This is a genomic window from Kitasatospora sp. NPDC001603, from assembly GCF_040298365.1.
Classification (GTDB): domain Bacteria; phylum Actinomycetota; class Actinomycetes; order Streptomycetales; family Streptomycetaceae; genus Kitasatospora.
In genome coordinates this window covers 1-57,255 of the sequence record NZ_JBEPAA010000040.1, presented here as the reverse complement: position 1 = coordinate 57,255, position 57,255 = coordinate 1, and the positions used below count along the sequence as shown (strand labels likewise).

Sequence of the window (57,255 nt, the reverse complement as noted above, 5' to 3'; positions counted from 1 at the left end):
ACCGCTCCGGCCGCTCAAACGCCGCACCCCCGTCCACGGCCCGTGGACGGGGGTGCGGCGTCGTGGCGCCCGCGGTCAGTGCGTCTCGGTGACCTTGGCCAGGGCGCGCGGGGCGTCCGGGTCCTGGCCGCGGGCGATGGTGACCTCGTAGGCCAGCAGCTGCAGCGGCAGGATCTCCAGGACCGTCTGGACCTCCTCGGGTACGCCGGCCGGCAGCACGAAGCCCGCCGAGGCGGCGTCCACCTGCTGCCGCTGGCCGATGACCACCAGGTCCGCGCCGCGGCCGCGCAGGCGGTCCAGGACCGGCTGCAGGGCCTCCCCGCCCTTGCCCTCCGGGACGATCGCGATGACCGGGGAGACGTTGTCGACCATGGCCAGCGGGCCGTGCAGCAGATCGGCGCCGGAGAACGGGGAGGCCGGGATGTAGGTGGTCTCCATGAGCTTCAGCGCCGCCTCGCGGGCGGTCGGGTAGCCGTAGCCGCGCGAGGTGATGACCAGGCGCTGGGCGAAGCGGTAGCGCTCGGCCAGCGCCTTCACCTCGGGCTGCCGGGCCAGGATGCCGGCGGCCAGCTCCGGCAGCTCGCGGGCGGCCGTGCCGTCGCCGCCGCGCAGGCCCTCGACCAGCAGGTAGAGCGAGAGCAGCTCGGCGGTGTAGGTCTTGGTGGCGGGCAGCGCCTTCTCCGGGCCGGCCAGCACGTCGATGTGGAACTCGGAGACCTCCGCGAGCGGCGAGGAGGCGTTGTTGGTGACCGCCAGCGTGATCGCACCGGCCTCGCGGGCCGCCTTGGTGGAGGCGACGAGGTCCGGCGAGCCGCCGGACTGGCTGACGGTGACGACCAGCACGTCCGTGAGGTCCGGCTTGGCGCCGTACGCGGTGGTGGTGGACATCGAGGTCAGACCGGCCGGCTTGCCGAGCAGGATCTCGACCAGGTACTTGGCGTAGAGCGCCGCGTTGTCGGAAGTGCCGCGCGCGGTGAGCAGGACGAAGCGAGGGTTGCGGGCGGCGATCCGGGCCGCGATGTCGAAGATCTTCGGGGCGCCCTCGTCGAGGATGCGCCGCAGGACGGCCGGCTGCTCGGCCATCTCCGCCGCCATGATCCGGCCGGGGACGGGGGCAGTCTGCGGGTCGGACATCAGGATGTGCCTCCGATGAGATGGTTCGACCCCGCCCGGACGGGGATGCCCGGCGAGGACCTCTACGGCGGCGAGTCCGCACACTCGCTGCGGTGGTTCCGTGATTCCTGCGGCAATCGTACGGGGACTCCCCCGCGCGGCACATCCGAGAGCCCCTCCCGGTGGTCCGGAAGGGGCTCTCCCCGGGGCACCGGCCCCGCCGGCGGGGCTCAGCCCTGCTTGTTGATCAGCTGGTCGATCGCGGCGTCCGCCTCCTTGGCGGCCTGGTCCACCGGCTTGTTGCCCTTGAGGATCGCGGTGAGCATGTCGGGCAGGATCTTCTGCTTCTCGATCGCGCCCCAGCCCGGCGCCAGCGGGGTGAACCAGGCGTCGGGCACCGCGTTGGCCGCGGCGGCGGTCGCCGGCTTGCTCTTCAGCGGGTTCAGCTGGGTGAGGTTGTTCGGCAGGATGTCCTTGTCCGCCAGCGCCTGCTGGGACTTGGTACTGGTGAACATCCGGACCCAGTCGGCGGCCAGCGCGGCCGACGGCGACTTGGCGGTGACGGCGAGGTCCGAGCCGCCGATGAAGGTCGGCAGCGGCTTGCCGCCCGGGCCGGGCATGGTGGCCAGCTTGACGGCGTCCTTGAGGGTCGGGTCGCCGGTGACCGGCGCGGTCACGCTGGAGGCCTCGTAGCCGTTGCCGTAGAAGGCCCCGGCGTGGCCGCGGGCCATCGCCTCGAACTGGTTCTGCTCGTTGACCGCCAGGTCGCCCTTGTTGTACTTGCGCACCAGGTCGACGAAGTGGTTCAGCCCCTGCTGGGACTTCGGGTCGCTGAGCGTGCCGTGCCAGTTCCCGGCGCTGTCGAAGCGGGCGATGGCGCCGCCGTACGCGGAGACGTAGCTCATCGCGGCGTACCAGTACGGGCCGGGCAGGTAGAGCGCGGAGTAGCCCTTGTCGGCCTTGTTCTTGTCCGCGACCTTGTCCAGGGCCGCCTTCAGTTCGTCCTCGGTCTTGGGGAACTCCGCGCTGCCGGTGGCCGTCTGGAAGGCCGTCGCGTTGTAGATGGCGACCCGGGCGCCCGCGTAGTACGGCACGCACCAGAGCTTGTCCTGGTAGGTGCAGGTGTTGGCGAGCGCCTTGATCCAGGCGTCCGAGTTGTCGAAGCTGGAGCGCTCCACCGGGGCCAGCGCGCCGGCGAGCACGTACTTCATGGTCTCGGTGTTGCCGAGCTCCACCACGTCGGGGGCGTTGCCCTCGGCGAGCGCCTTGTCCAGCTTGCCGACCTTGTCGGCCCACCCCTGGTAGGCCAGCCGCAGGGTGACGTTGGGGTACTTCGCCGCGAACTCGTCGTTCACCCGCTGCACGAGGTCCGGCCAGTTCTTCTGGGCGTCGTCCATCAGCCAGACGGTGACCGTGCCGGTGGCGGACTTCGGGTCCGCCGTGGCGGCCTTGCCGTCGCCCGAGGGCGAGCCGCCCGAGGAACAGGCCGTCAATCCGGCGGCGAGCGCCAGGATCCCGAACGTCGCCATGAGCTGACGCTTCTTCACGCCATCCTCCGAGGGTGCTAGAGCCTGTGCCCGCCGGCAGCGTGATGGCGCGTCCGCCGGGAGGGATCCGGGCGGGGACGGCGAAGTGCTTCAGGAAGGGCCTATACCACATCCGGTGAGGTTGAAGTTCGAACCGGATGGACTGGAGCCTGGCCTAGACCACTGGCGGTGTCAACGCCAAATGGCCAGGCCGACAAGGACGTTGCAGACCTGTTGTAGCCCGTGGCGATCAGTTGCGACGTCATCACCCTAAGTAGAACTTAAGACTGTCTTAAGGCCGATTTGAGGGAACACCGTCATCTGGGAACGCCGCAGGCCAACGGCGGGAAAACGGAACGGGCCCGCCATGCGCCATGCGCATGACGGGCCCGCTCGCGGAGGCCTTCCCGGCCCCCGGGGTCACGGTCCGACGGGACCTCAGCCGATCGCTCCCGACTGGCCGGTGAGCACCTCGACGGCCGCCAGCCCGCAGACCCGGGCGGCGCCGTGGGTGGCGATGTGGAGCGCGCCGACCGGCTCGGACTGCGGCAGGCCCATCTCGACCACCGCGGCGTCCGGGCGGGCCGCCACCAGCCGGGACAGCGCGGCGGACATCCAGGCGTAGCGGTGCGCGTCGCGGACCACCAGCACCAGGCGGCGGCCCTCGGCGCCGGCCACCACCTCGGCGACCAGCGCGTCCAGCTGCTCCGGGGCGGCGTCCTTCGGACCGACCTCCCGGGTGCGGGTGCCGGGGAAGCGGTCGGCCAGCATGTCGGCCACGCCCCACGGGGTCACCGCGCCGACGGCGATGTTGGGCTCGTCGGAGAACGAGGCCACGTACGGGCGCTCGGTCACCGGCAGGGCCTCCCGGCCCGGCGCCCGGACCACCCGCAGCGCGCGGCGGGCGGCCCGCAGGCCGACCGCCAGATCGGGCTCCAGCCGCTCGCCCTGGGCCGCGATCCGGCCCCAGCTGCCGAGCGCGCGCACCCGGTCGGCGGCCTCGGCCAGCCGCTCCTCCGGGAGCTTGCCGGCCCGCACGCCCGCCACGATGGCGTCGCGCAGCAGCAGCACGGTGTCCTCGTCGGCCAGCCCGCCGCCGACGCAGATCGCGTCCGCACCGGCCGCCAGGGCCAGGACGGTGCCCTCGCCCATGCCGAAGGTGTCGGCGATGGCGCCCATCTCGATCGCGTCGCTGACGATCAGGCCCTGGTAGCCGAGGCCGCCGTCGACCGGGGCCGCGCGCAGCAGGTCGCGCAGCACGCGGGGGCTGAGCGTGGCCGGCAGCTTCGGGTCGAGCGCCGGGATCATGATGTGGGCCGTCATCACGGCCTTGGTCCCGGCCGCGATGGCGGCCTGGAACGGGATCAGGTCGCGGGCGCGCAGGGTGGTCAGGTCGACGTCGATCACCGGCAGGCCGTGGTGCGAGTCGACCGCGGTGTCGCCGTGCCCGGGGAAGTGCTTCGAGCAGGCGGCCACGCCGGCCGACTGCAGGCCCTCGACCCAGGCCGCGGTGTGCCGGGCGCACAGCTCCGGGTCGGCGCCGAAGGAGCGGACGCCGATCACCGGGTTGCGCGGGTTGGAGTTGACGTCCGCGGTGGGCGCCCAGTTGTAGTTGACGCCGGCGGCCGCCAGCGCGCGGCCCAGCTCGCGGGCGACGTCGCGGGTCAGCGCCGGGTCGTCGATCGCGCCGAGGGCGAAGTTGCCCGGCCAGGAGGAGCCGGAGCCGGCCTCCAGGCGGGTGACGTCGCCGCTCTCCTCGTCGATCGCGATCAGGAGGTCGGGGTTCTCCTCGCGCAGCGCCCTGGTGAGCGCCGACAGCTGGTCGAGACCGGTGACGTTGCGGTCGAAGAGCGCGACCGAACCGAGGCCGGCCGCGAGGTGGCGGCGGACCCACTCCGGGGGCTCGGTGCCGACGAAGCCGGGCTGCAGGACGGTCAGCGCGTCACGGTGCAGCTGGTCGCTGGCCGGGAGGGTGGGGACAAGGATGCTCACGTCGCGTCAGCCCTTCACTGCACCGTCGGTCAAGCCACCGACGGCCTTGCGCTGGAGGAATACGAAGAGGATCAGCACCGGGAGGGCGAACAGCGTCGAGGCGGCCATGGTGGCACCCCAGTCGGTGCCGAAGTTGGTCTGGAACGAGGACAGCCAGAGCGGCAGGGTCTGCCCCTCGGTCTTGTTCAGGATCAGGACCAGGGGGAACTCGTTCCACGCGGTGATGAAGCCGAACAGCGAGGTCGACATCAGGCCCGGGGCGAGCAGCGGGAAGATCACCTTCACGAAGGCCTGGGTGCGGGTGCAGCCGTCCACCATCGCCGACTCCTCCAGCTCCTTCGGGACGGCGGCGATGAAGCTGCGCAGCGTCCAGATGGTGAAGGGCAGGACCATCATCATGTAGAAGGCGGTCAGCGGGACCAGGCTGTTCAGCATCTCGCTGTCGCGGGCGATCAGGTAGACCGCGATGGTCATGACCTCCCAGGGCGCCATCTGCGCCGCCATCACGACCAGGACGAAGGCCTTGCGGCCGCGGAACCGCATCCGGGCGATGGCGAAGGACGCCAGGGTCGCGATCACCAGCGAGATCAGCACCGCGACGACCGTCACCGTGAAGCTGTTGGTGACGTACGTCCAGAACTTGGGCGCGTTGACCGCCGTGGTGAAGTGGTCGAACGTCGCGTGGATCGGCAGGAAGACCGGCGTCCGGCTGACGATGTCCTTGTCGTCCTTGAAGGCCGTGATGACCATCCAGTAGACCGGGAAGATGAAGAAGACGAAGAGGACGAGCGCGATCACGTTCGGCCAGGTACGTCCGATGAGCGAGCGCCTCACAGCTCGTCCTCCTGCTTCAGAATGATCCGGAAGTAGTACGCCATCAGCACGCCGAGCATCAGGATGGTGAGCACCGCGATCGCGGCGCCGGTCCCGTAGTGCTGGGCGCCGGAACCCTCCAGGAAGGCGTGGACGGGCAGCGTCCGGGTGAGCGAGTCGGGGCCGCCCGCCTTGATCGCGTAGACCTGGGTGAAGGCCTTGAAGACCCAGATGACCTCAAGGAAGGTCGTGGCCAGGAAGAACGGCCGCAGGCTGGGGAAGATCACCGAGGTGAAGATCTTGGCGGGGCCGGCGCCGTCCATCCGGGCCGCCTCGTAGAGCTCCTTCGGGATGGTCGTCAGACCGGCGTACATGTTGAACGCCACGAAGGGGATCGAGCCCCAGACGATCAGCAGGATGATCACGAAGAAGGTGGAGTACTGGCTGCCGGTCCAGTTGTAGGCGGCCATCGAGTGCCAGCCCAGCTGGTCCAGGAACCAGTTCACGACACCGAAGCGGGTGTCGAACAGCCAGGTGTAGACGGTGGTCGCGGCGACCACCGGCATGGCCCAGGCGAGGAGCAGGCCGACCGAGAGCACCAGCCGCATCTTCTTGCCGAGCCGGTTGAGCAGCAGGCCGACCAGCGAACCGCCGACCATGATCAGGACCACGTTGACCAGGGTGAACGCGACCGTCCGGCCGGTGACCGCCCAGAAGTCGGCGTTGGTCAGCTGCTCGGTGTAGTTCTCGAAGCCGTTCCACTCGGTCAGGTGCTGGACGAGCTGGCGCGCGTTCAGGTTCTGGAACGAGACCAGCACGGTCTTCAGCAGGGGCCAGCCCAGCAGGCCCAGGGTCACCACGGTGGCCGGCAGCAGCAGCAGGTACGGGGCGAACCGCGTGCCGAAGCCCGGTCCGCCCGCTGTTCTGGTGCTCTTCTTCGGAGTGCCCTCGGCGCCGCCGGCGACGCTCGTCTCAATAGTGGCCACAGCAGCCTTCCCTGTGTCCGGGGACTGTGTCTGCACCCGCTCCGAATGCACAGCCATCGTTCTCTCTTCCTGGAACCTGACCACGACGGACAGGCGCCGCCCACCGGCCCCCCGCCGGGGGCCGGTGAGCGACGCCGCTCGACTACTACTGCTTGGCGTTCAGACGCTTGGCGATCTCGTCGTCGGCCTTCTTGGCGGCGGCGGCGTAGTCACCGGTCAGGGCGCCGGTCAGGAACTCCTTGATGGGGTTCGGGTTGTTCTCGACGCTCGCCCAGTTCGGCGTGGTCGGGGTGATCCCGCCGGAGGAGGCGGCGACCTTGGCGGCGGCGGCGAAGTCGCCGACCACCTTGTCGTCCAGCGACTTCTTGTTCGGGATGCTGCCGGCACCCGCGACGAGACCCTCGTTCTTGTCGTTGAGGGCGATCTTCAGGAAGTCCTTGGCCATGTCGGTGTTCTTGCTCGCCTGGGCGATGGCCAGGTTCGAGCCGCCGAGGAACACGCCGGAGGCCTTGTCGGCGGTCTTGCCCGGGAGCGGGAAGTAGCCGATCTTCTCCTTCGGCATCTCCTTCTCGGTCGGGATCTCCCAGCCGAGGCCGATGATCGAGCCGATGTCGCCCTTGGCGAAGACGTCCTTCTGCTGCGGCTTGGCCTCGTCACCGTCCTTGGCGGCGGTGGCCGAGTAGCTCTGCAGCTTCTTGTAGGTGTCGAAGGCCTTCTGCGCCTCGGGGGTCGACAGACCGCCGGCCCACTTGTCGCCGTCCTTCTTCGCCAGCTTGCCGCCCTCGCTGGTGAGCAGACCGAAGTAGGTGTACCACTCCTGGCCGGGCATGTAGATCGGGTCGGTGACGCCGGGGACGGCCTTGACCTTCTCCAGGTCGGCGTAGAACTCGTCCAGGGTCTTCGGCGGCGTGGTGATGTTCGCCTTGCCCCAGATCTCCTTGTTGTAGGCGACCACGCGGTTGGTCACGAACCACGGGGCGGCGTACTGCTTGCCGTCCAGGATCGCGGACTCGCTCTGGTTGTCGTTCCAGTCGGCACCGCCCAGGGCGGCCTTGTCCTTGGTGATGTCGAGCAGACCACCGGTGGCCGCGTAGCCCGCGGTCTGGGTGTTGCCGACCTCGAGGACGTCGACCGAGCCCTCGGACAGCGCCGCGGTGACCTTGGGGCCGATGCCGGTCCACTCCTGGATCTGGTACTCGACCTTGGAGCCCGGGTAGGTGGACTCGAACTCGGTCTTGACCGCGTCGTCCCAGCCCTTGGGGGCCGAGCCGGACATCAGCCACACCTTGAGCGTCTTGCCGCTGTAGTTCTTGGCGGCGGACGAGGACGAGCCGGCCTTGTCGCCGTCGCTCTTGGCGTCCGAACCACAAGCCGCCAGGCCGACGACCATTGCTGCGACGCCGACCGCCGCGATGAGCTGACGCTTCACGCCATCCTCCTGAGGGATGCCTGAGTGACCCCCGTCGGGTGGCAGCGGCAGACCCACATAAAGCGGGAGGAAAGGTGCCGCGGAGCCCATCGAACGGGTGGGGGGATTCATAGTTACCGATCTAGTGGTGTAGACCAGATGCCTGGAGCTTGGCCTAGACCAATGGGCCTGTCAACGGCTCTTAGACCGATCCGGACCACCCGTTATCAAGCCGACACCGCACATCGTTCATCGCGTGATGAGGTATTCGTTCCGTAGCCATACATGCAACGATGTGAGTTGTTAACGATGCGGCGGGGCGCCCAAAGACCCCGCGAGAAGCGGGAGACAGGTCCGATGAGCAGCGACGGGGGCAGCACGGCCCAGGTCAACGACCCCCAGGTGAAGAACCTCCCCGCGCAGACCGGCGCGGACGCCACCGCGCGGGTGCCCAAGTACTACGGCCTCAAGCGCCATCTGCTGCAGCTCACCGAGACCCAGCCGGCCGGTACCCCGGTACCGCCCGAACGGGCACTCGCCGCCCAGTTCGACACCTCGCGCACCACCGTCCGGCAGGCCCTCCAGGAGCTGGTGGTCGAGGGGCGGCTGGAGCGCATCCAGGGCAAGGGCACCTTCGTCGCCAAGCCCAAGGTCGCCCAGGCGCTCCAGCTCACCTCCTACACCGAGGACATGCGCGCCCAGGGCCTGGAGCCCACCTCCCGGCTGATCGAGATCGGCTACATCACCGCCGACGACCGGCTGGCCCCGCTGCTGGACATCAAGCCCGGCGGGCGGGTGCTGCGGATCGAGCGCCTGCGGCTGGCCAACGGCGACCCGATGGCCATCGAGGTCGCCCACCTCTCCGCGAAGCGCTTCCCGGCCCTGCGCCGCAACCTGGCCAAGCACAACTCGCTGTACACGGCCCTGCGCGAGGTGTACGGCGTCACGGTGGCCGAGGCCGAGGAGACCATCGAGACCACCCTGGCCACCCCGCGCGAGGCCGGGCTGCTCGGCTCCGACCTCGGGCTGCCGATGCTCCAGCTCGCCCGGCACTCCTTCGACGCGGACGGCGACCCGGTCGAGTGGGTGCGGTCCATCTACCGCGGCGACCGGTACAAGTTCATCACCCGGCTCAAGCGCCCCGAGTAGGCTTCCGGCCGCTCCCCCACCGCTCTCCCGGCACCGGCGTACGCACGGCGTACGCCGGTGCCTTCGTGCACGGGCCCGGCGCGCGGCGGCCCGCCCCGGCGCGCGGAGCGTCCGGAATGCGGGAAGTTCTGTCGTTCCCGGTGACACAGATCACGCCATGCTCTAGATTTCGCACCCGTATTGACTGTCGATCACCAGTGGTGCTGCTCGGCGGGTTCCGGGGGGCTGTGCGGTGCTCCGGGGCTGCGGCGCCGTCGGGGTGAGCCCTCTGGAGCGGAGCCGAACCATGTCGTCAGATCCTGCTGCCACCGAACCTGTCATGCCCGAGCCACCGGGCCCGGCGGCCGTGCCGGCGGTGACGCCGGAACGGGTCCTGGCCGGGCTCGCCCTGCTCGTGCCGATCGTCGCGATGCTCTGGGTGTCCTCGTACGACAAGACCGACCCCGAGGCGGGCGGGGTGCCCTTCTTCTACTGGTACCAGCTGCTCTGGGTGCCGGTGTCGGCCGTCTTCACGGTGGCCGCGTACCTGCTGATCAACCGGGACGAGAAGGCCCGCAAGGCGGGTGGCGCGCGATGACCGGCGTCAACGTACCGGCCCTGACCGTCTTCGTCCTCTTCTTCGTGCTGGTCACCGTGATGGGCTTCATGGCCTCGCGCTGGCGCCGGGCCGACGACGCCCTGCACCTGGACGAGTGGGGCCTGGGCGGCCGCAGCTTCGGGACCTGGGTGACGTGGTTCCTGCTCGGCGGCGACCTCTACACCGCCTACACCTTCGTCGCCGTCCCGGCGGCGGTCTACGCGACCGGCGCGGCCGGCTTCTTCGCGGTGCCGTACACGATCATCGCGTACCCGCTGGTCTTCCTCTTCCTGCCCCGGCTCTGGTCGGTCTCCCGGGTGCACGGCTACGTCACCCCGGCCGACTTCGTGCGCGGGCGGTACGGGTCCAAGCCGCTCGCCCTGGTCGTGGCGCTGACCGGCATCCTGGCCACGATGCCCTACATCGCGCTCCAGCTGGTCGGCATCCAGGCGGTGCTGGACGTGCTGGGCGTCGGCGGCGGGGAGAACGCCAACTGGTTCGTCAAGGACCTGCCGCTCTTCATCGCCTTCGGCGTGCTGGCCGCCTACACCTACTCCTCCGGGCTGCGGGCGCCGGCGCTGATCGCCTTCGTCAAGGACGCCCTGATCTACATCGTGATCATCGTCGCGGTGATCTACATCCCGCTGCGGCTCGGCGGCTACGGGCACATCTTCGACGCGGTCGGCGAGAAGTTCAGCGCTCCCAAGTCGGCCGGCTCGCTCACCGTGCCCGAGAACAAGCAGTGGACGTACGCCACGCTGGCGATCGGCTCGGCGATGGCGCTCTTCATGTACCCGCACTCGGTGACCGGCGTACTGGCCTCGAAGTCCCGCAACACCGTCCGCCGCAACATGGCGATCATGCCCGCCTACTCGCTGATGCTGGGCCTGCTGGCGCTGCTCGGCTTCATGGCGATCGCGGCCGGCATCGGCAAGGGCGACAAGAAGTTCAACGCCCAGCTTTCGGTGCCGCAGCTGTTCGAGAACATGTTCCCGGACTGGTTCACCGGCGTGGCCTTCGCGGCGATCGGGATCGGCGCGCTGGTGCCGGCCGCCATCATGTCGATCGCGGCGGCCAACCTCTTCACCCGCAACGTCTACAAGGAGTTCCTGAAGCCGGCCGCCACCCCCGCCGACGAGACCAGGGTCGCCAAGCTGGCCTCGCTGCTGGTCAAGGTCGGCGCGCTGGTCTTCGTGCTCAGCATGGACAAGCAGGCGGCGATCAACCTGCAGCTGCTCGGCGGGCTGTGGATCCTGCAGACCTTCGTCTCGATCGTCGGCGGCCTGTTCACCCGGTGGTTCCACCACTGGGCGCTGTTCGCCGGCTGGGCGGTCGGCATGATCTACGGCACCTGGGAGGCGTACGACATCGCCAGCCCCGCCACCAAGCACTTCGGCGGGAACGCCGCCGAGATCCCCGGCATCGGCGAGCTCGGCTACATCGGCCTCACCGCCTTCGTGCTCAACCTGGTCGTCTCGGTGGTGCTCACCCTGGTGCTCCGGGCGGTCAAGGCGCCGGACGGGCCGGACGAGACCCGGCCGGGCGACTACAGCGCCGAATCCGGCGACGAAGAGCTGAAGAACGCGCCGGAGCCCGTGGCGGCGCACTGATTCGCTCCGCGCGCGCCCTGTGACCGCGCCGCCTCCTCCGTGAACACTGGAGGAGGCGGCGCGATCATATGTATGAACGGCCGCACATGCAGGGCACCACCAGACCGGACCGGCATCCGGCCGGCACCCGATCGACCCACGGGGAGCAGCGGCGATGGCAGAGCTCGGCACCACACTCAACGGTCAGCACCAGTCCACCCACCGGCCCGGCCCGCAGGTCACCGCGGCGCCCTACCCGGCGGCGCCCGCCCCGCACACCGCGCCGGTGACGGCCCCCGGCCCGCTGCCGTCCGTGCTGATCGCCACCCGGCACGGCGAGTCCACCGCCAACGTCGAGTTCCAGCTCGCCGAGGCGGCCGGCGCGCTGAGCGTGCCGATCAGCTGCCGCGACGCGGACATCCCGCTCTCGCTCCAGGGCCGGCAGCAGGCCCAGGCGCTCGGCCGCTGGTGGGCCGGCCTGCCCAGCGCCGACCGCCCGCGCAGCGTCTGGTGCTCCCCCTACGAGCGCACCACCGAGACCGCCCGGATCGCGCTGGCCCAGGCCGCCGGGCTGGGCGCGGTACCGGTCTCGCTCGCCGTCCGCTACGACGAGCGGCTGCGCGACCGCGAGCTGGGCATCCTGGAGATGCTGCCCAAGGCCGCGATCGAGGCCAGGCACCCGGACGAGGCCGCGAGACGCCGCAAGATGGGCGAGCTCTACTACCGCCCTCCCGGCGGGGAGTCCTGGGCGGACGTGGCCCTGCGGGTGCGCAGCGTGCTGCGCGACATCTGCGCGGAGGAGGCCGGGCGGCCGGTCCTGCTGGTCGCGCACGACTGTACGGTGCTGATGCTCCGCTACGCGCTGGACCGGCTCACCGAGGCGCAGTTGACGGCCCTGGACACGGTCCGCAACTGCTCCACCAGCCTGTGGCGGGCCGAGGCCGGGCGGCTGCGCCCGGCGCACTGGAACGACACCGGGCACCTGACGCTCGGCTGAGGCCGCGGGCCGTCGGCCGACGGGGGCGGGCCCGGGCGGGCCGCCGTCAGCCGACGGCCGGTTCGGCGAAGCAGCGGCGGTACGCCAGCGGGGTCGTGCCGAGCCGGCGGCCGAAGTGGTGCCGCAGGGTGGCGGCGTTGCCGAAGCCGCAGCGCGCGGCGATCGCGTCGACCGGCTCGGCGGTGCTCTCCAGCAGCCGCTGGGCGAGCAGCAGCCGCTGCCCGGTGAGCCAGCGGTGCGGGGTGGTGCCGGTCTCCTGCTGGAAGCGGCGGGCGAAGGTGCGCGGCGACAGGTGCACCCGGGCCGCCAACTGCTCGACGGTGGACTCCTCGTCCAGGTGGTGGCGCATCCAGTCGAGCAGCGGCGCGAGGGACTCGCCGTCCCCCTCGGGCAGCGGCCGGGCGACGAACTGGGCCTGGCCGCCCTCCCGGTGCGGGGCCACCACCATCCGGCGGGCGATCCCCCGGGCCACCTCGGCGCCCTGGAACCGGCGGACCAGGTGCAGGCAGGCGTCGATGCCCGCCGCCGTGCCGGCCGAGGTGATCACCGGGTCGTCGTCCACGTAGAGCACGTCCGGCTCGACGGTGGTCCGCGGGAACCGGGCGGCCAGCTCCGCGGTGTGCCGCCAGTGCGTGGTCGAGCGGCGGCCGTCCAGCAGCCCCGCGGCGCCGAGCACGAAGGCGCCGCTGCAGATCGAGAGCACCCTGGCACCGCCCTCCACCGCCGCGCGCACGGCGTCCACCAGCGGCTCCGGGTAGTGCGGGCGCACCCCGGTGGCGGTCACCACGACGAGGTCGGCCTCGGCGAGCCGCTCCGGGCCGTACGGGACGTCCACCGAGAAGCCGGCGTGGGTGCGGTGCGGCCCGGGGCGGGCACCGGCGACGGCGAAGTCGTACCGGGGCAGGCCGTCCGCACTGCGGTCCAGGCCGAAGACCTCGCAGGCCACCCCGAGTTCGAAGGGGTGGAGCTCCTCCAGCACCACCGCGACCACGTTCTTCAGCATGCCGCCCAGGATGCCTCCCCGGGGAGCCCGCGGGGAAGGGCCCGGGTGGCAGGATTTCGATGGGATCGGGCATTCCTGCCACTCGTGGCCGGCCTGCCGCGCCGCGAGAGTGGAGCCATGGACTCCGACACGCTCGCAAGTGCACTCGCCCTGGTCGGGACCGTCGGCGGCTTCGGACTGCTCGGCACCCTGATCGGGCGCGACGTGGCCCGCGGCGCCGCCACCGGCCGCGACAACTGGCACCGGCCCGGCGGGTACCCCGTCGACCCGGCGCTGCCCGACCGGCTCTACGGCACCATGCCGGCCGCCTCGCTGCGCCCCGACGCCGACCCGGCCGCCACCGCCACCCCTGCCGTCGCCGGCCCGGCGGCGGCCGCTGCCACCGGTCCGCGGGCGGCCGCCCCGGCGCCCGCCGCCGGACGCGGCTCCGGCACACTGACCGGATGGACATCGTCATCCGCCCGGCCCGCGAAGCGGACCTCGAAGCAGCCGGCCACGTCACCGTCGAGGCCTTCGTCGGCGACGGTTACACCTCGCCCGAGAGCCAGTACGTCGACCTCCTGCGCGACACCGCCCGCCGGGCCCGGGAGGCCGAGCTCCTCGTCGCGGTCGACGCGGCCGAAGGACGGGTGCTCGGCTGCGTGACCTTCGCCGTGGGCGGCACCGAGTGGGCCGACATCGCCACCCCGGACGAGGGCGAGATCCGGATGCTCGCCACCGCGTCGGCCGCCCGCGGCCGGGGCGTCGGCGAGAGCCTGGTGCGCGCCGCCCTGACCCGCAGCCGCGAACTCGGCCTGGCCGGGATGGCCTTCTCCACCCGCCCCGACATGACGACCGCCCACCGCATCTACGAGCGGATCGGCTTCCGCCGGACCCCGGAACGCGACTGGGCGCCGTACCCGGGGATGGACCTGATGGTCTACAGCATGGCCTTCTGACGGCCCACCGGGGGCGGTCCGGCCGCGGGCCGGCCCGCCGGTCAGGGGGCGGCGGAGCGGCGGGCCGGGGACCGGACCGGCCGGCTGCCCCGGCGGCCGACGAACGATCAGGCCGCTCTTTTGATATAAACCTCTGATCGAGACACGTCGTGGTAGCCCATCGATCAGAGGAGCAGCACCTCATGTACGACGGGCCCGGCATCGGCGCGCCCTCCGCGGCGAGCGGACCCACCCTGCGGGACATGCGCGAGGCGCGCGGGATCCCCGCGCCGCGCGGCAGCCGGTACGCGATCCCCGCGGAGCCGCCCGCCCCCCGGCGGCCGGTGCCGCCGTCGGTGCGCTTCAAGGCGGTGGACGGCCTGCGCGGCCTCGCCATCGCCTCCGTGCTGCTCTACCACACCAACTGGTTCCAGAACGGCCTGTTCGGTGTGGACGCCTTCTTCGTCCTCTCCGGCTTCCTGGTCACCCTGGTCCTGATCCGGGAGCTGGACCGCACCGACGGCATCGCCCTCGGCGTCTTCTACCGCCGCCGGGCCAAGCGGCTGCTGCCCGGCCTGCTGGTCACCGTGCTCCTGGTGGTCCTCGTCTCGGCCCTGCTCAGCCCGCTCAAGGACGTGAAGGAGCTGCGCCCGCAGGCGCTGGCCGCGCTGGCCCAGGTCGCCAACTGGGCGCAGCTGGAGCGCGGTGACGCCTACTGGCAGCACTTCGCCGGCATCGACCCGCTGGCCGCGATGTGGTCGCTCAGCATCACCGAGCAGTTCTACGTGGTCTGGCCGCTGCTCCTGCTGCTGATCTACGCCGTCTGCCGCCGCTCGCTCAAGGCCGCGGGCATCGTGACCGGTGTGCTGTTCGCCGGCGCCGCCGCCGTCGCCCCGCTGATGTGGAACGGCTCCAACAGCGACCGGCTCTACCTGGGCACCGAGTCCCGCGCGGTCGGTTTCGCGGCCGGCGCCGCCGCCGCCTTCGTGGTCTACCTGCGGCTGCGCCGCACGGTCCAGGAGGGTCCGGAGACGGGCTCGCGGGCCCAGCGGCGTTCGCCCGGCCGTCCGGGGGCCGGGAGCACGGTGCTGCCCACCGTGGTCGGCACCCTCGCGCTGGGCGGTCTGGTCTGGGCCAGCCTCAGCGTGGACAACTACCACGAGCCCTGGCTGTACCGGGGCGGGCTGGCCGGCGTCGCGGTGCTCTCGGCCGTCCTCGCCGCCTCGCTCTGCCACGACCGCGGTCCGCTGGTCCGGCTCCTCGCACTGCCCCCGCTGCGGCTCACCGGCACCATCTCCTACAGCCTCTACCTGCTGCACCTGCCGGTCTACTGGCTGCTCCAGCGGTTCGTCGACGACATCTCGCCGGCGCTGCTGCTGGCCATCGGCGCGCCCGTCTCCTGGGTGCTGGCCTGGCTGCTGCACACCGGCACCGAGCGGCTGCGGGTGCTGCGCTGGCGACCGCTGCCGACCATCCCGCTGCTGGCCGCCGCCGCGCTGACGGCCACCGCCGGCGCCTGGTACCTGCCCGCCTGGGTCGAGCACGACATGCGCGGCGGCCCCGCCGACAAGCCGCTGGTACTCGCCCTCGGCGACTCCTTCTCCGAGGACCTGGCCACCGGCCTGTACCGGCACGGCGACCGCTTCCGGGTGGTCGACGGCGGCATCAGCGGCTGCGGCGTGTTCGGCTCCGAGAAGGTCCGCGGCACCTCCCGGGTGGAGTTCGACACCACGGACGACTGCCGCGACCGCACCGCGCTCTGGGCGAAGAGCCTGGACCGCGTCCAGGCGCAGGCGGTCGTCCTGCACCTCGGCTGGGACGCCGCCGAGCAGTACCTGGACGGCAGCTGGCTCAACCCCTGCGACGAGGACTACCGCACCCGGTACACCGCCCAGCTCACCCAGGCGACGGACCTGGTCCGCGAGCGCGCGCACGGCGCCCGGGTGCTGCTGATGAACGAGCGGGTGCAGAACGGCGCGATCAGCAAGGCCTGGGGCACCTGCTACAACCAGCAGGTGGGCGACTTCGTGAAGGCCTCCGGCGGCGCCGTCCAGCTGCTCGACCTGAACGCCTTCTACTGCCCCGGCGGCAACTGCCTCTGGAAGGACCGGGACGGCCATCTGGTCTCCCCCGCCACCGACGGCGTGCACCTCACGCCGGCCGGCATGCGGCTGGTGACGCCGTGGCTGGAGCAGCAGATCGCGGACGCGCTGGCCGGGGTCCGGCCGCCGGACGCGCCGGCTCCCCAGCCGACGCCGACCGCCCCGGCGACGCCGACCGCCCCGCCGGCCACCGAACAGGCCACCCCGACCGAGCAGCCGTCCCCGAGCCACTCGACGACCCCGTCCCGCAAGCCCACCACCACGCCGTCCCGCAAGCCCACCACCACCCCGACCCGGGCGGCGACCCCGCCGGCCGGTCAGCCGGCCGCGCCCTCCGGGACGGCGTAGGTCTGCGCGAAGCAGTCGCGGATCGCCTGCTCGGAGGCGGGGCGCCCGGCGAAGTCCATCCGCGGGGTGTCCTGGTTGGTGGGCAGGGTCGGGTCGATGCCGAAGTAGAGCGACCAGAAGTACAGTCCGGCCAGCTTCCGCTCCTGCGCCACCTGGCAGACCGCGGTGAACCAGGTGGCCTGCACGGGCTCGTTGAGCTCGCGCTTGGTGTAGAAGTCACCGGGCGTCTTGTAGGCGCCCTTCTGCGCCGGGATACCCACCTCGGTCAGCTTGGTGGTCGGCTGCGGGCCCTTGCCGCGCTTGTCCAGCCAGCTGTTCCAGCTGGCCGCCAGGTCGGCCGCGGTGGCGTCGTCCCCGGCCGACTTGGCCGGGAAGTAGGCGTCGACGCCGGTGCGCCCGGTCGGCACTGCGACGGCGCCCTTGGACCAGTTGTCCCAGTTGGCGTCGTAGGCCACCTCGCCGTGGAAGGTCTTCCCGGCCTGCTCGACCAGCGGGGCCCAGTGCGGGTCGGCCTCCAGCGAGTTGAACTCGGTACCGATGGTGAACTCGGTCGCGTCGTGCTCCTCGGCCGCCTTCAGGTAGGGCGCCAGGAAGGCCGCGTAGCTGGCGAACCAGGCGTCCCGGTCGGTGGGGGCGATGTTGCCGCGCCAGCCGTTGTTGGCCGGCTTCAGCGACTCCTCGTCCAGGATCGGCCGGACGGTGGTGCGCAGGCCCGCCCGGTGCGCGGTGTCCAGCAGGATCGCCAGCCGGTCCGGGCTCGGGGTGGTCGGCCGGGCGGCGACCGCGTTGGACTTGCTGCCCACCGTGTAGAACGGGAAGGACACCGAGAGCGCGTTGGCGTTCAGGCCGACCACGTACTTGACGATGCGGTCCGCCTTGCCCTGGACGAAGCTCTCCGGGTCGGCCGGGTCGTCCAGCCAGTACACCTGGACGCCCCACTCCGGGCTGCCCTTCGCCCACGGCCGCGCCACCTTGAGCCCGGTGTCCTCCGGCGGCGCGTCCTTGCCGAATCCCCAGACCCGGCCCTGCTCGGCCGGGGCACCGGCCCAGTGCACCTCGGTCGGGCGCTTGTGGTCGAACTTGATCGGGTGGTCGCCCCAGACGATCGGCACGCCCACGGTGAGGCCGAGCACGACGGTCGGCAGGATGAAGATGACGAAGCGTTTCATATCTGGCAGCAGTCCCTGGTCGCCGGTCAGGCCGGCTTGGCGATGACGACGAACTTGTTCTCCTCGCGGCGCAGGAACTTGATCAGTCCCCGCATCCCGCCCCAGCCCTCCAGCAGGGAGAACAGCGGGATGGCCGCCACCACCGCCATCGGCTCCCACCACTTGCGCCGGTGGTCGGCCGAGCCCACCACGTTCAGGCGCAGGCCCTCCCAGTACGTCCAGATCACGTAGGCGAAGTTGATCGACCAGATCAGCACCACCGACTGGGTCACCGGCGAGGTGTTCATCGTCCCGGTGAACCAGGCGATCAGCAGCACCAGGCCGACGTGCTGGAGCGGTCCGAGCACCCAGCTGACCATGCCCATCCCGATGAACAGCCGGAACCGCAGCGGGATGCTCTTGTTGAAGCAGAGCGCCACCAGGCCCCAGGCCCAGCGCTCGCGCTGCTTGAGGAAGTCCTTGAGGCCGGCCGGCGAGGCGCCGTAGCAGCGGCCGTTGAACCAGTCGCTGCGGCCGGGGTAGCGCACGCAGAAGTTGAGCGCCATCTGGGCGTCCTCGACGATGGTGTCGGGGCCGAAGTCCCAGCCGATGGTGGCCTCCACCGAGGAGCGCACCAGCAGCAGTTCGCCGTGCACGCCGGCGATCGGCGTCCCGGTCCCGGTCATCGCGCGGAAGCGGGCGATGTCGTCGGCCGGGCGGATCGCGTCGGCGAGCCAGGTGAAGGTGGAGACGGCGTTCTCCCGGGGGTACGTCAGGATCCCCTGGGCCATGTGCTTGGCGTCGTCCCCGGCCCGGCGCTGCCGGTTGATGAACTGGGCCACCGCGGCGGCGGTGTCCGGCCCGACCCCGGTGTCGTCGTCCATGTGCAGCACCCAGACGTCGTCCTCGGCCTCGCCCTCCTCGATCCGCAGCTCGTGCGAGTAGTGGTTGGCGCGGGCCTTGAACTTGGTTCCGTTGGGCGTCTGGTAGGCCTTCGGGACGGTCACCACCCGGATCAGCGGGTTGCGGGCGGCCAGCTCGTCGATCTTCTCGCCGGCCGCGCAGCCCTCCTCGGTGAGGATGTCCACCCGCATCCACGGGAAGTAGGCCGGCAGGTGGTCGACGTACGACAGCACCGAGCGCTCCAGCGCCGGGTAGGTGTCGTGCCGGCCGATGGTCGGCACCAGGACGATCAGGTAGTCGTCGTCGACCGGCACCGCCGGGGTCATCCGGTTCGCCTTGCGCAGCCGGCGGCGGACCATCAGCACGCCCTGGAAGCCGATCAGCACGCCGAAGACCGGCATGCCCCAGAGGATCGTGATCGCCCAGCCGAGCGGGGTCGGGTTGGGCACGTACGCCCAGAGCGAGAAGCCGAAGATGATCACGAACGAGAGGTAGAACGGGACGATGCGCGGCTTCCACGACATCTGCCGGTCGGCGAGCCGAGCGGCCTCGCGGGACGTGGTGAGTACCGTCCGCGCGGGTGCTGGTGCTGTCATGGCGATAGTCGTTCCTCGTCTGTTGCGTCTGTCCGTTCACCCCGCCGGTCCGGGCCGGCGGGTCCTGCTCGCTACCCCGGGTAGGGCGGCGTCCCCGGGGCCGGCGGAACCGGCCCGGGCGTCACCGGCGGGGCCGGCCACGAGTGCTGGGGCTGCGGGGGCTGCGGCGGGACGGCGGCCGGCGGCGGGGTCCAGCCGGGCTGCGTCCGGTCGTGCGGGGGCCGGGGGGCCTGCTGTGGCTGCGGAGGCTGCTGGGGCTGGGGAGCCTGCTGGGGCTGCGGCCAGGCCTGCGCGGGCTGCTGGGGCTGGGTCGGCGGGTGGCCGGGAGCCTGGTCCTGCGGCAGCGTCTGCAGCAGCGACCAGTGCAGCTGGCCGGGCTGCAGCCCCTGCTGGGCGGGCAGCGGCTGGAACGGCGAGGGCTGCCCGGCGGCCGCCCACGGGCCCGGCGCCGGCGCCCAGCGGGATCCGGTCCGGCGCAGCGAGACGACCAGCAGCACCGCCAGCGTCGCGGTGACGGCCACCCCGAGCCCGAAGGTCGCCAGCTTCAGCCAGCCCTCGGTGGTGCCGGTGAACCACCGGCGCTGCGGGGCGTCCAGCAGCGCGCCGGTCAGACTGCGCACCCGGTTGTAGCCCTCGACCAGCGCCACGCCGACCACCACGCCGCGCGCCCAGTCCCGCCCGCGCAGCAGCAGGATGCCGGAGGTCAGGTACAGCACCGCGAAGTTGAGGCTGCCGGTCTCGGCGCCCACCGAGGAGCCGCCGTAGTAGAAGACGCCCTTGGCGAAGGTGGCGAAGCCGACCTGCCAGAAGCAGTTGTAGACCGCCCAGCCGAGCATCACCGCCCCCCAGGCCACCGCGAGGCCACCGGCCGGACGGTCAGGACGCGCCTGTGTCATCTCCCGTACCCCCGCCCCTGCCGGGCGCACCCGGCTTCAACCCGTTCGATTCCGGGCCACAGGATGCCACACGCGCGAACGGACCAGGAATTCCCCGGGTTCAGGAGGGTGCGGACGTGTTGTCGATCTCACGGAGGAGGCCGGCCGGTTCACCGGACGTGCAGACCGCTCCAGTCGACGTCCGCGCCGAACGGGCCGGATCCGCCGGTGAGCGCCAGGCCGTTGCCGTAGGTGGCCTTGACGTCGGCGTTGGAGTTGCGGGGCTGGTCCGGGGTCAGGTTGTCCGCCGTCAGCGACTGCCCCCAGACCGTCCAGATCGTCCACGGGGTCCGCCGCAGGGTGTCCGGCTGGCGGGAGTTGACCGGCACGGCGAAGGACTCGGCCAGGATCCGCGGCTTGCCGTAGCCGGCCAGGCCGTCGTAGTAGCGCTTGGTCCACACCTCGCCGGTGCCGATCGGGTGCGCCGGGCTGCCGCTGTAGTCGTCCACCCCGACCACGTCGACGTACCGCGCGCCCGGGTAGTAGTCCCACGGATCGACGCCCGGGGCGCCGTCCCAGGAGACCGGCGTCCAGGCGAACAGCAGGTTGTGCAGGCCCCTGGTCTCCACCAGGTAGTGGTAGGTGATCCGCCAGAGCGCCTGGTAGTCGGCGGGTTTGCGGCCCGACCACCAGAAGCCGCGGGCGCAGTCGGCCGCGTTCATCTCGTGGTACGGCCGCAGCAGCACCGGCACGTCGTGGGCCGCCAGGTACTCCAGGTGGTCCGCCAGGAAGGAGAGGTCCGTCAGCAGCGCGCGGTACTCGGGGGTGTCGCCGGCGCTGTCGACGACCCGGCCGAACCAGCCTGGGTCCTTCGCGCCGGGCGAGGCCGAGCAGAGCACCCGGTCGAAGGACTTCACGTCCGAACCCGGGTACGGCTCGTGGAAGGACATCCCGACCAGTCCGGCCGGGCCGCCGCCGTTGTCGGGCAGCTCGGTGCTGGTGCCGTCGCAGTTCTTCTGGGTACCCGACGCCCCGTAGCTGCCGTCGTCCGGGCGCGGGTGGCCGGACCAGACCGCGGTCATCAGGTCGACGGCGTCGTCGGTGTACTGCCAGCCGACCGCGCAGGCCGGCCAGCGGCCCGCCGAGTAGGAGCGCGGGTTGCCGACGCCCCAGCCGTTCTGGCCGTAGCCGGGGCCGAGGTCGGTCTCGACGAAGCCGGGCAGCCGGCCGGTGATGTCGGCGGCCTTCTTGTAGTAGTAGCCGACCGGCTTGGTCCCCCGGTAGTCCCCGTACTCGGGGTTGTAGAGCTCGTTGTGCGCCTCGACGTGCTGGCCGATCACCGTCCCGCCGGAGCGGCCGGCCCGGGCCGCGCCCTCCAGGTCGGCGAGGAGCTGCTGGACGGCCCGCGCGTTGGGCGAGGCCTGCGGGTCGCGGGCCAGCAGCTCGCGGCCGACCTCCGGCGCCAGGGTGCGCCCGGCGCCGCCCAGGGTGAGCGTGCTGCGGGCGGGCGCGTCCCGGCGGTCGCCGTCGGCCCGGCCGTCCTGGCCGGCCAGCACCACCGCGCCGGCGGCGAGCAGCGCGCCGGCCGCGGCCAGCACGGCCGGTTTGGCACGCAGCGCGCGGGGCAGGGCCACGGACACTCCTCCGGATGCTCACCGGCACCGGCCTGCGCCGTCACAACCGGAACACGTGTACGACTGACAGGCGGTGAGCCTGCCACATCCCCCGGGGCCGGGGCGAGCGGACCCGCCGGGCGCGAACCGGGACGGGCCCGGCCGGAACCGGGCCGAACCGGGCGGACCGTCAGCCCGCCGGAGTGGCGGCCGGTGCGCCGCCCGCCGCCTTGGTGCGCTGGAGGAGCTGGTTCTTCACGTGCTCGTCGAAGCCCGCGGCGGCCGCGGTCGCGGCGGCGTCCGCGGTGTTGCCGCCCTTGGCGGAGCCCTCGACGGTGAAGAAGCCGTACCGGCCCAGGGTGCCCTTGGTGTTGGTGCAGCCGGGGGTGGTGCAGAACGCCGGCGAGCCGGGGGCCGCGGCGCCCTTGAGGTGGCCGACGTAGTTCTTCACCGCGGTCTCGGCCTGCTGCTTGTGGTCGAAGACCGCGACGCCGACCGTCACCGCGCTGTCGCCGGAGACGTAGGTGGCCCGGAGCACCTGGCGGCAGCCCTGGTCACCGAGGACCTTGCCGAGGCCGCCGACCGTGGAGTTGCCGTCCCAGCAGGGCGAGTCGAGCGAGACCACGGTGCGGTTCCAGGTGGCGCCGTTGACCGTCACGGTGAGCGCCGAGAAGAGCGCCGCCGCGTCCTGCGGAGCCGGGTCGGTGGTCGCCTCCCAGAGCGGCTTCGACGGGTCCTCGGGCGTGGCGCTCGGGGTGGCCGTCGGGGACGCCTTGCCGGACGCCGTGGGCGCCGGCGGCTGGGTGGCCGCCGTGGCGGCGCCGGTGGGATCCGCGACCGGCTTCTTGTCGTCGCCCTTGTTCAGGAACAGCAGGCCGCCGGCGACCAGGCCGCCGACCACCAGGAGGGCGACCACGCCGCCGATGATCCGCGTCCGGCCCTTGCGCTTGGCCTCCGCCTCGTTCCGGTCCGCGAGGGCGGCCCAGTCCGGCTCGGCGTGCTGCGGCACGGGCTGGGGGTGCGGGTGCTGCGGGTGCTGCGGGTGCTGGGGCTGCGGGTGCGGCTGCCACTGCTGCGGCTGCGGCTGCGGCTGGACATGCTGCTGGTGCACCGGGGGCTGCGGCTGCACCGGCTGCTGCACGGGCTGCGGCACGGGCGGCTGGACCTGCTGCGGCGGCTGCGGCACGGACGGCACCGGCGGCTGGACCGGCTGCGGCGCGGGCACCGGCGGCCCGTACGAGGCGGGCGGCGGACCGAACCCGCCCGGGGCCGGCGGCACCGGCTGCGGCGCGCCGGGGTACGGCGCGGGCGGCGGGCCCTGCGGCGGCTGTCCGGGCGTGCCCGGCTGCTGGTTCTGCGCGCCACCCGGCCCGGCGGGAGGGGGCGGCTGCTGCCCCGGCGAGCCGGGTCGGCCGCTCCACTCCCCGGGCGTGCCCGTTCCGTCGCTCATGCGCCCCCCTCACTGCCTTCGGCGGCCGCTCCACGAATCACGTCGGTGTCGACGACCCGCTGGCTCCGCTCCCTCATGAGCCGAGATCGTAGGGCATGCCCCTGACGGCGGGCCTGCCCGGTGGCCGATCCGTTTCCGAATCCGAACACCGGCCGGGCCCCGGGCACTCCTGGCGACGCCCTGCGCCGCGGTCCGCGAAGGCCCTGGAACGACCCTGCGGCGGCCCCCGGCGCCGGCCCCCGCGGCGGGCGGCCGGGGGCCGGCCGCAGCCCCGGAACGGCCCCGGAACAGCCCGGGAAAGGCCTCTCGCCGGTACCACCTGCGATCACGTCGACACGCGACGCCGCACAACATGTGGGGTCGCATCGAGCGGACACCACTAGATGTATGCTCATCCCTGCTGTCGACGCAGGGGAACCCGGTGCGAGTCCGGGACTGCCCCGCAGCGGTGTGCGGGCGGCTCCGACAGAGCCCGCGAGTCCGAATACCTGCCGACGGCGTGCCGCCTGGCCTCCCCGCAGAGGCCTTTCGCACCAGCACCACTTCCGGGCCTCGCGGGCGGGCCGGGGATGCCACCGTCGCGCGCCGCCTCCGGGCCGGCGCGCCGTGCTCCCCTGCCCCGAACGGTCCGGCCCGAGCCACCGCCGACGCCGATCGCCGCCAGGAGAGAGCGCCTTGACCACCGCTGCCTCAGTCACCCTGCCCGCCCAGGGTTCAAGCTCCGCCCCCGTCGACCCGACGGTGTCCGACCCCGGTGGCGCACTGCTCCGGCTGCTGACCGACCGCAGCGCCGACCTCCCCCAGGTGGACCCCGGCCATGTCGCCGCCGCCGCGCTGCGCGGCCGCCACGCCGGCTCGGACTTCGCCGAGCTGCGCGGGCTGGCCGTGGACGCCGCAGCGTCGATGATCGCCGAGGACCCGCAGTACTCGAAGCTCGCCGCGCGACTGCTCGCGCTGGAGATCGTCGACGAGGCGGTGAGCCAGGGTTCGGTCACCTTCTCGGACTCGATCGCGGTCGGCCACGCCGAGGGCCTGATCGGCGACTCCACCGCCGACTTCGTCGCCAAGCACGCCACCGCCCTGAACGCGCTGATCGACCCCGAGGGCGACGGCCGCTTCGAGTACTTCGGCCTGCGCACCGTGCAGTCCCGGTACCTGCTGCGCCACCCGATCACCCGCAAGGTCGTCGAGACCCCGCAGCAGTTCCTGCTCCGCGTCGCCTGTGGTCTGGCGGTCGGCGACAACGAGCAGTCGGTGCGCGAGGTCTCCGAGCTGTACGGCCTGATGAGCCGGCTGGAGTACCTGACCTCCTCGCCGACGCTCTTCAACTCCGGCACCAAGCACCCGCAGATGTCGAGCTGCTACCTGCTGGACTCGCCGCTGGACAACCTGGACTCGATCTACTCCCGGTACGCCCAGATCGCCCGCCTCTCCAAGCACGCCGGCGGCATCGGCCTGTCCTACTCGCGGATCCGCTCGCGCGGCAGCCTGATCCGGGGCACCAACGGCAAGTCCAACGGCATCGTCCCGTTCCTGCGCACCCTCGACTCCTCGGTCGCCGCGGTCAACCAGGGCGGCCGCCGCAAGGGCGCGGCCTGCGTCTACCTGGAGACCTGGCACGCGGACATCGAGGAGTTCCTGGAGCTGCGCGACAACACCGGCGAGGAGGCGCGCCGCACCCACAACCTCAACCTGGCGCACTGGATCCCGGACGAGTTCATGCGCCGCGTCAACGCGAACGCCGACTGGTCGCTGTTCTCCCCCGCCGACGTGCCCGAGCTGGTCGACCTCTGGGGCGCCGAGTTCGACGAGGCGTACCTGAAGGCCGAGCAGGCCGGCAAGGCCGTCCGCACCATCCCGGCGCAGACCCTCTACTCCCGGATGATGCGCACCCTGGCGCAGACCGGCAACGGCTGGATGACCTTCAAGGACGCCTCCAACCGCGCCGCCAACCAGACCGCGCTGCCCGGCCGCACGGTGCACAGCTCCAACCTCTGCACCGAGATCCTGGAGGTCACGGACGACTCCGAGACCGCCGTCTGCAACCTCGGCTCGGTCAACCTCGGCGCCCACGTCGCCCCCGGTGCCACCGCCGCCGACCTGCTGAACGCGATGGACTGGGACCGCCTGGACGCCACCGTCCGCACCGCCGTCACCTTCCTCGACCGCGTGGTGGACATCAACTTCTACCCGACCCCCGAGGCCGGCGCGTCCAACTCGCGCTGGCGCCCGGTCGGCCTCGGCGTGATGGGCCTCCAGGACGTCTTCTTCCAGCTCCGCCTGGACTTCGACTCCGCCGAGGCGAAGGCCCTCTCCACCCTCATCGCCGAGCGCATCATGCTCACCGCGTACGAGCGTTCCGCCGACCTGGCCGAGCAGCTGGGCCGCCACGAGGCCTACGGCGAGACCCGCGCCGCCCGCGGCGAGCTGCACATCGACCACTTCGGTTCGGCCGCGCCGCACTGGGCCGGCCGCTGGGAGGCGCTGCGCGCCCGGATCGCCGAGACCGGTCTGCGCAACTCGCTGCTGCTCGCCATCGCCCCCACCGCCACGATCGCCTCGATCGCCGGTGTGTACGAGTGCATCGAGCCGCAGGTCTCCAACCTGTTCAAGCGCGAGACCCTCTCCGGCGAGTTCCTCCAGGTCAACCCGTACCTGGTGCGCGAGCTGAAGGAGCTCGGCGTCTGGGACCAGCAGACCCGGGACGCGCTGCGCGACGCCAACGGCTCCGTCCAGGACCTCAACTGGCTGCCCGCCGAGGTCCGTTCGCTGTACCGCACGGCCTGGGAGCTGCCCCAGCGCGCGCTGATCGACCTGGCCGCCGCCCGGATGCCGTACATCGACCAGAGCCAGTCACTGAACCTCTTCATGGCGGCGCCCACCATCGGCAAGCTGAGCTCGATGTACGCGTACGCGTGGAAGGTCGGCCTGAAGACCACCTACTACCTGCGGTCGCGGCCCGCCACCCGGATCGCCCAGGCCGCCTCGGGCACCGCCCGCGCCGCCGCGCCGGTGCCGGTGGCGTCCCCGACCCTCAGCCCGGAGGAGGAGGCCGCGCTGGCCTGCTCCCTGGAGAACCCCGAGTCCTGCGAGGCCTGCCAGTGAGCACCACCCCCGAAGCCCGTCCCGACCGCGAGAAGATGCTGCTCGACCCCGGCTTCGAGCTGACCCTGCGGCCGATGCGGTACCCGTCGTTCTACGACCGCTACCGGGACGCGATCAAGAACACCTGGACCGTCGAGGAGGTGGACCTGCACTCCGACGTCGCCGACCTCGCCAAGCTGAGCGACGGCGAGCGGCACATGATCGGCCGGCTGGTCGCCTTCTTCGCCACCGGTGACTCGATCGTCTCCAACAACGTGGTGCTGAGCCTCTACAAGCACATCAACTCCCCCGAGGCCCGGCTCTACCTGTCCCGGCAGCTGTTCGAGGAGGCCGTGCACGTCCAGTTCTACCTGACGCTGCTCGACACCTACCTGCCCGACCCCGAGGACCGCAACGCGGCCTTCGCCGCGGTGGAGAACATCCCCTCCATCCACCAGAAGGCCCAGTTCTGCTTCAAGTACATGAACGCGGTCGACCACATCGACTCGCTGCGGAGCAAGGACGACCGCCGGGCGTTCCTCCTCAACCTGATCTGCTTCGCGGCCTGCGTCGAGGGCCTGTTCTTCTACGGCGCCTTCGCGTACGTGTACTGGTTCCGCAGCCGCGGCCTGCTGCACGGCCTCGCCACCGGCACCAACTGGGTGTTCCGGGACGAGTCCATGCACATGGACTTCGCGATGTCGGTGGTGGACACCGTCCGCGAGGAGGAGCCCGACCTCTTCGACGAGAAGATGGCCCAGCAGGTCACCGAGATGCTGGAGGAGGCCGTCGAGGCCGAGCTCCAGTTCGCCCGTGACCTCTGCGGCGAGGGCCTGCCGGGCATGAACACCGAGTCCATGCGCGAGTACCTGCAGGCGGTGGCCGACCAGCGGCTCGCCCGCCTCGGCCTGCCGATCCGCTACGGCTCCACCAACCCCTTCGGGTTCATGGAGCTGCAGAACGTCCAGGAGCTGACCAACTTCTTCGAGCGCCGGGTCTCCGCGTACCAGGTCGCCGTCGAGGGCTCGGTCTCCTTCGACGACGACTTCTAGGCCGCCCGGCCCGCCCGGTCCCGCTCCTCCGGGGGCCCGGCCAACAGCCGCCGCCCCGCCCGGTGTTCGCACCCGGCGGGGCGGCGTCGTTCGCTCGTCCGAATGAAACCGCCGGGCCCCACCGGAACGGCACGCATACGGACGGTGCCGTCCCCCGCTACGGTCCGGCCACAGCCGAACGAAAGGGGCCCACCGTGCCGACCGGAATCCTCGACTACCGGAGCGACGCCATCGTCCAGCTCATGAGCATGGCGGAGGAGGACTGGACGGAGCAGGAACTCAAGGACGCGCTCCAGCGGGCGATCATGCTGGAGCTGTCCACGATCCCGCCCTACGCCACCGCGCTCTGGTCGATCACCGACCCCGACAACTCCAAGCCGGTGCGCCACACCATCCGCGAGATCGTCTTCGACGAGATGTCGCACTTCGGCCTGGTCTGCAACATGCTCACCAGCATCGGCGGCACGGTCGTCCTCACCGACCCGCTCACCGTCCCGAAGTACCCGGGTGAGCTCCCCGGCGGCGTCAACCCCGGCCTGGAGGTCTACCTGAGCGGGCTGACCCGCGAGTCGGCCGCCCTGTTCTCCGACATCGAGAAGCCCGAGCACCCGCTCGCCTTCGCCGCCGACGGCAACACCATCGGTGCCTTCTACCAGCGGATCGCGAACGTCTTCCCCACCTTCGCCCACCTGCTCACCGGGCAGCGGCAGGTGAGCTTCCCGCTCGGGTCGAGCCACGGCGCCGGCAACGACATCGTCCCGATGAACACCATCGACGACGTGCTGGCCGCCATCCACGTCATCCAGTCGCAGGGCGAGGGCACGGACGCCTCCCCGGAGAACCCCTTCCCCGGCGCCCCGGGCGAACTCGCCCACTACTACGCCTTCAAGGAGATCGCCGAAGGCCGCGAGCTCGTCCTCGACGAGGGGACGAAGAAGTACGGGTTCACCGGCCCGGAGGTCCCGCTGCCGGACACCTCCCCGGTCGCCCGGGTCCCCCTGGGCGGCTGGGCCAACAGCCCCGGCAACGAGCCCGACCAGCCCACCGCCACCCTCCTGGCGACCTTCAACCAGCACTACAGCGACATGCTGTACGCCCTCGAAGGCGCCTGGGGCGACGCCGGCCCCGACTCGATCGGCCCGGCGATCGGGCAGATGGGCCAGATGCGCCGGACCGCCCAGCAGATCAACGGCGTCAAGCTGCCCGCCGCCCCCCGCTTCACCTACGGCCCGGAGTGGCTGTTCGTGCCGCGGTAGGCACCCGTGCGGAAGGGCCGGTGCGCGTGCACCGGCCCTTCCGTGACACGTCAGCCGTTCGACACCGTCGCGTACCGCGGCGTGCCCTCGGCCATCTGCCGCAGCGCGTCCTTGCGGTCCCGCTTCGACAGCTTGTCGATGTAGAGGAACCCGTACAGGTGGTCGGTCTCGTGCTGCAGGCAGCGGGCGAAGAAGCCGGTGCCCTCGACCCGGATCGGGTTGCCGTCCTTGTCCTGGCCGGTCACCGCGGCGTAGTCCGGCCGCGGCAGCTCGGCGTACGCGGTCGGCACCGACAGGCAGCCCTCGTTGCCGTCGTCCAGCACCCGCTTGCTGCCGGCCGGCAGCTCCTCCAGGACGGGGTTGATGACGTGGCCGATGTGGCGCACGCCCTCGTCGTCCGGGCAGTCGTAGACGAACACCTTGAGGTCCACGCCGATCTGGTTGGCCGCCAGGCCCACGCCCTCGGCCGCGTACATCGACTGGAACATGTCGTCGATCAGCCCCGACAGCTCGCCGTCGAAGGCCGTGACGGTCTTGACCTCCCGGTGCAGCACCGGGTTGCCGTAGACGGTGATCGGACGCGCGGTGCCCTTCGAGAGGTCCGGCTCCTCGCCGACCACCTTCACCGGCTGGGCCTCACCCTGCGCGGGCTCGTGGTCGTGGTCGTGCTGGTGGTCGTGCTGCTCCGCCATCGCTGTGTGTCTTCCGCTTCCCTGGATCGTCTGGCCGTACCGACCAAGGGTAAGCGGACCGCTCAGCAGACCTCTTCGAGATCCCGGTACGCGCGGGTACCGGGGGCCGCCGCCACCCAGCGGTCCAGCAGCGTACGCACCAGCAGCGCCGGAGCCGCGATCCCGCACTCCCGCTCCACCAGCCAGGACATCCCGCCGGCGCCCTGGCTCAGATGGCTCAGGTGCCCCGGGTGGGCCGCGTCCCCGTCGTCGTGCGGGTCGTGGTGCGCGGTGTGCCCGTCGTCGGAGGCCATCCGGCTCTCCGAACACGCCCGGCAGAGCAGCCGCACCGACGACGTCCAGTCCTCCGCCGCGTACCCCGCGTCCGCGACCAGCCGCTCCAGGGCGTCCCGGTCCGCCGCGGTGGCGGCCTGCAGCAGCACCACGTAGGTCGGCACCGGGGAGGGCGCCCACAGCTCGATCTCGTCGAACACCGGGTACGCCACCCCGTCGGTCACCCGCTCGCCGTGCGGGGCGCCGTCGTGCAGCACCACCTCGCCCCAGCGGCGGCCCGACGAGGGCAGCGGGATGGACAGCACCTCGATGCGCGCGGGATCCAGCCGGCGCCCCCAGACCACCTCGGACTCGCCGTCCGGCGACAGCCGCACCGGCGTCGTCCCCAGGTCCAGGCTGACCGGGCCGTCCGGGTGGGCCCCGGCCCCGCCCGGCAGCCGCAGCCCGTACGCCTGCCAGGCCCGCCGCGCCAGCGGCCAGTCCTGCAGCGCCGTCGCCGTGATCCCCAGGTTCCACCAGTCGGGGGCGCCCTGCTCGCGGTCCAGCAGCGCCACCGCCCGCAGCCCGGCCGCCCGCGCCTGCTCCCAGTCCCGCCGGAACTTGTGCAGCAGCGCGAGGTTGAACCAGGAGTCCGACAGCCACGGCTCCAGATCGGCCGCCATCACCAGCAGGGCCCCCGCGTCCTCGTAGCGGCCGTCGCCGATCAGCGTGAAAGCCCGATCGGTCGTCTGCCGCCAGGTGGCGGACGGCCGGTGCCGTGCCCGGTGGAAGATCCTCACGTTCGTCCCTGCCGTCGTCGTCCGCTCAAGTCCCGTGTCCGCGCCCGCTGCCACGGGCCCGGTGCCCCGGGTCGGTGTTCCACGCTACGACCGCATCCAACCACGCCCGCCGTCGCCCGCGCTCCCCGCAGCCGGGGTTCCGGCCGCTCCCGGCCCCACCCCTACCCAGCCTGCCCGCCCCGACGCCCCGCCTCAACCCCAACCCCTGAACAGCGCCCGCCGCCCCCACCCGCCGCGCGCCCCTCCCCTACCCCCGCACCCTCACCAGCGCGTCCACGACCCGTCCGTCGTAGATCCGGCCCCGCCCCAGCCGCAGCACCTCCAGCACCTCCAGCCGCCCCACCACCTCCTCCACCCCGCGCCCGCGCGCCGCCGTCAGCAGGTCGTCGTGCGCGTTCGCCACCCGGATGATCCGGGCCGCCAGCGGCACCGCCCGCTCGTCCGGGTCGGGCCGCCCGGGCCAGGGATCGGCGAGCCGGGCGACCTGCTCGGCGACCTGCCGCGGCACCCCCGTCCGCCGGATCACCTCGCTGCCCAGCCGGGCGATCCGCTGCTGCTCCTCCTCCGGGAGCAGCGCCGTCGCCCCGTCCGGCACCGGCTCGACCAGCGACAGCTGCCCGATGTCGTGCATCAGCGCCGCGTACTCCAGCAGGGCGAGCTCGCGGGTGCTCAGCCCCAGCTCGCGGCCGACCGCGCACGCCGTGTCGGCGACCCGGCGGGCGTGGCCGTACGGGGTGTAGCCGGCCACCTCGGTGGCCTTGGCCAGGCTGGCGATGGTCTGCCCGGTGGTGGCCCGGACGGCGGCGGCCCGCCGGAACGACACCTGCGCCAGCAGCAGGGGCGCGCAGAACAGCGGCAGCGCCCAGAGCCCGACCTCGCCCGCCGCCAGGCTGACCAGCATCCCGGTGGCGGCGATCGCCGAGCCGATCCCGAACAGCGACCGCAACTCGTCCTCCAGCGCCGCCGGGAACCGCAGCCCGCTCCGGGCCCGCCGCAGCACCGCCGCCAGGGTGGCGTCGCAGAGCGCGGCCAGCGCCGCCACCACCGTGAGGAACACCCCGTAGGCGGGGCCGTCCGCCGAGAACCGGTCGACCACTCCGCTGTTGTAGAGCGGCTGGAAGATCGCGGCCGCGAACCCGGCCCCGAGCAGCCGCCGGGCGGCGCCGTCGAGCCGGGCCCGGTCCCGCCACGGCGCCCGCCGCGGCCGCCGGGCCCCGCGGGGCAGCGCCACCGCCGGGAGCAGCGCCAGCAGCAACCCCGCGCCGGTCACCGCGACCGCCTGGAGCACGCCGTGCGCGGTGGGCAGCCCGCGCAGCGGCCCCAGCAGGGCGTACGCCAGCGCACCGGCGGCACCGATCGGTGCCTGCTCGCGATCGCCCGGAAGAGTGATCCGGACGCACTCGCCGAGCGCGATCAGCACGGTGAACGCCAGCGCCACCCCGGGCTCGGCCATCCCGCGCACCGCCACCGCGCCGAACGAGAACGCCAGCAGCACGACGGCCGCGGCGTGCACCGCGGCCACCCCGCCGGCCGGCGGGCGGGCGCTCACGACGGTCCGGCCGTCGGCACGGTGCCGCCCTGGGCGGGCACCCGGCCCGGGCCCGGCCGCACCGGTTCGGGCACGCCCAGCGGGATGTCGGGCACCGCCCGGATGCAGTCGTCGTCGGGGGGCAGCACGGGCTGCCAGTCGTGCACGGCGAGCGCGTCGACCAGCGCCCGCACCATCACCGGGTCGAACTGGCTGCCCGAGCAGCGCTCCAGCTCGGCCACCGCCTCGGTGACCGGCCGGCCGCGCCGGTAGGACCGGGTGGAGGTCATCGAGTCGAAGGCGTCGGCGACCGAGATGATCCGGGCGAACTCGGGGATCTGCTCGCCCGCCAGCCCGCTCGGGTAGCCCCGGCCGTCCATCCGCTCGTGGTGGTGCAGGATCCCGGCGTGCGCCTCGCCGAGGAAGACGATGCCGCGCACCAGCTCGTAGCCGTGCACCGGGTGCACCTCGACGGCCCGCCGCTCGGCCTCGTCGAGGGGACCGTTCCTGCGCAGCAGCTCGGTGGCCACGCCGAGCTTGCCGACGTCGTGCAGGATGCCCGCGAACCGCAGGGTACGCAGCCGCTCGGCCTCCATGCCCAGCTGACCGGCGATCAGCACCGCGGCCTTGCCGACGCGTTCGCTGTGCCCCCGGGTGTAGGAGTCCTTGATCTCCACCGCCTGCACCAGCGCCTGGACGGTGGCCTGGTGGGCGTCCCGCTCGCGGTGGCCCTGGGCGAACACCCAGGCCGAGATGGAGAGCGGCAGCAGGGCCAGCAGCGCCGCGAAGGCCCCGTACGGGCCCTGCCAGAGCACCGCGACCATCAGCCCGCCGGCCGCGTGCACCAGCACCGGCAGCCCGAACGCGGCGACCGGGCCGAGCAGCAGGACGCTCGCCCGCCGGCCCTCGGCCAGCACCAGCATGCCGCCCACCAGCACCCCGTTGGCCAGGCAGAACGCGGCCAGCGCGGCGGCCCCGGGGAGCAGCGCGGCCGGGAAGCGGGAGCCGAGCAGCAGCTGCGGTCCGGCGAGCAGGTGGAAGACCGCCGAGGCGGCGAAGGCGGAGAGGGCGAGCTGGGCGCCGTTCCACACCTGGCGCCGGCGGCAGTCCGGCTCGGTGTCGCCGAACAGCGCGATCGGCACCGCGACCAGGGCCGCGGCGGCCGGTGCGAGCATCAGCACCCCGGCGAACAGCACCGGGAAGAAGGCGTTGGCCAGGGGCCGGGCCGGTGGCCGGGAGGGCAGCGGCGGCCGGCCCAGCAGGGCCCGGAGCAGCCGTCGGCAGGGGGTGGGCTGGCCCTGCGCCAGCGATTCCCAGCAGCCGTGCAGAAAGGCCAGCAGGCCGACCTTGGGCCAGTCCACCGGAGCGCCGAGCCAGCGTGGCACGGCGGCCGGGACGGGCCCCGGCAGCAGGGGCAGCAGGCAGCAGAGCGCCGCCACCGGGACGGCCACGAGGTAGCACACCGCGCCCGTCGGCAGGTCCGTTCCTCCACTGTCGGTAGCGATCTCGACCTCCCCGCCGTCCTGGCCCGCTCCGCGCTCAGCGCACCGGGCTACCGGCGGTGAGCGTCCGTCAGGAGGATAGGCCGCCGTTCCGGCGTCGGGGCGCATGATCGCGGAATGCCGCAGTTGGCGCACCACCAACTCACTCGAACGAGTGAGGGCGCCCGCAGGCAGAGACGGAGCGACCCCCGGAGCGCACGCTCCGGGGGTCGCCTGGTCCTCGGGTGGACGGCCCGCCGTGGGACGGCGGCGCGCTCACTCCGCCGGAGCGCCCGCCTCGACCGGCGTACCGGGCCTGGCCGCCGCCTCGGCGGAGGCCTTCGCGGGCGGCCGGCCCTGCTCGCTGTCGCCATGCGCCTCGGCCGCGGCGTCCACGGCGACCACCACCGCCTCGCCGGAGCGCTGCCCGGCCCGGATCGAGTCGATCCTGGCCAGCACCTTGCCCCGCAGGTCGGCCGGGGTGTCGTCGCAGCCGCAGCACCGCTTGATCAGCGCCTTGATGGCCTGCTCCAGGCCGTACTTCTCCAGGCACGGTGAGCACTCCTCGAAGTGCACCCGCAACTTGTCGTAGTCGCCCTCGGCCATCTCGTTGTCGAGGAATTCGTAGAGGTGGTCGAGGACCTCGCCACACTCGGTGTCGTGCGGATCGCCGCAGCTCATGAGCCCGAGCCCTTCGCTTCCTGCCCTGCCCCGCTGCCGGCCGGGACCAGCCCGCGCTCACGGGCGTAGTCCTCCAGCATGCCGCGCAGCTGACGGCGGCCGCGGTGCAGCCGGGACATCACCGTACCGATGGGAGTACCCATGATGTCCGCGATCTCCTTGTACGCAAAGCCCTCGACGTCCGCGAGGTAGACGGCGATGCGGAACTCCTCCGGGATGGCCTGGAGGGCGTCCTTCACATCGCTGTCCGGGAGGTGGTCGAGCGCCTGGGTCTCGGCCGAGCGCAGACCCGTCGACATGTGCGACTCGGCCCGGGCCAGCTGCCAGTCCTCGATCTCCTCGGCGGCGGTCCGCTGGGGCTCCCGCTGCTTCTTGCGGTACGAGTTGATGAACGTGTTGGTGAGGATGCGGTACAGCCAGGCCTTGAGGTTGGTGCCCTCGCGGAACTGGTGGAACGACGCGTACGCCTTCGCGAACGCCTCCTGGAGGAGGTCCTCCGCATCGGCCGGATTGCGGGTCATCCGCAGCGCGGCGGAGTACATCGGATCCAGGTAGCCCAGGGCGTCGCGCTCGAAGCGCTCCCGCCGGGCCGCCTCGCTCTCCGCCGCGGACACCCGGAAGGTGTCCTCACCGATCGCCTCGGCCAGCTCCTCACCGGTGAGCGCCTCGCCCGCGGGCAGGCTCTCCTCCGGGCCCCGGCCCGGCTCGGCCTCGTGCTCGGTCCCGACGACCGGACCCACCTCCTCGGCATGGCCGCCCACAGCGGGCCGCCCCGAAATGGAGGATATCGGGCTGACGGGCTTCTCGCCCGCGGCAATCCACTCCGACCAGGAGGGGGTGAAGGCCGCGGCGGCCTCGCGCTCCTCCGGCCGCTCGGGGCACGCGATCGAACCCATCTGTGCTGCCTTCCGTCCGGGACTCAAGCTGACGAGGGTGTCAACCACGCCGAGGGCGCCCGCATTCCCGGCCCCCGGCAGGTTTTCACCCGCCCGGGTGAGCGGTTCGCGACCGTGCGTTCCCGGGCGGCTCAGAGCAGCCCGAGCACCCAGTCGCCGACCGCCCCGGTGATCAGCTCCAGCACCTCGTCCTGCCCGGTGGGCGCCCGCTTCGGCACCTCGAAGCCGTGGCTGCCGTAGGGCACCGGCACCATCCGGTGCCCGGCCGGCAGCGCCGGGAACTCGGCCGGCCCGCCGAACGGATCCGCCACGCTCTGCACCACCAGCGTCGGCAGCCCCGACTCCAGCAGCTCCCCGGCCCGGCTCTTCTCCGGCTTGCCCGGCGGGTGCAGCGGGAACGCCAGCGCCACCACCCCGGCCGCGCCGGTGGCGGCGCCCGTCCGGCAGGCCACCCGGGCCCCGGCGCTGCGCCCGCCGACGACCAGCGGCACCCCCTGCCCGGCGAGGCGCTCGGCGACCGGCGTCCACCCGGTGTCCAGCGTCCTGGGCGCCGGCCCCAGCCGCTTCCCGGCCACCCGCCAGGGCTGCTCGACCAGTGCCACCGTGATCCCGCGCGGCGGCAGCGCCGCGGCCAGCGCCACCAGGTCGCGCGCGCCGATCCCGCCACCGGCGCCGTGGCCGAGCGCCAGCAGCGCCTTCGGCGCGGCCGCCGGGTGGTAACTGATCCGGGCGTCCCCGGCGGGGGTGGGGACGAGTTCCTGCGTCACGGCGTGGACTCCAGTGCTCGGAGAGCGGTGCCGACGGGGCGCGCCGGCGGGAAGCGGTGCTCAGAAGTCAGAAGAGGGTGGTCTCGTGCTCGGCCTCGACCCACGGCCGGGTCAGCTCGGGACCGTTGTTGCGGATGCTGCCGACCGCCGGCGAGACCGGCGTGGCCAGCAGCGCGCCGGGCGGCGGCGGGACCAGCAGCGGGCGTATCGCGTCCGGGTCCACCAGCCCCGGGTCCAGCCAGTCGTCGTAGGACTCCCGGTCCAGGAAGAGCGGCATCCGCTCGTGGATCGGGGCCAGCAGCTCCTCCGCCTCGGTGGTGACGACGGTGAAGGTCACCAGCCAGGCCTCCGGGTGGTCCGCGGGCACCGCCCGGTCGCGCCAGAACTCGTACAGCCCGGCCAGCGCCAGCGGGCCGCCGTCGGCCCGGGAGACGAAGAACGGCTTCTTCCGGGGCTTGCCGCGCTCGCCCGGCAGGGTCTGCCACTCGTAGTAGCCGTCGACCGGCAGGATGCACCGCCGGGAGGCGAGGGCCTGCCGGTACGAGGGCTTCTCGTGCACCGTGTCCGAGCGGGCGTTGATCATCTTCACCGCGGTCTCGGGCGACTTCGCCCACTGCGGCACCAGGCCCCAGCGCAGCACCCGCAACTGCCGGACCGGGGCCGGCTCCCCCCTGCGCTGCCGTTCCAGCACCACGAAGGCGCGCTCGGTCGGCGCGACGTTCCAACTGGGTGCCAGCGTCTCGACCGGGTCCCACTGCTGGACGCCGAAGAGCTCGACGAGGTCCTCGGGCCGGAGGCTGGAGGCGAAGCGACCGCACATGCCGTCAGCTTGCCACGACCGCCGCTCTCAGCACTTCCTCATCCCGAAGTGCGAACCGCGGCCTCCCGCCCGGCCGTCCCCGCATGGGAGGCTGCCACCCGGGCCGGCCGACCGCGGCCGCCCCGGACCGGGCCGGACGAGAACGGGAGCGGGCATGGACGCACAGAGCATCGGCGAGGTGTGGGACCGCGTCACCGGCACCCAGCCCGCCCCGCCGGGCTGGCTCACCCTGGCCACCGGCGCCGCCGCCCTGCTCCTGGTGGCGGCCCGCCCGCTCTGGCGGTTCGCCCGCAACGCGATCACCATCGCCCACGAGGGCGGACACGGCCTGGCCGCCCTGGCCACCCGCCGCAAGCTCGCGGGCATCCGGCTGCACTCGGACACCTCCGGCCTCACCCTCTCCTACGGCCGCCCCACCGGGCCGGGCATGGTGCTCACCGCCGCCGCCGGCTACTGCGCCCCCGCCCTGCTCGGCCTCGGCTGCGCCGCACTGCTCGCGGCCGACCGGATCACCCTGCTGCTCTGGCTCGCGATAGCCCTGCTGCTGGCCCTGCTGGTCCGGATCCGCAACGCCTTCGGCTTCCTCACCGTGCTGCTCGCCGGCGCCGCCTTCTTCCTGGTCTCCTGGTTCGGCAGCACCGACGTCCAGGCCGGCTTCGCCTGCCTCGGCAGCTGGTTCCTGCTGCTCGGCGCCGTCCGCCCGGTCCTGGAGCTGCAGCACCAGCGCCGGCGCGGCCAGGGCGGGGACTCCGACGCCGACCAGCTCGCCCGGCTCACCGGCGTTCCCGGGCTCGCCTGGGTGTTCCTCTTCCTGGTCACCGCGCTGGCCTGCCTGGGTCTCGGCGCGAGCTGGCTGCTGTCCCCGCTGTGAGCCGCGGGGCCGACGGTGCCCCGCCGACCGGCCCGTCCCGCCATCCGGCCGCGGAGCGGACAGTTCCCGTACGGCCCCTAAACTTGCCCCATGACCGAGACCCTGTGGCCCGCCCCCGTCGCGACCACCCCCGTTGACGCCACCGTCACCATCCCCGGCTCCAAGTCGGTCACCAACCGGGCTCTGGTGCTGGCCGCCCTCTCCACCGAACCCGGCTGGGTGCGGCGCCCGCTGCGCAGCCGCGACTCCCAGCTGATGGCCGACGGCCTGCGGGCGCTCGGGGTCGGCATCGAGGAGCAGGTCAACAACGACTCCGGCGGCCTCGGCGGCGGGGAGGCCTGGCGGGTCATCCCGGCCCCCGCACTGCGCGGCCCGGCCTCCGTGGACGTCGGCAACGCCGGCACGGTCATGCGCTTCCTCCCCCCGCTCGCCGTCCTCGCCGACGGCCCGGTGCACTTCGACGGCGACCCGCGCAGCTACGAGCGCCCCCAGCACGGCGTGATCAACGCCCTGCGCGCGCTCGGCGCCCGGATCGACGACGGCGGCCGCGGCGCCTTCCCGCTCACCGTGCACGGCACCGGCGCGCTGGACGGCGGCGTGGTGGAGCTGGACGCCTCCTCCTCCTCGCAGTTCGTCTCCGCCCTGCTGCTCTCCGGCGCCCGGTACAACCAGGGCGTCGAGGTCCGCCACGTCGGCGGGCCGGTCCCCTCGCTGCCGCACATCCGGATGACGGTCGAGATGCTGCGGCTGGCCGGCGCCCAGGTGGACGCCCCGGAGGACGGCGGCGAGAAGGACGTCTGGCGGGTCACCCCCGGCGCCCTGCTCGGCCGCGACATGGTGGTCGAGCCGGACCTCTCCAACGCGGCGCCGTTCTTCGCCGCCGCCCTGGTCACCGGCGGCCGGGTGACCGTCCGCGACTGGCCGAAGCACACCACCCAGCCCGGCGACCAGCTGCGCGACATCTACACCCGGATGGGCGGCGTCTGCGAGTTCACCGACGAGGGCCTGCAGTTCACCGGCACCGGCCGGATCCACGGCATCGAGGCGGACCTGCACGACGTCGGCGAGCTCACCCCGGTGATCGCCGCCGTCGCCGCGCTCGCCGACTCCGAGTCCCACCTGTACGGCATCGCGCACCTGCGGATGCACGAGACGGACCGGCTGGCCGCGCTGGCCAAGGAGATCAACGACCTCGGCGGCGACGTCACCGAGACCGAGGACGGCCTGCGGATCCGCCCGCGCGCGCTGCGCGGCGGCGTGTTCCACACCTACGAGGACCACCGCCTGGCCACCGCGGCCGCGGTGATCGGGCTGGCCGTCGAGGGGGTCCAGGTGGAGAACGTGGCCACCACCGCCAAGACCTTGCCGGACTTCCCGAGGATGTGGGACGAGTTGCTCGGCGGAGCAGTGGTGGGCGGCTGAGCGGGAGACTGGGCACATGCGCCGCTACGGCAAGGACGCCGACGAGGACGACATCCGCAACCGCCCCGCCCGCCGGGGCTCCCGGCCGCGGACCCGGATCCGGCCCAAGCACGACGACGCGGCCGAGGCGATGGTGCTCACCGTCGACCGCGGCCGGCTGACCTGCCTGCTGGACGTCGGAACGAAGCAGGAGCGCGAGATCGTCGCCATGAAGGCCCGTGAGCTGGGCCGCAAGGGCGTCGTCGTCGGCGACATCGTCAACATCGTCGGCGACCTCTCGGGGGACGCCGACACCCTGGCCCGGATCGTCCGGGTCGAGGAGCGCACCTCGGTGCTGCGCCGGACCGCGGACGACGACGACCCGTTCGAGCGGATCGTCGTCGCCAACGCCCAGCAGCTGGCCATCGTCACCGCGCTGGCCGACCCGGAGCCCCGGCCCCGGCTGATCGACCGCTGCCTGGTGGCCGCGTACGACGCCGGCATGGAGCCGCTGCTGGTGCTCACCAAGTCCGACCTGGCCCCGGCCGAGCCGCTGCTGGAGTCCTACGCCCCGCTCGGCATCAACTACGTGGTGACCCGGCGGGACGAGCTGGCCACCGAGGGCGCCGAGGCCGTCCGGGCGCACCTGCGCGGCCGCTCGACGGTGTTCATCGGCCACTCCGGCGTCGGCAAGACCACCCTGGTCAACGCCCTGGTACCGCTCCACCAGCGGACCACCGGGGTGGTCAACGCGGTGACCGGTCGCGGTCGGCACACCACCGTGTCGGCGCTGGCGCTGCGGCTGCCGCCGCCCCCGGGCGCCAAGCCGGGCTCGAAGAAGGCGCTCGACCCGGGCTGGGTGATCGACACCCCGGGGTTCCGCTCGTTCGGCCTCTCGCACATCGACCCGTCCCGGGTCATCCACGCCTTCCCCGACCTGGAGCCCGGCACCGTCGACTGCCCGCGCGCGTGCAGCCACGACGAACCGGACTGCGCACTGGACGCCTGGGTCGCGGACGGCCACGCGGAGCAGGCCCGGCTGTACTCGTTGCGCCGTCTGCTGGCGAGCAAGGAGACCCGCGAGGGCGACTGACGGCGCGGCCCCGGCCGTTTTCGCCGCGTTCGAGGTGTCGGAGCGGGCCAGCCTGGTGATCATAGGAAAGTCGGGCCGGATCACGGCCCGGCCCGTCGATCGACAGGGAGAGCACGCGATGGCATGGGCCCTGGTGATCCTGGCCGGCCTCCTGGAGACCGGCTTCGCGATCAACCTCAAGCTCAGCGAAGGCTTCACCAAGCTCTGGCCCACCATCAGCTTCTGCGTCTTCGCCCTCAGCAGCTTCGGCCTGCTCACCCTCTCCCTCAAGAGCCTGCCGGTCGGTCCGGCGTACGCGGTCTGGACCGGCATCGGCGCGGCCGGCACCGCGATCTACGGCATGCTCTTCCTGGACGAGACCACGTCGGTGCTCAAGCTGGTCTCGATCTCCCTGGTCATCGCCGGCGTGATCGGCCTCCAACTCAGCGGCACGGCGCACTGAGCTGTTCTGTCGCCCGCTCGCCTCCGGGGCGCTCGATCCGGTGCCGACGGTCGGCGCTCCAACGCCCCTCGTTCCTCGGGGCGTCCTCGCTTCTCCCTTTCGGCACCGGCGCGCCCCTTCGGCTCGGGGCGGGTTCGGTGGGGGCGGGGGCTACCGAAGGCCGGCGCCGGGGGGCCACTCGGCTCGGAGCGGGTTCGGTGGGGGCGGGGGCTACCGAAGGCCGGCGCCGGGGGGCCACCCGGCTCGGGGGGGATCGGTGGGGGCGGGGGCTACCGAAGGCCGGCGCCGGGGGGCCACGCGGCTCGGGTGGCGGGGGCTCCGGGATGTCGGCACCGGCGCGCCCCTTCGGCTCGGGGCGGGGCCGGGGCTGCTGCCGTCCGCTCCGCGAGCCCGACTGGGCCGATCCGGGTGGGCTCGCTAGGGTTTCGACCATGGCCGATTACCACGACGATCTCCGACTCGCCCACGTCCTCGCCGACTCGGCCGACTCGGTCACCCTGGAGCGCTTCCGCGCCCTCGACCTGAAGGTCGAGACCAAGCCCGACCTCACCCCGGTCAGCGACGCCGACAAGGCCGCCGAGGAGCTGGTGCGCAGCGTGCTCCAGCGCGCCCGCCCGCGCGACGCGGTGCTCGGCGAGGAGTTCGGCCTGCAGGGCACCGGGCCCCGCCGCTGGGTGATCGACCCGATCGACGGCACCAAGAACTACATCCGCGGCGTGCCGGTCTGGGCCACCCTGATCGCGCTGCTGGAGGACGGCCCGGACGGCGTGGAGCGCCCGGTGGTCGGCATCGTCTCCGCCCCCGCGCTGAACCGCCGCTGGTGGGCGGCCAAGGACCTCGGTGCCTTCGCCGGCCGCAGCCTGACCAAGGCCGCCCGGATCCACGTCTCCGGCGTCTCCCGTCTGGAGGACGCCTCGTTCTCCTACTCCTCGCTCTCCGGCTGGGAGGAGCGCGGCCGGCTCGACCCCTTCCTGGACCTCACCCGGGCCTGCTGGCGCACCCGCGCCTACGGGGACTTCTGGTCCTACATGATGGTCGCCGAGGGCGCGGTCGACATCGCCGCCGAACCCGAGCTGTCGCTGTGGGACATGGCCGCGAACGCCGTCATCGTCGAGGAGGCCGGCGGCCGGTTCACCGGTCTGGACGGCGTGCCCGGCCCGGGCGGTGCCGACGCCGTGGCCAGCAACGGCCTGCTGCACGCGGAGGCCCTGCGCCGCCTGAGCGTCTGACCCGGAACGCGCATGGGTGCGGGCCCGGCGACCGGTCATCCGGTCGCCAGGCCCGCGGCTCATCGGGGTACCGCTACCGCTGCTTGCGCAGCTCCCGGACCGCCGTCTCCAGCCGGCGGCCGTAGTCGGCGTCGGCCTGGCGGAAGTTCTCGACCGCCCGCTCGACGATGTCCTCGCGGTCGGCCGAGACCTTGGCGATGAAGCCGGCCAGGTTGGCGATCAGCCGCTGCTTCTCCTCCTCGCCCATCAGCCGGTACAGGTTCCCCGCCTGCACGAAGTCGTCGTCCTCGGCGTGCGAGGGCGCCTCGTGGGTGCCGGTCGCGCCGGTGACCGCCGTCGCGGCCCAGAGCGGGCGGCCGGTCTGCACGGGGCCTCCGAAGCTGTTGGGCTCGTAGTTCTTGCGGCGGCCGTGGCGGCCGTCGTAGAGGTAGCCGTCCCGGCTGTTGGTGCGCGCCTCGGTGGCGTGCGGGCGGTTCACCGGCAGGTGGTCGGCGTTGATGCCGACGCGGTAGCGGTGGGCGTCCGCGTAGGCGAAGAGCCGGCCCTGGAGCATCTTGTCCGGGGACGGGCCGATGCCGGGTACGAAGTGCGACGGCGAGAAGATCGACTGCTCGACCTCGGCGAAGACGTTGTCGGGGTTGCGGTTGAGCTCCAGCTTGCCGAACTCGACCAGCGGGTAGTCGGCGTGCGGCCACACCTTGGTCAGGTCGAAGGGGTTGAAGCGGTAGTGGGCCGCGTCCGCCGCCGGCATGATCTGGACGCTGACCGTCCAGCTCGGGTACTCGCCGCGCTCGATGGACTCGCGCAGGTCGCGCTGGTGGCTGTCCGGGTCCTCGCCCGCGAGCCTGGCCGCCTCCTGCGCCGTCAGGTTCTTGATGCCCTGGTCGGTCTTGAAGTGGTACTTGACCCAGAAGTACTCGCCGGCCTCGTTCTGCCACTGGTACGTGTGCGAGCCGAAGCCGTCGAGGTGGCGGTAGCTGGCCGGGATGCCGCGGTCGCCGAAGAGCCAGGTCACCTGGTGGGTCGCCTCGGGCGACAGCCCCCAGAAGTCCCAGACGTTGTCCGCCTCCTGCGAGCCGGTGTACGGGTCCCGCTTCTGGGTGTGGATGAAGTCCGGGAACTTGGTGGCGTCCTTGATGAAGAACACCGGGGTGTTGTTGCCGACGAGGTCGTAGTTGCCGTCCTCGGTGTAGAACTTCAGCGCGAAGCCGCGCGGGTCGCGGACGGCGTCGGCGGAGCCGAGGTTGCCGGCCACGGTGGAGAACCGGAGGAAGGTCTCGGTCTCCTTGCCCACCTCGGAGAGGAAGCGGGCCCGGGTGTACGCGGTGACGTCGGCGGTCACCGTGAAGGTGCCGTAGGCCGCCGCGCCGCGGGCGTGCACCACCCGCTCCGGGATCCGCTCCCGGTTGAAGTGCGCCAGCTTCTCGAAGAGTTGCTGGTCCTGGATGAGCGCCGGGCCGCCGACGCCGGCGGTCTCGGTGTTCTGGTTGTCGGCGACGGGGGCACCCGCCTCCGTGGTGAGGGTGGGGCGCAGCTCGTCCTGGGTGCTCATAAGGGGGTGCCTCCGCGTGGTCCGGTCGTGACAACAACTCGATCCTAACTTGGACTTTGTCCAAGTCAATACTGGAACCAAAGTGAGAGCTCACCTATCCTGTACGCATGAGCGACCTGCTGGAACGACTTCGCGGACGTGGGTGGCGGCTGACCTCGCAGCGCCGGGTCGTGGCCGAGGTCCTCGACGGGGACCACGTCCACCTCACGGCCGACGAGGTGCACTCGCGCGCCGTGGAGCGCCTGCCCGAGATCAGCCGCGCGACGGTCTACAACACGCTCGGCGAGCTGGTCTGCCTCGGCGAGGTGCTGGAGGTCGCCACCGACGGGCGGGCCAAGCGGTACGACCCCAACGCGCACCGGCCGCACCAGCACCTGGTCTGCTCGGGCTGCGGCGCCATCCGCGACGTCCACCCGCAGGGCGACCCGCTGGCCGGCCTCCCGCGGGGCGAGCGGTTCGGCTTCGTCCTCTCCGGAGCCGAGATCACCTACCGGGGCCTCTGTCCGGACTGCGCGGACCGCGGCTGAGCGAGCGCTACGCGCTCAACTCCGCGTGCAGCGCGCCGAGCAGCCGGCCGGCCCGCTCGGCGACCTCGGCGGGGCCGTAGTCGGCCGCGCGCCGGCACCAGTTCTCCGCCTGCACCGGCTCGCCGCGGCGCAGCGCCAGCAGGGCCAGCCGCAGCGCCGCCCGGCCGTGCCCGGCGTCGGCGGCCCTGGTGTACCAGAGCATCGCCTCGGCCTCGCAGTCCTGCCGGGCCAGCAGCAGGCCCAGGTTGAAGGCCGCACTGCGGCTGCCCGCCCCGGCCGCCCGCCGGTACCAGCTCTCGGCGATCTCCAGCGCCCCGCGCTCGGCGGCCCGCACGCCCATCCGGACCTGCGCCCGGCGGTGGCCGGCGTCGGCCGCGACCGCGTACCAGTGCTCGGCCTCGTCGTCCGCGTCGCCGCGCCGGTCCAGCACCGAGGCCAGCCGGAACGCGCCCTCGGCCGACCCGCCGGCCGCCGCCTGCCGGTAGCGCTCCAGCGCCCCCGCCAGGTTGCCGCGCTGCTCCTGGGCCACCGCCAGCTGGAGGGCCGCCTCGCCGTGGCCCTCGGCGGCGGCGCGCGCGTACCACTCCTGCGCCTGCCGGTGGTCCCCGCGCCCGGCGTGCAGCACGCCCAGGTTGAAGGCGCCGTCCACGCTGCCGGCCTCGGCGGCCTTGGAGAACCAGGGCTCGGCGCCCGACTCGTCGCCGCGCTGGAGCAGCACCACGGCCAGCGCGTTGCACGCCTCGCGGTGCCCGGCGTACGCGGCGCGGCGGTACCACTGCTCGGCCTGCTGGTCGCGGCCGGCCCCGGCGCAGAGCAGTCCGAGGTTGAAGGCGCCGTTCTGGTCGCCGGCGTCCAGTGCGCTGCGGTACCAGCGCTCGGCCTCGGCCGCCTCGCCGCGCGAGGCGTGCAGCGCGCCCAGGGCGTTGGCGGCGTTGCCGTCGCCCGCCTCGGCCGCCTCCTGCCACCACTCGGCGGCGGCGGTGAGGTCCCCGGAGTCGCGCAGCAGGAAGCCCAGCGCGCAGGCCGCCCGCGGCTCGCCGTTCTGCGCCGACTGCCGGTACCAGCGGGCCGCCTCGTCCAGCAGGCCGCGGTCGGCCCGGGAGCGCTCCTCCAGCAGCACCCCGAGCCGCAGCGCGGCGCGGGCGTGGCTGCGGGCGGCGGCGGTGCGGTACCAGGTCTCGGCGGTCTCCTTGTCCCCCGCGGCCTCGCGCATCCGGGCCAGCCGGTAGGCGGCCTCGCGGTGCCCGGCGTCGGCGGAGACCTTGAACCAGCGCTCGGCGCGCACGTCGCGCCGGTGCTCCATCAGGTCGCCCAACGCGTAGGCGCCGAGCGGGTGCCCGTGGTCGGCGGCGAAGTGCAGCCAGTACTCGGCGGCCTCCTCCTCGCCCTGGTCCCGCAGTTGGAGCCCGAGCGCGTGCGCGGCGGGCGCGCTGCCGGCCACCGCGGCCTGACGCCACCACTGGGCCGCCTCCGAGCGGTGGCCCTGCTGGTGCAGCAGCACGCCGAGGTTGTTGGCGGCCGAGCGCAGCCCGGCCGCGGCGGCGCCGCGCAGGTACGGCTCGGCGTCCTCCAGGTCCCCGCGGCGCAGCAGCAGGGTGCCGAGCCGGCCGGCGGCGTCCGCGTCCCCGTCGTCGGCTGCCTGGCGGTGCCGGGCCTCCAGGGCGGCCTGCTCCCGGGCGGCCAGGGCGGTCTCGAAGCTGGCGGAGTCGAATCCGGCCCGCTCGCGCCCCTCCTCGCCGCCCTCCTCGTCCTCGGTGGCGGCGCCGTAGGGGCCGATGGCGGCGGTGAACTGGCTGGCGGAGACGTGCACCAGGCTGTCGGGGCCGTAGCCGTCGACCGGCCGGCGGTCCGTCAGTCCGCCGGTGCGCTGGGCGGGCAGGGCGCCGGGCCGGTCCTCGGAGTTCTCGGAGCTATCGGCCCAGCCCTCGGTGTCCGCCTCGGTGGTCGCCGCGGACTTGGCTCCTGGCCCGTTCTTGCCGATCAGCCTCATGCCGACTCCCGCTCCCCCAGAGTGTCGCGGCATCCTCCCCCGGCCCGCGGCCGGACGGACCCGCTGCCGGCCTCCGGCCGAAGGGGTCCCCATGGGGCGCGCTGGAGCCGACGGCCGGTCAACAGCCGCGCAACGTCCCCCATGTGTCCCATCGTCGCATCACCCGCAACCCGCGTACACCTGCCCCGGCCGAATTCGGCGGCGCGGAACCGAAGCCGACGAAATTGCTTCGGCGCTTTGTCGATTTCCCGACACTCGGGTCCACAAACCCCCATGCCGGCGTCGGTGGCGACGATCGATCCTACCGGAGGGGCCCACACCACCCTCGGCGGGAAACGCGAGAGGCCCGGAGGATGATCCTCCGGGCCTCTCGGCTACTGAGTAGCGGGGACAGGATTTGAACCTGCGACCTCTGGGTTATGAGCCCAGCGAGCTACCGAGCTGCTCCACCCCGCGTCGGTAGTGAAACCATAGCACGGTCGCGGGGTGGAACAGGAATCGGTTCTCCCAGCTCAGGGGCTCGCGCCCGCCGAGGGGCTCGGCGAGGCCCCGGCCGGCGCGGTGGCCGAAGGCGTGGCGGCGGGGGTGCCGCCGGCCTTCTGCTGCGCCGCCTGGGCCGCCTTGATCGCGTCGCCGAGCGCCTTCTGGGCCTGGCCGTAGGCCGCCCAGTCACCGCTCTTGAACGCGTTCTGGCTGTCGTTGTACGCCTTCTCGACGTCCGCCCAGGCCTTCTGCAGCTCCGGGGTGGTGGCCCCGCCGGTGCCCGGGGTGGCCGGCGCCGTCGGGGTGGGCGTCGGGGTGCTCGGGGTCCCCGGGGTGGTCGGCGCGGTCGGCGTGGTCGCCGGGGCGGCACCCGCGAAGACCTTCTTCAGCGCCTCCTCCAGGGTGTTCTCGAACGCCACGTTGTCGTTGCCGTACACCGCGAGCACCTTCTGCAGCGTCGGGTACTTGGCGCCGCGCCCGCGCACGTACACCGGCTCGACGTTGAGCAGGCCGCCGCCGACCGGCAGGGTCAGCAGGTTGCCGTACTCCAGCTCGGAGTCACCGCCGCTCTTCAGCAGGGTGATCTGCTGGGCCACTTCCTGGCGGGAGTTGAACTGCGACTGCACCAGGTTGGGCCCGAGGGTCTTGCTGTCCCCCGGCACCTTGAGGAGCCTGATCTTCCCGTAGTCCGGCCCCGGGTCGGCGCTGACCGCCATGAAGGCCGCCAGGTTCTCCCGGCCGCTCGGCACGAAGGTGCTGGTCAGCGAGAAGCTGGCGGAGGTGACCGCCGGGTCCGGCATCCGCACCGTCAGGTAGTACGGCGGCTGCGGCTGCTTGGTGTCGCTGGTCGGGTCGACCGGGATCTGCCAGATGTCGCTGCCGTTGAAGAACGAGTTGGCGTCCGTCACGTGGTACTGGCCGAGCAGGTCGCGCTGCACCTTGAACATGTCCTGCGGGTAGCGCAGGTGCGGCATCAGCGTGCCCGGGATGTCGGCCTTGGCCTTGACGGTGTCCGGGAACGCCTTCATCCAGGTCTTGAGCACCGGGTCGTTCTCGTCCCACTGGTAGAGCGTCACCTCACCGGTGTACGCGTCCACGGTGGCCTTGACCGAGTTGCGGATGTAGTTGACCTGGTTGGCGGCGGTCAGCAGCTCGCCGCGCTGGTTGGTCAGCGAGTCCTTGGTGGCCGTGCCCAGCGTCGTCTTGGACGAGAACGGGTAGCCGTCGGAGGTGGTGTAGCCGTCGAGCACCCAGACCACCCGCCCGGGCTGGCCGTCCGGGCCGGGCTGCACGACCGGGTACGGGTCGGCGTCGATCGACAGCCACGGCGCGGCCTTCTCCACCCGCTCCTTGGGCGTCCGGTCGTAGATGACCTTCGCGCCGTCGGTGATCGCCCCCGCGTAGAGGATCTGCGGCTCGGCGAACTTCACCGCGTACGCGGCCCGGGTGATCGGGTTGTCCAGCGAGACGCCGCTGCCGCCGGTGTACTGGTACTGCTTGTTCTCACCGGAGTCGGTGGTGTAGTCGATCTCCTGGTTGGCACCGCCGACGATCGAGTACGTGCCGGTCTTCTCGCCGTAGTAGACCCGCTGCTGGTAGTCGCCCAGCGAACCGGTGGCCGGCAGGCCCGACTCGGTGAAGACCGGCTGGCCCTTGTCGTTGACCTGGTTGCCCTTGGCCACCACCGCGCCGTAGCCGTGGGTGTACTTGAAGTGGTCGTTGATCCAGTTGCGCTGCACGCCGTTGAGGTCCAGCTCACGCAGGCCGATCACGGTGTCCTGGGCGGTCTCGCCCTTGCCGTAGCGGTCCACGTCCAACGTGGACGGGAAGGCGTAGTACGAGCGCTGCTGCTCGATCGACTGGAAGGTCGGCGAGACCACGTTCGGATCCAGCAGCCGGATGTCCGCGATGGTCTGCGCGTCGGGCTTGAGCGCCTCGGCCGTGGTCGAACCCTGCGGGGTGTACTGGGTGGTCTGGCTGTCCGCGATCCCGTACGCCTGCCGCGTCGCGTCGATGTTCTTCTGGATGTACGGCGTCTCCTTGGCCTGCTCGTTCGGCTTGACCTGGAACTGCTGCACGATCGCCGGGTACACCCCGCCGATCAGCACCGCCGAGAGCACCATCAGCCCGAGGCCGATCAGGGCCGGTGCCCAGGTGCGGCGGATCGGGGTCAGGAAGAACAGCACCGCGCAGATGATCGCGACGAAGAACAGGATGGTCTTGGCCGGCAGGAACGCGTTGGCGTCCACGTAGCGCAGGCCGGTCCAGCCGGTGACGCTCTTGTACGAGCCGGTCTTCACCGCCAGCGCGTACCGGTCCAGCCAGTACGCCACCGCCTTCAGCAGCACGAACACGCCGAGCAGCACCGCGAGGTGGCCCTGCGCGCCGGCACTGGCCCGGCGGCCCGGCCCCTGCAGCCGCAGGCCCCCGTACAGGTAGTGCACCAGCGCCGAGGTCAGCAGCGAGACGATCACCGCGCTGAACGCGAAGCCGAGCAGGAACTCGTAGAACGGCAGCTCGAAGGCGTAGAACGAGACGTCCATGCCGAACTGCTGGTCCTTGACGCCGAAGGACGTCCCGTTGGTCCACAGCAGCCAGGTCCGCCACTGGCCCGAGGCGGCGGCGCCGGCCACCAGGCCGATCACCAGCGAGATCCCGATCAGCGCCCAGCGCTTGAACGGCGCCAGGCCGGCCCGGTAGCGGTCCAGGCTCTGCTGCTCCACCGACATCGCCGACAGCGGCGGCCGGAGCCGGTGCGCCAGCCAGATGTTGGCGCCCACGACCAGCGCCATCAACAGGCCGAAGACGGCGAACAGGCCGACCTTCGTCCAGAGCTGGGTGGTGAACACCGAGGAGTAGTGGACCGACTTGAACCAGAGCCAGTCCGTCCAGAACCCGGCGAACATGACGAACAGCAGGAAGAGCACCGCGAGTACGCCCAGGGTGAGCAGGAGTACCCGCGCCCGCCGGGAGGGCGGGCCTACCCTGCGCCGGAATCCCGGCCCTGAGCGTTCCGGCATCTGGAATACCACGGGGCACCTCAGCTGTGTCGTCTGGAATCGAGCGGTCGTCAGTGCAACTTAACCAGGCTTTAGCCGAGTTCCCACCGTTAGCAGACGGTTACTCCGGCGTTCCCCGGCCGCAGCCGTCCGGCCGTCCGGCCACCGGACGCGCCACCGGACTCCGCCGCGGCCCGGGCGCTCCCGGGCGGCCCCGCGGCTCCGCCCCGTGGGCGCCGCGCCCGCCCCCGCCGGACCTGTGGCACCGCCCGGACCGCCCGGCGTGTGAGGATTGAGGCATGTCCGATGTCTCCAATTCCCCCGACGACGTCTCCAAGCTCCCGGCCGCGACCCCGCTGACCCGGGCCGCGCTGGAGATCGACGAGTACGCCGCCACCCTCGGCTGGGACCTCCCGGCCCGGCTGTTCGCCCTGGTGGACAGCGCGGCCCTGCTCAAGGCCGATCCCGGGATCGCCAAGAAGCTCGGCCTCTCCGACAGCCCGGAGGCCGGCCTCACCCCGATCGAGCAGGACGAACTGCCCGAAGGCATGGAGCTGGACAAGTTCCTGGGCACCATCGCCTGGCCCGACGCCGTGGTCGGCTGCGCCCTGGTGGTCGAGCGGCTGATGCTGCCGCCGGGCGCCGAGCAGTCCCGCCCGCGCAACGCCAGCGACGCCCAGCTCGCCGACTGGGTGGCCAACCACCCCGACCGCGAGGAAGTGCGGATCACCGCCGCCGTGCTGCGCGACGGCAAGCGGGAGATCGCCCTGCGGCTGCGCTCCAAGGACGTCGCCCGCGAGGTGCTGACCGGCCCCGACCTCGTCCCCGGCCTGACCGCGGCGCTGCTCGCCACCTTCTCCTAGGCCACGACCGGTACGCCGCGGGCCCCGGACGGGATCGTCCGGGGCCCGCGGCGTCCGGCCGGTCAGCCGGTGGCGCAGGAGGGCAGCGCGGCGGTCTGCCCGCTGCGCACCTGCTCCAGCGACTTCAGCGCGCCGTCCAGCGTCTCGGTCCTGATCAGGGTCAGTCCGGACGGGGTGTTCTTGCCGGCCTCGGCGCAGTTGGCGGCCGGGGTGAAGAAGTACTGGGCGCCGGCGTCCCGGGCCGCGATCAGCTTCATCGATATCCCGCCGATCGGCCCGACCGCGCCGGCGTCGTCGATGGTGCCCGTCCCCGCGACGAACCTGCCGCCGGTGAGGTCCTCCGGCGTCAGCTTGTCGATGATGCCCAGCGAGAACATCAGGCCCGCGCTCGGCCCGCCGACGTCCTGGAGGCCGATGTCGATCTGGAACGGGTAGGTGTGCCGGACGCCGGGCCGGATGCCGACCATGGCTGCACCGGTGTCGGGGGACTTCACGGTCGGGACGGCGATGTCGGTCCGGGCCGCCGCCGGGTCCGCCTTGCTCGCGTCCTTGACCATCGGCACCACGGTGAAGACGGCCGTCTCGCCGGGCTGGTGCTTGGTGACGGCCTTCGCCACGCTGTCCGCGTCGGTGACCGGGGTGCCGTCGACCGCGATGATCCGGTCCCCGGCGTGCAGCTTGCCCTCGGCCGGGGCGCCGGCCGTGACCGACTGGACGATCAGCTCGTTACCGACCGGGATGCCGAGCTGGGTCAGCGCCGCCGTCCGCGCGTGGTCCTCGGAGAGCGCGAACTCCTCGGCGTTCTGCCGCTTGGCGTCGGCGTCCGTCTGGCCCTTCGGGTAGACGTTGTCGTGCGGTACCACCAGCACGTCGTCCCGGAGCCACCCGACCACCGCGTTGACCAGGCTGGGCTCGTACTTGGCACCGGTGACCTGGACGGTGGTCATGTTGAGGTGGCCGCTCACCGGGTAGGACTCGTGGCCGGTGACGGTGATCACCGGCGTGCCCGTCTTCTCCTGCACCCCGAGCGTGTTGTACGTCGGCCCCGGGCTCATCTCCGTGTACGGCACCTTCATCATCACCGACGCGCAGAGCAGCGCTATGAGCAGCAGGGTGGCGGCGAGCATCGTCGCAGAGCGGCGTGGCATGCCTCGACAGTACGGGACGCGCCCGACGCCACGCCCGCCGGGCTACCGGCCGGGGTCCTCGCCCGGGCCGGGGGCGGCGGTGGTGCGTTCCATGGCGGCCATGAAGCGCCGGTGCTCGGCGAGGGAGGCGGGGTCACCGGTGGCTCTGGGGGACCGCTGGGCCCAGCCCGCCCACACGGCGGCGAACAGTGCGGCGATGACAGGAATGATCAACCAGGCGAGCGCAGCCATATCAGTACTCCCAGCTCGTCGTGTCTATGAGCAGACTAACCACCCCGCCGGAGAACGCGGGTGGCGCCGTCCGGGTTACGGCACGGCCGATCGGCTCACTGCCAGGGAGTATCCGGGGCGCCGGCCCGGACCCGTTCGGGTGAAGGCCCGGCGCGCCTGCGCGTCGGCGGTGTCCGGGTGGGTCAGCAGCCGCCGGCGCCGACCCACTCCTCCTCGCCGTCGGCGAACACCTGGTGCTTCCAGATCGGCACCTCGTGCTTGAGCTCGTCGATCAGCCGGCGGGCGGCGGCGAACGCCTCGCCCCGGTGGGCGCAGGAGACGGCGACGATCACGGCCTTGTCGGTGATCTCCAGCCGGCCGATCCGGTGCACCGCGGCGAGCGCCCGGACCGGGAACTCCGCGACGACCTTCTCGGCGATCCGGCGCATCTCCTGCTCGGCCGAGGGGTGGCAGCTGTACTCCAGCGCGGCGACCGACTTCCCGCCGTCGTGGTCCCGGACCGTCCCGACGAAGACGGTCGTACCGCCGGCGGCGTCGTCGCCGACCGCCTCGTAGACCTCGTCGAGCGAGAGGGGGGTGTCGCGGACGGCGAGCAGGCGGATGGGGTCGTGGTTGTCGGCCATACCCCCATGATTCCCCATCGCGGGTGACTTCGGGCAAGGGGGTTCCGTATCACGATTGGGAAATTTCGCATCGTGAGAATCGAGGCAGGCCGACCGCGGTGGGCACCGGTGGCGGGCCCCGCCCGCCGCGGCCGTCGAAGGGTCAGAAGCGGCGCCGCTTGCGCGCCCGCCGGACCAGCGCGGCCGTACCGACCAGCGCCACCGTCGCCCCGGCCGCGCCCAGGCTGGTGGCGGCCTCCTTGCCGCCGAGCCGCCGCCCGGCCACCGCGTGCTTCCCGGAGACCTGCGCCAGCAGCTCCGCCAGCACCTGCTCGTTGCTGTAGGTCGGACGCCAGCCCGCCTCGTGCAGCCGGCTGCCGGACACCACCCAGGGGTACATCGTGTACGCGAGGTCCCCGGCCGGGGCCGGGGTCAGCCCGAGCCGGTGCAGCCGGGCCGCGGTGCCCAGCGCGAGCGAGGCCGGCAGCTCCATCCGCCGGATGCCCGACAGCCGCTCCACGTCCTCCTGCTCCAGCCAGCCGTCGCAGCCGACCGTGACCTCGCCCTCGACCAGCCCGAGCGCCGCGTACTCCAGCGCCGCCGCCAGGTCGTCCACGTGGCAGAACTGCCAGCACGGCCGGGAGCCCGCCACCACCAGCAGCCGGGGCGCCTCGAAGTGCCGGGTCAGCACGGTGTCGACGCCGGGCCCGACCACCACGGCCGGACGCAGCACGGTCACCTGCAGCCCCGGGTGGGCCCGCGGGGCCCGCCGGGCCAGCCGCTCGATCTCCAGCAGGTCGCCGACCAGCGAGGCCTCCTCGGTGGCCCGCAGCTCGGAGTCCTCGGCCAGCGGCACCTCGTTGTCGGCGAGCGCGCCGTAGACCATCGCGGAGGTGCACAGCACCACCCGGTGCACCCCGGCCGCCGCGGCGGCGGTCAGCACGGTCTGCGCGCCGCGCACGTTGTAGGCGCTGCGGGCGCGCGGATCGGACTCCATCCCGAGGTCCATCGCCAGGTGGACGACCACGTCCACACCGGCCAGCCGCTCGGCCACCGCCGGGTCGCGGACGTCCAGGACGCGCCACTGCACGCCCGGCACCTCGCCCCGCCGGTCGTCGACGGCGAGCACCTTCCTCACCCCCGGCGAGGCGACCAGGCGGGCGGCGACGCGCTCGCCGAGCACACCGGCGGCGCCGGTGACGGCCACGGTCAGTGGCCTTCCGCCGTAGGCTGGAGGCGGCGACGCCGTGATGTCCGGGGCGTCCTCTCCTCCGGTCAGCCCAGAGCGAACGTCCGAAGGCGGGGAACTCACCGGCCATCCTCCACGGTTAGCTTATGTGCGTACGTACGTGTGTCACGTACGTCCATCCTGCCCGAGGCGAAGGCCCGGCGGTGCACCCGGCGCGGACCAGCCGTGCGGGAGCCGCCCGCCGAACGCGAGTCCCCCACTCCGCGGACCGCCCCGGGCGGGCCGAAATTCCGCCACCACCCCGCATGACGGCCGACCGGATCGAGGACCCCGTGAGCGACCTTCCCTTCGGATTCGGCGTTCCGCCAGAGGAGCCCGAGGACGGCAAGCCCGAGGACGGCAAGGGCAAGCCCGGCGACGAGCAGAAGAAGAAGGACCAGGGCGGCGAGCAGGGCGGCCCCCAGCCGTTCGGCTTCGGCGGGAACCCCTTCGGCGCGCTCTTCGGCATGGGGATGCCCGGCGCTCCCGGCGCTCCCGGCACCCCGAGCGGGCCCGGCGGGGGCGACAACCCCTTCGCCGCGATGTTCGGCGGCCTCAACCCCAACGACCTCGGCGCCGCCTTCCAGCAGCTCGGCCAGATGCTCTCGTTCGAGGGCGGCCCGGTGAACTGGGACCTCGCCAAGGACATCGCCCGCCAGACCGTCGTCGCCGAGCCCGTCGAGGGCAAGTCCAAGGACCGGTCGGTCAGCGCTTCCGAGCGCTCCGCCGTCGCCGAGGCCGTCCGGCTCGCCGACCTCTGGCTGGACGGCGCCACCGAGTTCCCCTCCGGGGCCGGCACCGCCGTCGCCTGGAGCCGGGCCGAGTGGATCGAGGCCACCCTGCCGGTCTGGAAGGACCTCGTGGACCCGGTCGCCGAGCGGGTGGGCACGGCCATGGGCGGCGTCCTGCCCGAGGAGATGCAGGCCATGGCGGGCCCGCTGATGGGCATGATGCGCTCGATGGGCGGCGCCATGTTCGGCAGCCAGATCGGCCAGGCGCTCGGCGCGCTCGCCGCCGAGGTGGTCGGCTCGACCGACGTCGGCCTGCCGCTGGCCCCCGCCGGGAAGGCCGCGCTGCTGCCGCAGAACATCGCCGAGTTCGGCGAGGGCCTGAACGTGCCCGCCGACGAGGTCCGGCTCTACCTCGCCCTGCGCGAGGCCGCCCACCAGCGCCTCTTCGCCCACGTGCCGTGGCTGCGCGCCCACCTGTTCGGCGCCGTCGAGGCCTATGCGCGCGGCATCAAGGTCGACACCTCCCGGATGGAGGAGCTCGCCGGCCAGCTCGACCCGAGCAACCCCGAGGCGCTCCAGGAGGCCCTGGCCGGCGGACTGCTCCAGCCCGAGGACACCCCTGAGCAGAAGGCCGCGCTCGCCCGTCTGGAGACGGCGCTCGCGCTGGTCGAGGGCTGGGTCGACGCCGTGGTGCACACCGCCGCCGAACCGCACCTGCCGCAGGCCGGCGCGCTGCGCGAGACCGTCCGCCGCCGCCGTGCGGCCGGCGGACCCGCCGAGCAGACCTTCGCCACCCTGGTCGGCCTGGAGCTGCGCCCGCGCCGGCTGCGCGACGCCGCCCGGCTCTGGGCGCTGCTCGCCGACGCCCGGGGCATCGAGGGCCGCGACGACCTCTGGCAGCACCCCGACATGCTCCCCACCGCCGCCGACCTGGACGACCCGGACGCCTTCGTGCACCGGGACACCGCCGGCGACACCGAGGGCGGCCTGGACTTCGACGCGATCGACAGGCTGCTCGGCGAGGCCGCCGCGGGCGGGCCGTCGAAGTCCTCGGAGCCCTCGAAGCCTTCGGAGTCCGCCAAACCCGACCTGGAGAAGAAGGACGACGGCGAGGACGGGAAGGGCGAGCCCACCGCATGACGCTCACCGAGACGGGCGCGTCCGCCCTGCACGCGGACGCGGTCCGCACCCTGAGCGGCTGGCGTCCGGCCGGCCCGGACCAGGAGCGGCTGCGCCTCGACTACCTGGACCACCTGGCCGAGCAGCCCGAGGGCCTGTTCCGCTCCTGCCTGCCCGCCCACATCACCGCCAGCGCGGCCGTGGTGGACCCGGCCGCCGGGCGGGTGCTGCTGACCCTGCACCCCAAGGTCGGCCTCTGGCTGCAGATGGGCGGCCACTGCGAGCCGGGCGACCGCGACCTGGCCTCCGCCGCGCTGCGCGAGGCCACCGAGGAGTCGGGCATCCCGGACCTCGTGCTGCTGGCCGCCGACGGCGTACCGGTACCGGCCAAGCTCGACCGGCACCAGGTCCGCTGCACCGGCAAGGACCGGCCGGAGAACACCCACCTGGACGTCCAGTACATCGCGGTGGCCCCGCCCGGCGCCGAGGCGCTGATCAGCGAGGAGTCGCTGGACCTGCGCTGGTTCGGCTTCGACGAGCTGCCCGAGCTGACCGACCACTCGGTGCGCGACCTGGTGGCGCGCGCCCGGCAGCTCACCGGCTGAGGCGCGACAGACCTGAGGGGGCGCGGGCCGCTGTGGCCCGCGCCCCCTCTGTCGTGCGCCCGTCCGCCGCTGACCCGCGCCCGTCCGCCCCGCGTCGCCCGCCGCCCGCGCCCGCCAGGGGTGCGGCGCTCCGGTCAGCCGCAGGATCCGGCCGGCTCGGCCTCCGGCGGACCCGCGTGCCGGGCGCCCGGGATGTGCGGCAGCCGGGCCGCCGAGGCGACGCCCTCCAGATAGCCGCGCGCCCGCTCCGTCCGCGGGTACGCCTCCAGCAGGGCCCAGAACGAGGCGCCGTGGTCCGGCACCAGCAGGTGGGCGAGCTCGTGCAGCAGCACGTAGTCGACGACGTACTCCGGCATGCCCTGCAGCCGGTGCGAGAGCCGGATGGTCCGCTCGCTGGGGGTGCAGGAACCCCAGCGCGAGTTCTGGTTGGTGACCCAGCGGACCTGGACCGGCTGGGCGCGATTGCCCAGGTAGGCGGCGGACAGCTCGCGCGCCCGGACCGCCAGCGCGTCGTCGCCGAGCACCCGGCGGCTCTCCTGGGCGGCCAGCTTCTCCAGCATCTGCGCGACCCAGCGCTGTTCCTCGGCGTGCGACATCCGGGCCGGGATCAGCACGACCGTGCGGTCGCCCTCGCGGTAGGCCGAGACGGTGCGGCTGCGCCGGGCACTGCGGCGGACCTCCACCCGGGAGCGGTCGAAGGGCAGCTCGACGTGTTTCTCCGACGGCGCGGGGGGCTGCGCGGGCGCCGATCCGGGCTGTTGGTCCGGGCGCCCGCGCGTGCTCGGCGTCGCGACCTGGGACCCGGAGGCTGCACGGGCACGCCGACGCGACGCCGGGGGATGGGAGTCCCGTTCGGCTGCCATGGCACACGACGTTACCCGGTACCGCTGACAGAAGTCCGCTGCCATGGCCGAAATCTTTCGTGGAGTGATCGGGAACGAAAGGCCGACGGCGGGTGTCCGGAATGCGACTCCGTACCGGCCGGCAGGTTATCCACAGGGCATGCGAACGGATCATTCGATCATGTGCTCGTGCCTGTGGACAACGCCGGGCACGGATCCGCGCCGATCGGGCAGGCTGGCCCCGGCCGTCCGGAAACGATCGGAAGGAAATCCACCGTGCGCCTCCTGCTGAAGCCCGCCCTCTCCCGCAGCTGGCGGGACTCCGAGACCCTGCAGTTCGGCACCGTCCGCCAGTACGCCGGGGTGGTCGAACGCGCGGACCGGGCCCGCTGCGACTTCCTCGGCCTGCTCGACGGGACGCGGGACCGGCCCGCGCTGCTGGCCGCCGGCGAGCGGGCCGGCCTCGGGCGCGAGCCGACCGGCGCGCTGCTGGACGAGCTGGAGCGGACCGGGCTGCTCGACGACGCCGAGGCGGCGGGCCGTGCCCTGGCCCGCTTCCCGCAGCCGCACCGGGAGCTACTCGGCCCGGACCTCGCTTCGCTCTCCCTGGTGCACTCCGCCCCCGGCGCCGCCCCCGCCGTCCTCGGCCGCCGGGCCGACCACCGGGTCGAGGTGCGCGGGGCCGGCCGGGTCGGCGCCGCGATCGCCGCCGTCCTGGCGGCCGCCGGTACGGGGGCGGTCACCGTCACCGACACCGGTCGGGTGCGGCCCGCGGACTGCTCCCCCGCCGGCACCCATGTCAGGTTGTATCGCCAGGAACATCGCCAAGTTCGGGATGGTGGCCGCGGCCGCCCTCGGCGCGGTCGGCGCCACCACCCTGCCGAC

Annotated in this window: 46 protein-coding genes, 1 tRNA gene, 1 pseudogene and 1 riboswitch; of the genes and pseudogenes, 19 read left to right on the top strand and 29 right to left on the bottom strand. The window is 72.9% G+C overall.

Annotated features, from left to right (window positions below):
- Positions 1–75 precede the first annotated feature (75 nt).
- The 6 genes from ABT263_RS24015 to ABT263_RS23990 all read right to left on the bottom strand — a co-directional run bounded on the left by ABT263_RS24015 (position 76) and on the right by ABT263_RS23990 (position 7,859).
- A complete protein-coding gene (locus ABT263_RS24015; protein ID WP_352293112.1) occupies positions 76–1,134 on the bottom strand; it encodes an SIS domain-containing protein in 1,059 nt (352 codons plus the stop codon).
- Between the two features lie 209 nt (positions 1,135–1,343).
- Positions 1,344–2,642 carry an extracellular solute-binding protein gene (locus ABT263_RS24010; RefSeq protein WP_502885852.1) on the bottom strand — a complete coding sequence of 433 codons (1,299 nt, stop codon included), beginning with the start codon at positions 2,640–2,642 and terminating at the stop codon, positions 1,344–1,346.
- Between the two features lie 435 nt (positions 2,643–3,077).
- Positions 3,078–4,631 (bottom strand): glycoside hydrolase family 3 protein, encoded by a 1,554-nt coding sequence (locus ABT263_RS24005; RefSeq protein WP_352293108.1) that lies wholly within the window; start codon positions 4,629–4,631, stop codon positions 3,078–3,080.
- 6 nt (positions 4,632–4,637) lie between these two features.
- A complete protein-coding gene (locus tag ABT263_RS24000; RefSeq protein WP_329489549.1) occupies positions 4,638–5,465 on the bottom strand; it encodes a carbohydrate ABC transporter permease in 828 nt (275 codons plus the stop codon).
- The gene (locus ABT263_RS23995) at positions 5,462–6,487 is read right to left on the bottom strand and encodes a carbohydrate ABC transporter permease (RefSeq protein ID WP_329489548.1); all 1,026 of its coding nucleotides are present in this window, start codon (positions 6,485–6,487) and stop codon (positions 5,462–5,464) included. Before ABT263_RS23995 ends, ABT263_RS24000 begins: the two co-directional genes overlap by 4 nt.
- An 88-nt stretch (positions 6,488–6,575) precedes the next feature.
- Positions 6,576–7,859, bottom strand: a complete 1,284-nt coding sequence (locus ABT263_RS23990) for an extracellular solute-binding protein (RefSeq protein WP_329489547.1) — start codon at positions 7,857–7,859, stop codon at positions 6,576–6,578.
- Between the two features lie 336 nt (positions 7,860–8,195).
- Here ABT263_RS23990 and ABT263_RS23985 point away from each other — a divergent pair, with 336 nt between their 5' ends.
- From ABT263_RS23985 to ABT263_RS23970, 4 genes are all read left to right on the top strand, one after another.
- Positions 8,196–8,987, top strand: coding sequence for a GntR family transcriptional regulator (locus ABT263_RS23985; RefSeq protein ID WP_329489546.1), 792 nt, complete (start codon positions 8,196–8,198; stop codon positions 8,985–8,987).
- 319 nt (positions 8,988–9,306) lie between these two features.
- A complete protein-coding gene (locus ABT263_RS23980) occupies positions 9,307–9,564 on the top strand; it encodes a DUF3311 domain-containing protein (protein ID WP_329489545.1) in 258 nt (85 codons plus the stop codon).
- Positions 9,561–11,174 carry a monocarboxylate uptake permease MctP gene (mctP, locus tag ABT263_RS23975; RefSeq protein ID WP_352293106.1) on the top strand — a complete coding sequence of 538 codons (1,614 nt, stop codon included), beginning with the start codon at positions 9,561–9,563 and terminating at the stop codon, positions 11,172–11,174. The genes ABT263_RS23980 and mctP overlap by 4 nt, the downstream gene beginning before the upstream one ends.
- A 154-nt stretch (positions 11,175–11,328) precedes the next feature.
- Positions 11,329–12,150 carry a histidine phosphatase family protein gene (locus ABT263_RS23970; protein WP_329489543.1) on the top strand — a complete coding sequence of 274 codons (822 nt, stop codon included), beginning with the start codon at positions 11,329–11,331 and terminating at the stop codon, positions 12,148–12,150.
- A 46-nt stretch (positions 12,151–12,196) separates the two neighbouring features.
- Here the strand turns inward: ABT263_RS23970 and ABT263_RS23965 are convergent, their stop codons facing one another.
- Positions 12,197–13,153, bottom strand: coding sequence for a helix-turn-helix domain-containing protein (locus ABT263_RS23965; protein ID WP_352293104.1), 957 nt, complete (start codon positions 13,151–13,153; stop codon positions 12,197–12,199).
- Between the two features lie 443 nt (positions 13,154–13,596).
- Between ABT263_RS23965 and ABT263_RS23960 the strand changes: the two genes are divergently transcribed.
- Positions 13,597–14,091 (top strand): GNAT family N-acetyltransferase, encoded by a 495-nt coding sequence (locus ABT263_RS23960; protein WP_352293102.1) that lies wholly within the window; start codon positions 13,597–13,599, stop codon positions 14,089–14,091.
- Between the two features lie 182 nt (positions 14,092–14,273).
- Entirely contained in the window at positions 14,274–16,520 is a 2,247-nt protein-coding gene (locus tag ABT263_RS23955; RefSeq protein WP_352293100.1) for an SGNH/GDSL hydrolase family protein, read from the top strand.
- Here the strand turns inward: ABT263_RS23955 and ABT263_RS23950 are convergent.
- The 5 genes from ABT263_RS23950 to ABT263_RS23930 form a co-directional block, all read right to left on the bottom strand.
- Positions 16,490–17,689: a glycoside hydrolase family 113 gene (locus ABT263_RS23950; RefSeq protein ID WP_352293098.1), complete on the bottom strand. Its 1,200-nt coding sequence runs from the start codon at positions 17,687–17,689 to the stop codon at positions 16,490–16,492. The two genes, ABT263_RS23955 and ABT263_RS23950, sit on opposite strands and share 31 nt — an antisense overlap.
- 26 nt (positions 17,690–17,715) lie before the next feature.
- Positions 17,716–19,167 carry a glycosyltransferase family 2 protein gene (locus tag ABT263_RS23945; RefSeq protein ID WP_329489538.1) on the bottom strand — a complete coding sequence of 484 codons (1,452 nt, stop codon included), beginning with the start codon at positions 19,165–19,167 and terminating at the stop codon, positions 17,716–17,718.
- A gap of 71 nt (positions 19,168–19,238) precedes the next feature.
- Positions 19,239–20,063: a hypothetical protein gene (locus ABT263_RS23940; RefSeq protein WP_352293096.1), complete on the bottom strand. Its 825-nt coding sequence runs from the start codon at positions 20,061–20,063 to the stop codon at positions 19,239–19,241.
- Positions 20,064–20,212: 149 nt separating this feature from the next.
- On the bottom strand, positions 20,213–21,676 hold the full coding sequence (locus ABT263_RS23935; RefSeq protein WP_352293094.1) for a glycoside hydrolase family 26 protein: 1,464 nt from the start codon (positions 21,674–21,676) through the stop codon (positions 20,213–20,215).
- 169 nt (positions 21,677–21,845) lie between these two features.
- Positions 21,846–23,105 carry a hypothetical protein gene (locus ABT263_RS23930; RefSeq protein WP_352293092.1) on the bottom strand — a complete coding sequence of 420 codons (1,260 nt, stop codon included), beginning with the start codon at positions 23,103–23,105 and terminating at the stop codon, positions 21,846–21,848.
- Positions 23,106–23,488: 383 nt separating this feature from the next.
- A riboswitch (cobalamin riboswitch) is annotated at positions 23,489–23,615 on the top strand.
- Between the two features lie 189 nt (positions 23,616–23,804).
- Here ABT263_RS23930 and ABT263_RS23925 point away from each other — a divergent pair.
- The 3 genes from ABT263_RS23925 to ABT263_RS23915 all read left to right on the top strand — a co-directional run bounded on the left by ABT263_RS23925 (position 23,805) and on the right by ABT263_RS23915 (position 28,497).
- Positions 23,805–26,210 carry a ribonucleoside-diphosphate reductase subunit alpha gene (locus ABT263_RS23925; protein WP_352293134.1) on the top strand — a complete coding sequence of 802 codons (2,406 nt, stop codon included), beginning with the start codon at positions 23,805–23,807 and terminating at the stop codon, positions 26,208–26,210.
- Between the two features lie 35 nt (positions 26,211–26,245).
- Complete coding sequence (locus ABT263_RS23920; protein ID WP_329492241.1) at positions 26,246–27,241, top strand: ribonucleotide-diphosphate reductase subunit beta; 996 nt, start codon at positions 26,246–26,248, stop codon at positions 27,239–27,241.
- A gap of 194 nt (positions 27,242–27,435) precedes the next feature.
- A complete protein-coding gene (locus tag ABT263_RS23915; RefSeq protein WP_352293090.1) occupies positions 27,436–28,497 on the top strand; it encodes a ferritin-like domain-containing protein in 1,062 nt (353 codons plus the stop codon).
- A 50-nt stretch (positions 28,498–28,547) separates the two neighbouring features.
- On the opposite strand, the gene def is transcribed toward ABT263_RS23915, so the two are convergent.
- The 8 genes from def to ABT263_RS23875 form a co-directional block, all read right to left on the bottom strand.
- Complete coding sequence (gene def, locus ABT263_RS23910) at positions 28,548–29,189, bottom strand: peptide deformylase (RefSeq protein WP_352293088.1); 642 nt, start codon at positions 29,187–29,189, stop codon at positions 28,548–28,550.
- 62 nt (positions 29,190–29,251) lie between these two features.
- Positions 29,252–30,241 carry a tetratricopeptide repeat protein gene (locus ABT263_RS23905; protein ID WP_329489532.1) on the bottom strand — a complete coding sequence of 330 codons (990 nt, stop codon included), beginning with the start codon at positions 30,239–30,241 and terminating at the stop codon, positions 29,252–29,254.
- A 247-nt stretch (positions 30,242–30,488) separates the two neighbouring features.
- Positions 30,489–31,790: an HD-GYP domain-containing protein gene (locus ABT263_RS23900; RefSeq protein ID WP_352293086.1), complete on the bottom strand. Its 1,302-nt coding sequence runs from the start codon at positions 31,788–31,790 to the stop codon at positions 30,489–30,491.
- Positions 31,787–33,232, bottom strand: coding sequence for an HD domain-containing phosphohydrolase (locus tag ABT263_RS23895; protein WP_352293084.1), 1,446 nt, complete (start codon positions 33,230–33,232; stop codon positions 31,787–31,789). The genes ABT263_RS23900 and ABT263_RS23895 overlap by 4 nt, the downstream gene beginning before the upstream one ends.
- A 294-nt stretch (positions 33,233–33,526) precedes the next feature.
- A complete protein-coding gene (gene rsrA / locus ABT263_RS23890) occupies positions 33,527–33,931 on the bottom strand; it encodes a mycothiol system anti-sigma-R factor (protein WP_329489529.1) in 405 nt (134 codons plus the stop codon).
- On the bottom strand, positions 33,928–34,671 hold the full coding sequence (locus ABT263_RS23885) for a sigma-70 family RNA polymerase sigma factor (RefSeq protein ID WP_380391665.1): 744 nt from the start codon (positions 34,669–34,671) through the stop codon (positions 33,928–33,930). Before ABT263_RS23885 ends, rsrA begins: the two co-directional genes overlap by 4 nt.
- A 287-nt stretch (positions 34,672–34,958) precedes the next feature.
- On the bottom strand, positions 34,959–35,594 hold the full coding sequence (locus ABT263_RS23880; RefSeq protein WP_329489527.1) for an alpha/beta hydrolase family protein: 636 nt from the start codon (positions 35,592–35,594) through the stop codon (positions 34,959–34,961).
- Between the two features lie 67 nt (positions 35,595–35,661).
- The gene (locus ABT263_RS23875; RefSeq protein WP_352293080.1) at positions 35,662–36,414 is read right to left on the bottom strand and encodes an SOS response-associated peptidase; all 753 of its coding nucleotides are present in this window, start codon (positions 36,412–36,414) and stop codon (positions 35,662–35,664) included.
- A gap of 154 nt (positions 36,415–36,568) precedes the next feature.
- Between ABT263_RS23875 and ABT263_RS23870 the strand changes: the two genes are divergently transcribed.
- The 5 genes from ABT263_RS23870 to hisN all read left to right on the top strand — a co-directional run bounded on the left by ABT263_RS23870 (position 36,569) and on the right by hisN (position 41,450).
- Complete coding sequence (locus ABT263_RS23870; protein WP_352293079.1) at positions 36,569–37,285, top strand: M50 family metallopeptidase; 717 nt, start codon at positions 36,569–36,571, stop codon at positions 37,283–37,285.
- Between the two features lie 90 nt (positions 37,286–37,375).
- Positions 37,376–38,707, top strand: coding sequence for a 3-phosphoshikimate 1-carboxyvinyltransferase (gene aroA / locus ABT263_RS23865; RefSeq protein WP_352293076.1), 1,332 nt, complete (start codon positions 37,376–37,378; stop codon positions 38,705–38,707).
- A gap of 16 nt (positions 38,708–38,723) precedes the next feature.
- Entirely contained in the window at positions 38,724–39,779 is a 1,056-nt protein-coding gene (gene rsgA, locus ABT263_RS23860; RefSeq protein ID WP_329489523.1) for a ribosome small subunit-dependent GTPase A, read from the top strand.
- Between the two features lie 118 nt (positions 39,780–39,897).
- Complete coding sequence (locus tag ABT263_RS23855; protein WP_329489522.1) at positions 39,898–40,221, top strand: DMT family transporter; 324 nt, start codon at positions 39,898–39,900, stop codon at positions 40,219–40,221.
- Between the two features lie 431 nt (positions 40,222–40,652).
- Positions 40,653–41,450, top strand: coding sequence for a histidinol-phosphatase (gene hisN, locus ABT263_RS23850; RefSeq protein ID WP_329489521.1), 798 nt, complete (start codon positions 40,653–40,655; stop codon positions 41,448–41,450).
- Positions 41,451–41,523: 73 nt separating this feature from the next.
- Here the strand turns inward: hisN and ABT263_RS23845 are convergent, their stop codons facing one another.
- The gene (locus tag ABT263_RS23845; RefSeq protein ID WP_352293074.1) at positions 41,524–43,002 is read right to left on the bottom strand and encodes a catalase; all 1,479 of its coding nucleotides are present in this window, start codon (positions 43,000–43,002) and stop codon (positions 41,524–41,526) included.
- Positions 43,003–43,109: 107 nt separating this feature from the next.
- On the opposite strand from ABT263_RS23845, the gene ABT263_RS23840 reads away from it, so the two are divergent.
- A complete protein-coding gene (locus tag ABT263_RS23840; protein WP_352293072.1) occupies positions 43,110–43,529 on the top strand; it encodes a Fur family transcriptional regulator in 420 nt (139 codons plus the stop codon).
- Between the two features lie 7 nt (positions 43,530–43,536).
- Here ABT263_RS23840 and ABT263_RS23835 read toward each other — a convergent pair whose 3' ends face one another.
- The 3 genes from ABT263_RS23835 to ABT263_RS23825 form a co-directional block, all read right to left on the bottom strand.
- Complete coding sequence (locus tag ABT263_RS23835; protein WP_352293070.1) at positions 43,537–45,519, bottom strand: tetratricopeptide repeat protein; 1,983 nt, start codon at positions 45,517–45,519, stop codon at positions 43,537–43,539.
- A 382-nt stretch (positions 45,520–45,901) separates the two neighbouring features.
- Positions 45,902–45,975, bottom strand: a tRNA-Met gene (locus ABT263_RS23830).
- Between the two features lie 56 nt (positions 45,976–46,031).
- Positions 46,032–49,022 carry a UPF0182 family membrane protein gene (locus ABT263_RS23825; protein ID WP_352293068.1) on the bottom strand — a complete coding sequence of 997 codons (2,991 nt, stop codon included), beginning with the start codon at positions 49,020–49,022 and terminating at the stop codon, positions 46,032–46,034.
- Positions 49,023–49,300: 278 nt separating this feature from the next.
- Here ABT263_RS23825 and ABT263_RS23820 point away from each other — a divergent pair, with 278 nt between their 5' ends.
- Entirely contained in the window at positions 49,301–49,864 is a 564-nt protein-coding gene (locus ABT263_RS23820) for a PPA1309 family protein (RefSeq protein ID WP_352293065.1), read from the top strand.
- A 62-nt stretch (positions 49,865–49,926) separates the two neighbouring features.
- Here ABT263_RS23820 and ABT263_RS23815 read toward each other — a convergent pair whose 3' ends face one another.
- From ABT263_RS23815 to ABT263_RS23800, 4 genes are all read right to left on the bottom strand, one after another.
- The gene (locus tag ABT263_RS23815; protein ID WP_352293063.1) at positions 49,927–51,012 is read right to left on the bottom strand and encodes a YlbL family protein; all 1,086 of its coding nucleotides are present in this window, start codon (positions 51,010–51,012) and stop codon (positions 49,927–49,929) included.
- 42 nt (positions 51,013–51,054) lie between these two features.
- Positions 51,055–51,243 carry a hypothetical protein gene (locus ABT263_RS23810; protein WP_329489514.1) on the bottom strand — a complete coding sequence of 63 codons (189 nt, stop codon included), beginning with the start codon at positions 51,241–51,243 and terminating at the stop codon, positions 51,055–51,057.
- 182 nt (positions 51,244–51,425) lie between these two features.
- Entirely contained in the window at positions 51,426–51,866 is a 441-nt protein-coding gene (locus tag ABT263_RS23805) for a molybdenum cofactor biosynthesis protein MoaE (protein ID WP_352293061.1), read from the bottom strand.
- A 142-nt stretch (positions 51,867–52,008) separates the two neighbouring features.
- On the bottom strand, positions 52,009–53,157 hold the full coding sequence (locus tag ABT263_RS23800) for an NAD-dependent epimerase/dehydratase family protein (RefSeq protein WP_380388081.1): 1,149 nt from the start codon (positions 53,155–53,157) through the stop codon (positions 52,009–52,011).
- A 209-nt stretch (positions 53,158–53,366) separates the two neighbouring features.
- Between ABT263_RS23800 and ABT263_RS23795 the strand changes: the two genes are divergently transcribed.
- Positions 53,367–54,944, top strand: a complete 1,578-nt coding sequence (locus ABT263_RS23795; RefSeq protein ID WP_352293059.1) for a zinc-dependent metalloprotease — start codon at positions 53,367–53,369, stop codon at positions 54,942–54,944.
- Positions 54,941–55,528: an NUDIX hydrolase gene (locus tag ABT263_RS23790; protein ID WP_352293057.1), complete on the top strand. Its 588-nt coding sequence runs from the start codon at positions 54,941–54,943 to the stop codon at positions 55,526–55,528. Before ABT263_RS23795 ends, ABT263_RS23790 begins: the two co-directional genes overlap by 4 nt.
- Positions 55,529–55,662: 134 nt before the next feature.
- On the opposite strand, the gene ABT263_RS23785 is transcribed toward ABT263_RS23790, so the two are convergent.
- Entirely contained in the window at positions 55,663–56,232 is a 570-nt protein-coding gene (locus ABT263_RS23785; protein ID WP_329492238.1) for a M48 metallopeptidase family protein, read from the bottom strand.
- Between the two features lie 414 nt (positions 56,233–56,646).
- On the opposite strand from ABT263_RS23785, the pseudogene ABT263_RS23780 reads away from it, so the two are divergent.
- Positions 56,647–57,255: pseudogene (locus ABT263_RS23780) on the top strand (ThiF family adenylyltransferase); the annotation flags it as partial.

Excerpts from the sequence above, each read along its gene's own strand:
- ABT263_RS24015 (WP_352293112.1), bottom strand. The coding sequence starts at position 1,134 with ATGTCCGACCCGCAGACTGCCCCCGTCCCCGGCCGGATCATGGCGGCG.
- ABT263_RS24010 (WP_502885852.1), bottom strand. The coding sequence starts at position 2,642 with ATGGCGACGTTCGGGATCCTGGCGCTCGCCGCCGGATTGACGGCCTGT.
- ABT263_RS23995 (WP_329489548.1), bottom strand. The coding sequence starts at position 6,487 with ATGGCTGTGCATTCGGAGCGGGTGCAGACACAGTCCCCGGACACAGGG.
- ABT263_RS23985 (WP_329489546.1), top strand. The coding sequence starts at position 8,196 with ATGAGCAGCGACGGGGGCAGCACGGCCCAGGTCAACGACCCCCAGGTG.
- ABT263_RS23980 (WP_329489545.1), top strand. The coding sequence starts at position 9,307 with ATGCCCGAGCCACCGGGCCCGGCGGCCGTGCCGGCGGTGACGCCGGAA.
- mctP (WP_352293106.1), top strand. The coding sequence starts at position 9,561 with ATGACCGGCGTCAACGTACCGGCCCTGACCGTCTTCGTCCTCTTCTTC.
- ABT263_RS23970 (WP_329489543.1), top strand. The coding sequence starts at position 11,329 with ATGGCAGAGCTCGGCACCACACTCAACGGTCAGCACCAGTCCACCCAC.
- ABT263_RS23965 (WP_352293104.1), bottom strand. The coding sequence starts at position 13,153 with ATGCTGAAGAACGTGGTCGCGGTGGTGCTGGAGGAGCTCCACCCCTTC.
- ABT263_RS23960 (WP_352293102.1), top strand. The coding sequence starts at position 13,597 with ATGGACATCGTCATCCGCCCGGCCCGCGAAGCGGACCTCGAAGCAGCC.
- ABT263_RS23955 (WP_352293100.1), top strand. The coding sequence starts at position 14,274 with ATGTACGACGGGCCCGGCATCGGCGCGCCCTCCGCGGCGAGCGGACCC.
- ABT263_RS23950 (WP_352293098.1), bottom strand. The coding sequence starts at position 17,689 with ATGAAACGCTTCGTCATCTTCATCCTGCCGACCGTCGTGCTCGGCCTC.
- ABT263_RS23945 (WP_329489538.1), bottom strand. The coding sequence starts at position 19,167 with ATGACAGCACCAGCACCCGCGCGGACGGTACTCACCACGTCCCGCGAG.
- ABT263_RS23940 (WP_352293096.1), bottom strand. The coding sequence starts at position 20,063 with ATGACACAGGCGCGTCCTGACCGTCCGGCCGGTGGCCTCGCGGTGGCC.
- ABT263_RS23930 (WP_352293092.1), bottom strand. The coding sequence starts at position 23,105 with ATGAGCGACGGAACGGGCACGCCCGGGGAGTGGAGCGGCCGACCCGGC.
- ABT263_RS23920 (WP_329492241.1), top strand. The coding sequence starts at position 26,246 with ATGCTGCTCGACCCCGGCTTCGAGCTGACCCTGCGGCCGATGCGGTAC.
- def (WP_352293088.1), bottom strand. The coding sequence starts at position 29,189 with ATGGCGGAGCAGCACGACCACCAGCACGACCACGACCACGAGCCCGCG.
- rsrA (WP_329489529.1), bottom strand. The coding sequence starts at position 33,931 with ATGAGCTGCGGCGATCCGCACGACACCGAGTGTGGCGAGGTCCTCGAC.
- ABT263_RS23875 (WP_352293080.1), bottom strand. The coding sequence starts at position 36,414 with ATGTGCGGTCGCTTCGCCTCCAGCCTCCGGCCCGAGGACCTCGTCGAG.
- ABT263_RS23870 (WP_352293079.1), top strand. The coding sequence starts at position 36,569 with ATGGACGCACAGAGCATCGGCGAGGTGTGGGACCGCGTCACCGGCACC.
- aroA (WP_352293076.1), top strand. The coding sequence starts at position 37,376 with ATGACCGAGACCCTGTGGCCCGCCCCCGTCGCGACCACCCCCGTTGAC.
- rsgA (WP_329489523.1), top strand. The coding sequence starts at position 38,724 with ATGCGCCGCTACGGCAAGGACGCCGACGAGGACGACATCCGCAACCGC.
- ABT263_RS23855 (WP_329489522.1), top strand. The coding sequence starts at position 39,898 with ATGGCATGGGCCCTGGTGATCCTGGCCGGCCTCCTGGAGACCGGCTTC.
- hisN (WP_329489521.1), top strand. The coding sequence starts at position 40,653 with ATGGCCGATTACCACGACGATCTCCGACTCGCCCACGTCCTCGCCGAC.
- ABT263_RS23845 (WP_352293074.1), bottom strand. The coding sequence starts at position 43,002 with ATGAGCACCCAGGACGAGCTGCGCCCCACCCTCACCACGGAGGCGGGT.
- ABT263_RS23840 (WP_352293072.1), top strand. The coding sequence starts at position 43,110 with ATGAGCGACCTGCTGGAACGACTTCGCGGACGTGGGTGGCGGCTGACC.
- ABT263_RS23835 (WP_352293070.1), bottom strand. The coding sequence starts at position 45,519 with ATGAGGCTGATCGGCAAGAACGGGCCAGGAGCCAAGTCCGCGGCGACC.
- ABT263_RS23825 (WP_352293068.1), bottom strand. The coding sequence starts at position 49,022 with ATGCCGGAACGCTCAGGGCCGGGATTCCGGCGCAGGGTAGGCCCGCCC.
- ABT263_RS23820 (WP_352293065.1), top strand. The coding sequence starts at position 49,301 with ATGTCCGATGTCTCCAATTCCCCCGACGACGTCTCCAAGCTCCCGGCC.
- ABT263_RS23815 (WP_352293063.1), bottom strand. The coding sequence starts at position 51,012 with ATGCCACGCCGCTCTGCGACGATGCTCGCCGCCACCCTGCTGCTCATA.
- ABT263_RS23810 (WP_329489514.1), bottom strand. The coding sequence starts at position 51,243 with ATGGCTGCGCTCGCCTGGTTGATCATTCCTGTCATCGCCGCACTGTTC.
- ABT263_RS23805 (WP_352293061.1), bottom strand. The coding sequence starts at position 51,866 with ATGGCCGACAACCACGACCCCATCCGCCTGCTCGCCGTCCGCGACACC.
- ABT263_RS23790 (WP_352293057.1), top strand. The coding sequence starts at position 54,941 with ATGACGCTCACCGAGACGGGCGCGTCCGCCCTGCACGCGGACGCGGTC.